The organism is Streptomyces gilvus (assembly GCF_022513565.1).
GTDB lineage: Bacteria > Actinomycetota > Actinomycetes > Streptomycetales > Streptomycetaceae > Streptomyces > Streptomyces gilvus.
Window position 1 is genome coordinate 1 of record NZ_JAKWBE010000021.1, and the last position, 54,895, is coordinate 54,895.

Sequence of the window (54,895 nt, forward strand, 5' to 3'; positions counted from 1 at the left end):
GCTCAAGGTTCCTTCTCCTCAACAGGTTGGTACGGACTTCACTGGCCACTGCGCCGCAGCCGTACGCGGTACGAGTAGTGCTCGGGCAGGAAGTGACTGATGGCCAGCTCGACGAGCTGACCGGTCACGGTCTGGTAGACGCGGTCGATGCGCAGGAGTGCCCGGCCCGGTTCACAGCCCAGGTGTTCGGCGATCTCCGGTGGGGCCTCGGTGACGGTGATGCTCTGTTCGGCCTCGGCGATCGGTTCGGGCAGCCGCTGGTCGAGCAGCCCGATGACGGTGAACGCGTTCGGCGTGCCGGGCAGCGTCAACTCCGTCACGTCGGACAGGAGTTGGCCGATGGCGGGGGGCAGCCAGACCGAGGTGTGGCAGAACGCCGTGTCCTCGTGCAGTCGCAGGAAGGACAGCTTGTGCACGCGGTCGGTGTGCAGACCCAGGCGGCCTGCCGCGTCCACGTCGACCCGGCGGTGCAGCGGTGTCACCACGTCCATGCGGGTGTCGATGGACAGCCCCATCAGGTCGTCCACCGACCCGAACTGCCGCAGGTACTGCTCCTCCCGGGGCGTGGAGAACGTGCCGCGCCCCGGCACCCGGTAGACCAGTCCCTCCGCGACGAGGTCCTGGAACGCCCGCCGCACGGTCTGCCGGCTGACCTCGTACGTCTCGGCCAACTCGGCCTCGGTCGGCAGCCGTACGCCGTCCGGGTAGTCGTGGCGCAGGATCGCTGCCCGCAGTTCGCGCGCGAGCCGCAGATAGGTGCTCTCCCGCTGGGGCTGTTCAGCCATCGAGACCGCCCCTCGCCACCAACTGGGACGCGATCACGTTGCGTTGGATCTCGTTGGTGCCCTCGCCGACGATCATCAGGGGGGCGTCACGGAAGTACCGCTCCACGTCGAACTCGGTCGAGTAGCCGTAACCGCCGTGGATCCGCACCGCGTTGAGGGCGATCTCCATGGCCGTCTCGGAGGCGAACAGCTTGGCCATGCCCGCCTCCATGTCGACCCGGTGCCCGGCCTCGGCCTCCCGGGCCGCGTGCAGGACGAGGTGGCGGGCGGCGGTGAGCTTGGTCGCCATGTCGGCGAGGTAGTTGCCGATCGACTGGTGACGCCAGATGGGCCTGCCGAAGCTCTCCCGCTCCTGGGCGTAGCGCAACGAGTCCTCCAGGGCCGCGCGTCCCACGCCCAGCGCGCGGGCGGCGACCTGGAGCCGCCCGGTCTCCAGTCCCTTCATCATCTGGCCGAAGCCCTGGCCCTCCGCGCCGCCGAGCAGCGCCTCGACGGGCAGCCGGTAGTCCTGGAAGGCCACCTCGCAGCTCTCCACGCCCTTGTAGCCGAGCTTGGGCAGATCACGGGAGACGACGAGGCCCGGTCCGTGCTCGGCCAGCAGGATCGAGATGCCCCGGTGACGTGGCTCGGCGGCCGGGTCGGTCTTGCACAGCAGCGCGATCAGACCGGCGCGGCGGGAGTTGGTGATCCAGGTCTTCGCGCCGTTGACGACGTACTCGCCGCCCTCCCGGCGCGCGACCGTCGTCATCGCCTGCAGGTCGGAACCCCCGCCCGGCTCGGTCAGCGCCATCGTCGCGCGCACCTCACCGGTCGCCAGGCGCGGCAGATGGCGCCGCTTCTGCTCCTCCGTGCCGTACAGCAGAAGGAGCTTGGCCACGACCGTGTGTCCGCCCATCGCCCCGGCCAGGCTCATCCAGCCGCGCGCCAGTTCCTCGGTGACCAGCACGAAGCAGGGCATGGAGACGGGGGTCCCGCCGTACTCCTCGGGGATCGCCAGGCCGTAGACACCGAGTTCCTTCATCCGCTCGATGAGGTGCTCGGGGTAGGTGTCGGAGTGCTCCAGCTCCTTGACGACGGGCTTGACGTCCTTGTCGACGAACTCGCGCACGGTTCGTACGACGAGCCGCTCGTCGTCGGGCAGCAGGTCCAGGACGCTCATCGGGGCATTCTCCACACGTCGTCAGATGACGGCGTCGGCGCGCAGGGCGTCGATGTCGTCGCGGGTACGGCCGAGTCCGGCGAGGATCGCGTCGGTGTGCTCGCCGACGTCCGGTACGGGATCCATACGAGCGGGGACGCCCGCGAGGTCGGCGGGCGGCAGCAGGGCCTGGACCGTCGCGCCCGGCACGGCCACCTCCTGCCAGCGTCCGCGGGCCGCCAGCACCGGGTGGTCGAGGAAGGCGGCGACGTCGTTGACCCCGGCGCAGGCGATGCCGATCCGCTCCAGGTCCGCGAGGACGTCGACGGCGTCGGAGCGGGCGATGCGCTCGGCGACGATCGCGTTCAACTCGTCGCGGTGCGCCACGCGTTGGGAGCCGGTGGCGAAGCGCGGATCGTCCGTCAGGGCCGGCCGGTCCAGGAACTCCGCGCACAGGACGGCCCATTCGCGCTCGTTCTGGATGGAGAACAGCACCTGCCGGCCGTCGGCGGTCGGGAAGGCGCCGTACGGGGCGATGGTCGCGTGCTGGGTGCCGAGGCGGGCGGGCTGGGTGCCGCCGTAGCGGGTGTAGTAGGCGGGCTGGCCCATCCACTCGGCGAGCGCCTCGAACAACGACACCTCGACGGGGTGCGTGCGGCCGGTCGTGGCGCGCGTGTAGAGCGCGGTCAGGATGCCGCTGTAGGCGTACATCCCGGCCGCGATGTCCGCGACGGAGATGCCGACGCGGGCGGCTTCGTCGGCGGTTCCGGTGAGGGAGACGAGCCCGGTCTGGCACTGCACCAGCAGGTCGTAGGACTTGCGGCCGGCCCAGGGCCCGGTCGTGCCGTACCCGGAGATCGTGCACGGGATCAGCCGGGGGTGGCGCTCGGTCAGCGTGCCGGTGTCGAGTCCCAGCCGGTCGGCGGCGCCCGGCGCCAGGTTCTGGACGAACACATCGGCGTCGTCGAGGAGTTGGCGGAGGATCTCCAGGCCGCGCGGGTCCTTGAGGTCCAGCGTGAGGGATTCCTTGGAGCGGTTGAGCCAGACGAAATAACTGGAGTGGCCGTGCACGGTCGTGTCGTAGCGGCGGGCGAAGTCGCCCTCTCCCGGCCGCTCCACCTTGATGACGCGGGCACCGAGGTCGGCGAGCTGGCGAGTGGCGTACGGGGCGGCGACGGCCTGCTCGAGGCTGACCACCGTGATGCCGGACAGGGGGAGTTGCCGCACCTCACGCCTCCTCTTCGGGGAACTGCTCGCTCAGCACCTCGCGGGCTCCCGCCCACGTCAGCCCGCCCAGCAGCGCGGGCACATCCGCACCGCAGGCGGCGGCCTTGGCGCTCAAGTCGGCGTCGGACACGGGCCGTTGCGGAGCCCCGGGCGGCAACTCCAGCTCGGCGTACACCTCACCGCCGTCCGCGAGGTCGACTCGCAGCTCCACGCGCCCGTCCAGCAGTGTCCTCGTCTCACCCGGCAGCAGTTCGACCCCGACGAGGCCGAGGAGTTTGCGCGCCTCGGGCCGCGCGACGGCCGCGTCCGTGAAGCTGTCGAAGCCGGGATACTCGTCCAGCAGCGCGGCCGCCACCGCGTACGGCAGCGAGAACTTGCCCTCCAGGCCGGTCACCGGACGGTCGTGGACGAGCGGCTGAACGGTGCCCGCAGGCGTGGTGACCGTTACTGCCGTGATGTCGCCGCGGATCCGGTCGCGTACCTCCCGCAGCGCGGCGATGGGCCGCTGCATGGCGTAGCAACAGGGGAAGAGCTTGACCGCGAGGCCGCCGGGCACGGCCGGGGTGGCGGGGAAGTCCGCGTCGGGCGTGCCGCCGACCCGCCTGATCCAGGCCTCCAGCGCCCGTGGATCCGCGGTTGCTCCCGCGCGCGCGAGCCGTGCGGCCCGTACGCCCGCCTCGGCGGCGAAGCCGACCTGCAAGGACTTGCCGTGCGTACCGAAGGCCTCCTGCCCGCCGCCGGCGGCGGGCGCGGCGAGCGCCATCGCGGTGGCCAGCTGCTCGACGTCCAGCCCGAGGGCGGTCCCGGCCGCGACGGCGGCGGCCGGGGCCCCCGCCGTGCAGGTGGTGTGCCAGCCGGCCGCGTAGTGGCCCCAGCCGAGCATCGCGCCCAGCCGTGCCATGACCCCCGCGCCCGCGAGGTAGGCGCGGGCGTCACCTCCCACGGCGAGCACGGCCGGGACGGTGACCACGGAGATGTGGGTGGTGGTGTCGGTGTGCAGGTCGTCGAAGTCCAGGACATGGGCCATGGCCGCCCAGCGGGCCGCCTCCGGCAGGGAGGCGGCGACGGAACGCAGCGGATGCGTCCGGGCGGCCAGCGCCACGGCGACGGTGTCTGCCAGCGATCGCTCCGCCAGCGCCAGGTCCTCCGGCGCCGGGCGGAGATCGCGGGCCCACTGGGCGAGCGCTCGGGCAACGGCCATGGAAAAGTTTGTACGGCCAAATCCTGAGCGCTGTCAACGCCGACTGACGTGGACCGACGTGTGTCGTACCGCACTCCCGGAGTGAGGCCCAGAACACATCCGCGCCCCGGGCGCACTTTGTACGCACCAATGACCCAGTAGCTCCGTGCCGTACGCACCAAGGACTCCGTGCTGTACGCACCAAGGACTGCGGGAAGCTTTCTTCAGTTCTCCCGGCTCGGGTCGCACAGCACGATCACCGCGCGGGCGACGAGTTCCCCGGCACCGCCCAGTTCCTGCCGGTAGCGGCCCGTCAGGCCCCGGACGGTCTCGGCGAAGGCGGGGTCGGCGGCGCGGGCACGGGCCGGGGGCGGGAGTTCCTGGGCCATCGCGCGACGGCGGGCCAGGAGCGCGATGATCTCGTCGTCCAGGCGCTCCAGCTGATCGAGTGACCGCTGTGCCGTCACACCGGCAGCGTGGTCGGTCGTCGTCACGAGAGATCTCCGTTCTCCTCCGGGAGGGATCCGGATCGCGGTCCCGTCCGTCCTCGTCGCAGGTGGTCCCTCATCACTGTGCCCGTGGCGCTCAGCGGCAACTCCTCGACGGACCGTCGCCGCAGCGGAGCGGCGTTGCCGGAGTCAGAGGACTTCGTCCGCGCGCAGCGGCGCCGTCCGCGGGACGGGCTCGATGCGGCGGGGGAGGAGCAGCGGTGTGGCCAGGGCGAGGACGCCGGCGATCGCGATCGCCGTACGAGGGCCGGTGAAGCCGGCCAGCACACCCCACAGGGCCGTCGTCGCGGCGGTCGTGGCCTTGCCGGTGACCGACCAGGCGGAGAGCGTGCGCGCGGCCCGGCCGGAGTCGGTCTGCCGCAGCCGGATCGTGGAGTACACCGGGTTGAAGACGGCGCAGGACGTGATCACCCCGAGCTCCACGACCATGACGAGTACCAGTCCCGCCGTACCGGGTCCGACGAAGGCCAGGCCGATCGGCCAGCACGCGCGCAGCCATCCCGACACGAGCAGCACCCGCCGCTCCCCGAAGCGCGGCACGAGCCTGCGGGCCAGCCGCGAGCCGATCAGGCCGCCGATGCTGGGCAGGGAGAAGGCCAGCCCGTACTGCCAGGCCGTGAACCCCAGGTCGCCGACCATCAGCACGGCCAGCAGCGGAGCCGACACCATGATCATGGCGTTGTAGGACACCGTGTTGCAGAAAAGCGGCCGCAGCACCGGATGCGCCAGGATGTACCGCCAGCCCTCGAGGAGACCGCCCGCCCGCTCGGTACCCGTCCGTACCGGATGCGTCTCCGTCCCGCCGATCGCCCGGATCCCGACGGCCGAGAGAAGGAAACTGACCGCGTTGACCAGTGTGGTCGCCACCGGTCCGAGCACGCCCATGGCGGCCCCGCCGAGCGGCGGCCCCAGGATCGTCGCCGTCCACTGCGTCGCCTCGAACCGGGCGTTCGCGGCCAGCAGGTCCTCCGGCGGCAGCAGCGACTTGAGGAAGGCCCCGCTGGCCGCCGTGAAGCTGATGTCGGCCGCACTGACGACGATCGACACAACCAGGAGTTGTACGAAGGTGAGGGCGCCGAGCGCGAAAGCCGCCGGAATGGTCAGCAACGCCGCACAGCGGACCAGGTCCATGGCCATCATCACGGGCCGCTTGCGCCGGAACTCCATCCACGGCCCCAGCGGCGTCGCCGCCGCCGCCCCCACCGCGAGCCCGGCGGCCGACAACACCGCCACCTCGGTCGCCCCGGCGTGCAGCACGATCACCGCGATCAGCGAGAACGCGTCGAAGGCGAGCCACGTCCCGAGCGCGCTGACGGCGTACGCCCCCCACAGCCACTCGAACCGCCGCCCCAGCGAACGCCCGCCCCGCATGCCCGTCCCCCGTCCCGCGCGAATTCCGACCGGCGACATCAAAGCCGCTCGACGGGCCCAGGGGCAAACAACCGACACGCTCGCCCCCCGACAACCAAACGTTGTAGGAATACGCGCGACCGGACACGGTAGAAAAGGTGCCGTGGATCTCGACGCAGTACGCACCTTCGTGGCCGTCGCGGACGCCGGACGGTTCCGGGAAGCCGCCCTCGCCCTGTCCGTCACCCAGCAGGCCGTCTCCAAGCGGGTCGCCGCGCTGGAGAAGGACCTCGGGGCACGGCTGTTCACCCGCACGACCCGCGGGGCGCAGCTCACCGTCGACGGGCAGGTCTTCCTGCCGCACGCCCGCGAGCTGCTGCGGGCCGAGGAACAGGCGGCGTCCTCCGTGCGCCCCGGCCGCCGCGCCCTGCGCGTCGACGTCATCGGCCGCCGGCTCGCCCCGGCCGACCTGGTACGGGACTTCCACCGCGCCCACCCCGAGACGGCCCTGGACGTCGTGACGCTCTTCGACGCGGAGGCGGCGATCGCGGCGGTGCGCGCGGGCACCGTCGACGCGTCCTTCCGCGCCCTGACCCTCCCCGCCCGGCAGCTGCCCGAGGGTCTGGAGGCGGCCCGCGTCCACGACGAGCCGCTCCAGCTCCTCACCGGCCCCGGGCACGCGCTCGCCGCCGCCCGCGCCGTCACCCCCGCCCAGCTCGCCGGGCACCGGATCTGGATGCCCGGCAACGTCGCCGGCACCGAGTGGGCCGCCTTCTACGACGACCTCGCCGCCGCCTTCGGCTTCACCATCGAGGTCACCGGCCCCGACTTCGGCACCGAGCCCCTCCTCGACACCATCGCCGACTCCGCGCACCTGGCGACCTTCGTCGGCGTCCAGACCCGGATGGTCTGGCCGGCCGACCACGACCTGCGCCGCATTCCCCTGCGCGACCCCACACCGGTCTACCCGCACTCGCTGGTCTGGCGCGCCGACAACCCCCACCCGGCGCTCGCCGCGCTCCGCGCCCACCTCGGCACCGCCCGGCGCGACGCGCACAGTTGGACGCCGAAGTGGGCCCGCTGACGCACCACATGGGCGAGTAGTGCGAATTCCCGGACGCGAACAGCGGTGCGAGGCCACGGAGTTGGCGGCCGGCATACGGATATCACCGCACGTGCATTAACGAACGAGCCGACAGCGGGCACAATCTGAGCCTCGGGCATCCGGCCCGGGCTATCACCTGAACTGCTGTCGTTCGTCGAGGAGTGCGCGGTGACCCGAGAGGCCGACGATCGCCGCGCTTCCACAAGAGGGGAGAGCGGGATGAACCAGACGGATGTCGTCGCACTGCTGCTGCGCCTGGTCCTGGGCGTCGTCATGATCGCGCACGGTCTCAACCACTGGCGCGGTGGCGGCCGTATCGCCGGCACCGCCCGCTGGTTCACCGGTCTGGGCCTGCGCCACGGCGTGCTCCAGGCCTGGATGAGCGTGGTCACCGAGATCGGGGCCGGCGTCCTGCTGCTGGCGGGCCTGCTCACCCCGCTGGCCTGCGCGGCCGTCATCTCGGTGATGCTGGTCGCGGGCCTGCTCGCCCACCGCCCCAACGGCTTCTTCGTCTTCAAGGAGGGTTACGAGTACGTCCTCACCCTCGCCGTCGTCTCCCTGGCGCTGGCCGTGCTCGGCCCGGGCAGCGCCTCGCTCGACGAGGCCGCCGGCACCGACGTGACGGGATGGGCGGGCTTCGGGATCGCGCTCGGTGTGGCCGTCGTGGCGACGGCCGGTCTGCTCGCCACGTTCTGGCGCCCCCAGCGGCCCACGCCGGCACCGGCACCGAGTCCCGAACGCCTTGAGCAGGAGGCCAGTTGACGCGGTCGGTTGTCATCGGCCCGCGCTAGTCGGGGCGCTCCCATGGCCCCCCGGATGGCCTCGCCAAGTGCCGCATGGTCAGGGCCAGTTGCAGTCTGAGACGGCCCTGGGGGGTGCGCAGGGGCCAGTCCAGCAGGTGTTCGGCCTGGGTGAGGCGGTCCTGGAGCGTCGAGTGGTGCACGTTGATCTCGGCGGCCGCCGCCCGCTGACTCGCCGTGGCGGCCACGGCGTGCAGGGTGGTCAGCAGACCGGGCAGCGCGGCCGCCGCCGCTTCGACGGCACGCACATCGGGCGGCGGTTCGGCACCCGGTACGACCAGATCCGCGAGCAGCGCGATGCCGCCCAGCTCGTCGGCATACACCACGCGGGGCCCGGGATCGAGCGGCGTGCCGTCGGCCGTGAACCGCAGCGCCGTGCGGGCGGCTGCCCAGGAGGCCGGCAGATCGAGCACCGGAACGGCAGGTCCGACCCCGAGGCGACCGGCGGGCAGCTCCGACTCCACGGGTCGCCCGCCCCCGAGGGTGACCAGGACGCGGGGCGGCTCGTCGCCCCGGGCGACAGCCCGCAGCCGTACGGCGGGATCGGCGGGGTCGACACCGAGTCGGCGAGCCGCGTGCAGCCGCGTCGGCTCCGCGACCGTGCCGTCCAGCAGTGTCTCGATCAGCGCGGGATCGTCGGCCGCGGACACCGGCGCGCGACCCCGCGTACGGTCCAGGACGAGCCGCACCGCGCCCGCCGCCCGTTCCAGGATCACCGCGTCCACCACGCTGGGCACGGGTCCGGCCCGTTCCAGCCACAGGGCGGGGACGCCGCCCAGCTCCAGTGCCGCACATGGCCAGTCCGGGTCCGGCGCGCTCTCCGAGTCCTTGCGGGTGCCGTCCGGCTCGACCCGCACCCGCACGTGCCGCGCCGCGTCGACCAGCCGCGCCGGGCACCCGGCCAGCACCGCCGCCCCACGCACCAGGGCCTCCAGCCCGGCCCTGGTCTCGGCCAGCCGGTCGAAATAGGAGATGACCTGCACCGCGGCCCCGGCATCCGGGTCCACCGCGGTCAGCCGTCCCGCCAGCTCTTTCATACGCACATGGTGCGCCATCGGAGCGCCGGGAGGGAGCCTCGGGACGACCGGGGTGGTCTCGCGAACGCGGTCGTGCTCGATTCGCCCCGTGCCGAGCGCGCAGCGCGGGCCGCAGGAGGTCCGCCCGCCGGGCGCCCGCATGGCACCGAGGGCGCACTTGTGTGCGGCGGGCGTGCCTGACCCGGGACGGGCAGCGGAACCGCCCGCCCCGCCTTTCGTGCACGTCCAGCGACAGTGCCGTCTGCCGCCCGGGGACCGGTGCCTCCGTCGTTCCGGGGCCGGTGCCGACCACCGCCCCGAGGACCGGCGCCAGCCACCCCGCGCCAGCGTCGGCCACCCCCCCGAGGGAAGAGTCACCGCGTCAGTGCCAGACGTCCCCCCGGGGGGCACAGCCACCACGCCACTGACCGGCCGCCCACCTCCTGCGGTCTGTGGCCGGCCGCCCACCTCGTGTGGTCACAGCCACGGCGTCAGTGCCGGTCGCCCGCCTCGTACGGTCACAGTCACCGCGCCAGTGGCCGGTCGCCGACCTCGTGCGGTCACAGCCGGGGTGCCAGTGGCCGGCCGTCCCCCCGGAGCCGGCGCCACCCCGCCCCGTCGCCCCGGCCCCGTCGCCCCGGCCCCGTTGCCCCGCCCCTTCAGCCGAGGAGCCTGCGCAGCCAGTTCAGGTGGGCCGCTCGGGAGGCCTGGGACAGGGAGGCCTGGGGGGCGAAGCCGTCGAAGCCGTGGAAGCCGCCCGGCCAGACGTGCAGTTCGGCGACGCCGCCCGCCTGCCAGATGCGGGACGCGTAGGCGACGACCTCGTCGCGGAAGGTCTCCGCCGAGCCGACGTCCAGGAAGGCCGGCGGCAGGTCGGTGAGGTCCTCGGCGCGGGCCGGCGCCGCGTAGGGAGAGACGTCCGGGCCGCCGCGCGCGGCGCCGAGAAGAGCCGTCCAGCCGGTCTCGTTGGCCGTGTGGTCCCAGACGCCGAGGCCCGCCATCTGGTGGCTGGAGGGCGTGTCGTTGCGGTCGTCGAGCATCGGGCACATCAGCACCAGGCCGATCGGCCGGGGACCCTTGCGGTCCCGGGTGAGCAGGGCGACCGCCGCACTGAGCCCGCCGCCGGCGCTCGCTCCGGCGATCACTATCCGCTCGGGATCGGCGCCGAGTTCCGCCGCGTGCTCGGCCGTCCAGACCAGCCCGGCGTACACGTCCTCGATCGGCGCCGGGTGCGGATGCTCCGGCGCCAGCCGGTACTCGACCGACACGACGACCGCGTCCAGCTCCTTCGCCCACGCGAGCGGCACGTCCACGCCGACCCGGTTGTTGCCGATGACCAGCCCGCCGCCGTGCACGTGGTAGACGAGGGGGCGCGGCCCGGCCGTCGGCTCGGCGGCCGGGCGGCAGATGAGCAGCGAGATGTCGGGCGCGTTCTCCGGCCCGGGCACGGAGCGGTCCTCGACCTCGAAGAAGCCGTCCGCCGTGAGGTCGAGCTGGGCGAGCATCTGGATGCCCGGTCCCTGGCGTGCGGTGTCGATCTCGTCCAGGGTGAGCCCGGGCGAGATCATGTCCTTGATCAGCTCCAGGGCTCCGGCGAGCTCGGGGTCGAACGGGGGCGGCACCAGGGTCATGGTTTTCTCCTCACGCGGGGCGCGGCGGCTCGTGTCCGACATGATCGGGCCACCGCTCGCCGTCCGGACCGCCGCCGTCCGGCGGAACCTCCCCGCCACGCGGCGGGTCCCCCAGTCTCAACAGTCTCGCTACCTTCTGTTCGCCTGGACGTGGGGGACGAGATCACCGGCGCCGACAACGCTGTCAAACTGGTGCTGCACGCCCTGCACGAGTCAGGTGTCCACGTCCCGGAGATCGGAGTCCCCTTCTCGCTGGGCTTCATCGTCCTGGTCCTGGCCGTCACGACCTTCACCGGCCTGCGCGCGTCCACGGCGCGGCAGGCTCAGGAGTCCGTCGCCTGACGGGCCGCCTTCGCCCGCATCATCACGCAGTCGAACTCGACCACCCGGCCCGTTGCGGGGTCCCGGGAGACCGAGTACAGGCCCGTGGTCTCGAAGCCGGCGGCCTCGTACGCGGCCATGGACTCGTCCATCCGCGGGCTGCCCTCGTACAGCCGCAGCAGGGCGACCTCGGACAGCAGGCCCACGAACTCCCCGATCCGGTCCCCGGCGCCCGTGAACACTTCCAGGTCGTAGCCCTGGGTGTCCATCTTCAGGAAAGGGCGCGGATCGTCGATGCCGTCGAGGGCCTCGTCCATCACGTCGGCCAGGCGGCGGACGCGGACCTCCTCGGTACGGGTCTCGGTGAAGCGCTCGTAGCGGCCGCGGCCGTAATCACTGGGCGGCAGCAGCGAGTTCATGGTGTCCCACCCGGTGTGGATGGCCATGACGCCCTCCTCGCGGCCCAGGGCGATCCGGTGCACCCGCCACTCGGGGTCACCGGACCGCCGCCTCGGCGAGCTGCTCGAAGGCGGCGGAGGCGGGCTCGAAGGAGACGATCCGGCCGGTGTAGCCGAGCTCGCGCAGTCCCCTGCCGTACTGACCGGTGTTGGCGCCGACGTCGAACACGCAGTTGACGTCGTACAGGTCCAGCATCTCGCCGACGTGCTGGTGGCACAGGAACTCGGAGGCCAGGGACTGCACATCGCGCCCGGTCTCGTCCGTCGCCCCCGCCCGTACGCCCGACTCGGGCAGCAGGTCGCGCAGTCGTTCGTAAAGGGTCCGCATTCGATCATCCTCGCAGAGGCGACAGGACGTACGGCCCCCGGTACTTGACTTCGAGAGCGCTCGAAGATCTAGCGTCGCCGACGACGGTGGAGACGCGGGCGGACGGAGAACGACATGCGGGTGGGCGTGCACATCAACCGGTTCGACCACAGCGGCGGCGGACCCGCGCTCGGCGCCGAACTCGCCGCCGCGGGCACCGCGGCCGAGGCGGCCGGGGTCAGCTGGCTGTCGGTCATGGACCACTACTTCCAGATGGAGTTCAACGGCGGCGCCGAGGACCCGATGCTGGAGGCCTACACGACCCTCGGTTACCTCGCCGCCCGCACGTCCACCCTCCGGCTCGGCGCGCTCGTCACCGGCGTGACCTACCGTCACCCCGGTCTGCTGGCCAAGATCGCCACGACCCTCGACGTGCTGTCCGGCGGACGCGCCACCCTCGGTATCGGGGCCGCCTGGTACGACCGGGAGCACACCGGGCTCGGCGTGCCGTTCCCGCCGTTGGCCGAACGTTTCGAGCGGCTGGAGGAGGCCCTGCGGGTCTGTCTGCAGATGTGGGACCCGGAGAACAACGGCCCCTTCGAGGGCCGGTACTACCGGCTCGCCGAGACCCTGTGCGTCCCGGCGCCGGTCAGCAGCCCGCACCCGGAGATCATGATCGGTGGGGGAGGGGAGAGGAAGACGCTGCGTCTGGTCGCCCGCCACGGCGACGCCTGCAACCTCTTCGCGACCTCACCGGAGGAGGTCCGGCACAAGCTGGAGGTGCTGCGCGCCCACTGCGACAGCGAGGGCCGCGACCACGACACGGTCCGCAAGACCGTCACGTACGGCGGCGAGCCCGCGACCGAGGGCGACCTCGACGCGTTCCTGCGGGACATCGGCGGCTACACCGGGCTCGGCATCGACACGGTGATCCTCTCCCCGCGGCGGGGCGAGACGGCGGCGTGGATGGAGCGGTTCGTCGCACCGCTCGTGCCGCGCCTCGCCGAACTGGACTGACATCACGCGGGCCGGCTGCGGGAGACGACGCGCGTCCCGCAGCCGTCGACCGTCCGGACCTGCAGCGAACCGCACGCGCAACGCGTCCACAGGGTGGTCCCGGCCGCCGTGACGTGCCGGGAGACCACCTTGAAGGGCTCGGCGCCGTCGGGCCGGCGAGCCGGCCGGGCCGCTGCGGGTGAGCGGATTGTCGGTGGCCGCCTCGGTGCTGCTCGCCCCGATGGCGGCCCGGCTCCAGAAACGGCATCCCCGACTCTCCGTCCGTATCCGGGAGGCGGGTGTCCCGGAGAGCTTCGACCTGCTCTTCGAGGGGGAGACGGACCTGGCGATCGTCGAGGCGACCCCGCACAACCCGCCGTTGGGCGATGCCCGCTTCGACCAGCGGTCGCTGCTGGACGACCCGTTCGACCTCGTCGTACCGGACGGGCACGCGTTGGCGGGGCGGGCGCGGGTCGATCTCGCGGACGCGGCGCGGGAGGCGTGGATCGCGCCCATGTCGGAGAGTCCCTGCCGTACGCATGTGATGTCCGCGTGCGGCAAGGCCGGGTTCAACCCCGACGTGGTTCACCTGGCCACGGACTGGAACGTCACGGCCCATCTGGTCGCGGGCGGGCTCGGCGTGGCCCTGATCCCGCGCCTGGCACAGCTCACCCCGCAGCTGCCGATCACCCGCGTGCGCTGCGCGGGCAACCCGCACCGCAAACTGCTGACCTGCACTCGCCGGGGCGGCCGGGACCGGCCCGCAGTGGCAGCGGCCCTCGGCGAGCTGCGCGAGCTGGCGGCGACGGCGGTGGTCTGACACATGGAGGGATCGCGGCCTCGCGGCCACGGCCTCGCGGCCACGGCCTCGCGGCCTGGCCTGCGGAGGGATCGCGGCTGTGCCCCGGCGGCCTGGCACGCGGAAGGACCGCGGCCCCGCGGCCACGGCCCTTCGGTTCTGGTCCTCGGTCAGGCGGCGACGGCCTCGCCCGCGTGGCCGTGCAGACGGGCGACGACCTCGGTCAGCTGGGCGGCGACCTCGGCGTCGTCGGCCGGGTGGGTCTCGGCGAAGCGGGTCAGCGAGCCGGGGATGGACAGCTTGAGGTCCTCGATGACCTTGCCGCCGGCGATGCCCACGGCCTTGCGGGCCTCGTCCTGCGCCCACACGCCGCCGTACTGGCCGAACGCGGTGCCGACGACGGCGACCGGCTTGCCGCCGAAGGCGCCCGCGCCGTAGGGGCGGGACAGCCAGTCGATGGCGTTCTTCAGGACGGCCGGGATCGTGCCGTTGTACTCGGGGGAGAAGAGCAGGAACGCGTCGGCGGCCTGCGCGGCGGCGCGCAGACGGGCGGCGGCGGCCGGGACGCTGCCCTCGACGTCGATGTCCTCGTTGTAGAACGGGATCTCGGCCAGGCCCTCGAAGATCTCGACGTCCGCGCCCTCGGGCGCGAGCTTGACGGCCGCCTCGGCGAGCTGGCGGTTGGTCGAACCGGCGCGAAGGCTGCCGACGAGCGCGAGGATGCGAACAGACATGCGAACTCCAAGATGCTGAAACATTGCCGTTACGATCCGGACCGGGGTCCGTTTTACTTTCTAGCACCATAACCGGACCGCGGTCCAGTTTTCTTCCCGATGCTTTACGCTGTCTTCATGTCCGCCTCCCTACCGCCCTTCCCGACGCCGCAGGAGCCCGTCGGCGAGCCCGAGTTGCTGCAGCTCGGCACCGCCGAGGAGCACCCCTGCCTGCGCGCTGACGCCGCACGCAACCGGGCCCGGCTGCTGGAGGCCGCGGCCCGGCTGATCGCCGAGCACGGTGTGGCCGGGGTGACGATGGAGGCGGTGGCCGCCGCGGCCGACGTGGGCAAGGGGACCGTCTTCCGCCGCTTCGGCGACCGGACCGGGCTGCTGATGGCCCTGCTCGACCACTCCTCGCGCACCCTGCAGGCCGACTTCCTCGGCGGCCCGCCGCCGCTGGGCCCCGGGGCGCCGCCCCTGGAGCGGCTGCGGGCGTTCGGTGTGGCGGTGCTGTACCGCTCGGCCGAGCAGCTGGACCTGCAGCTGGCGGCCCAGTCGGAGCCGACCCGGCGCTTCGGCCACCCCGGGATGCGGGCGATGACCATGCATGTCACCGTCCTGCTGCGGCAGGTCGTGCCCGACGCCGACTGCGAGCTGCTCGCGCAGACGCTGATGAGCTATCTCGACCCCGCGCTGACCCATCACCGCACCCGGCAGTGCGGTATGCCGCTGGAGCGGCTGGAGACCGGCTGGGTGGACCTGGTCGCCCGGGTGACCGGCACGGAGCCGCCGCGCTGAGCCCGGCTCAGTCCCGCGCGGTACGGGCCAGGGCGAGACCGCCGAGACCGGCGCCGACGATCGCGACGGGGTGGTGGGTGGTCATGCCGTGTCTCCTCGGGGTCGGTCGGGTGCGGCGGTGCGCTCGATGCCCGCGATCAGCGCCCGGAACGCCCAGGACAGGCGCTCCTTGGGGGCTCCGGCGAGCAGTGCGCCGCCGAGTGCGGCGATGCGCGGGTGGGTGCGGTCGGACATGCCGGTCAGGGTGCGGCGCAGAGCGTCCCAGTCCTCCTCGGACACCTCCTCGACGTGCTCGGCGGCCGTGGCGGTGGCGTGCTGCAGCAGCAGATCCACGCCCCAGGCGGCCTGCGCCGGCGGCACCCCGCCCTCGTCGAGCAGGGCCGGCAGGGTCTCGATCAGGTTCAGGTAGTGCGGTCCGCTCGGCCGGGCGGTGAGCGCGGAGCGGGCCAGGGTCGGGTGCTCGAAGAGCATCGCGGTGTACGCGGTGAGCACCCGCTCCAGCTGCTCGCGCCAGTCGCCCCCGGCGGGGCCTGGCCCGACGGTGCCCAGCAGCTCGCTCCGAACAAGTTCGTGACAAACGTGTTCGTCACCGCACACAGGCTTCCGTCCCGCCCCCACCGAGGCAGCCGCCCCCGCTTCTGCGAAGATGCGGTACGTCATGGTGCAGATACCGAAAACGCCCGAGCCCGCGCCGCCCGCACCGCGCTCCGTGCCCACGAGCGCCGATGTGGCCCGCCTGGCCGGTGTGTCGCGCGCGACCGTCTCCTACGTCCTGAACAACACCAGCGCCGTACGCATCAGCGAACCGACCCGGCGCCGTGTCCAGGAGGCCGCCAGGGAACTCGGCTACGTACCGCACGCCGCCGCCCGCAGCCTGCGTGCCGGACACAGCCGCATGGTCCTGATGCCGGCGCCGGCCATCCCGGTCGGGCCGCTCTACAGCCAGTTCATCAACGAACTGCAGTGGGCGCTCGGCCGCCTCGACTACACCGTCGTCCAGTACGGAACCGTCGGCCTGCACGGCGACGAGGCCGCCCGTGCCTGGGCGGAGCTGCGCCCCGTCGCCGTCCTGGTGCCCGGCGTGGGCCTCGGTCCGCAGGGGGTGGCGGTGCTCAAGCGCTCCGGCGCCCGCGCCGTCGTGACCCTCGGCCCGGAGGCCGTCGAGGGCGCCCACGCCCTGCTCATGGACCACGAGACCGTGGGCCACTGCGCCGGCGGCCACCTCTTCGACCGGGGCCGGCGCCGCATCGGTGTCGTCGTACCCGAGGACGGCGGCCTGGAGTTCTTCTCCCGGCCCCGCCTCGAAGGGGTGCGCCGCGCGCTGGACGGCACCGACGCCACCGTCACCGAACTGTCCCTCGCCTACGACGAGAAGTCCGCCGCGCGCCTCGCCGCCCGCTGGCGCGAACTCGACCTGGACGGCGTGTTCGCTTACAACGACGAGTACGCGATGCTGTTGATGCGGGCCCTGCAGGACGAAGGCGTGCGCATTCCGGAGGATACGGCGGTGATCGGTGCCGACGACCTCATGCTCGGCCGGCTGCTCAGGCCCCGACTGAGCACCATCCACATCGAGCTGCCGTCCGGCCGCGACCTCGCCGAACTCGTCGACCGCGCGGTGCGCGACCCCGCCGCCGCGCCCGAGACGCACAAGGTGCTCGGAGCCACGGTGGTCCACCGCGACTCCAGCTGAACCCAGGGGAGGCGCCCATGCGCACAACGGTCGGCATCATCGGCGGCGGCCCCGCCGGGCTCCTCCTCGCCCGGTTCCTGCACCGCGCCGGGATCGACTGCGTGGTCCTGGAGGCCAGGACACGCGCGTACGTCGAGCACCGCCAGCGCGCCGGAATGCTGGAGCAGGGCACGGTCGACGCCCTGCGCGAGGCCGGAGCCGCCGAGCGGCTGAACGCCGAGGGCCTGGTGCACCAGGGCATCGAGCTGCGCTTCGACCGGGAACGCCACCACATCGACTTCCCCACCCTCACCGGCGGCCGCACGGTGACCATCTACGCCCAGACCGAGATCGTGAAGGACCTCGTCGCCCTCCAACTGGCCGACGGACCACCGCTGTTGTTCGAGGCCGAGGCGCTGGCGATCGAGAAACCCGAGAGCGCCTCACCCGTCGTACGGTTTCTGCACGAGGGCCGCGAGCAGACGCTGAGCTGCGACTGGGTGGTCGGCGCCGACGGCTTCCACGGCATCTCCCGCGACACCTTCCCCGCCGCCGTGTGCCGCACCTACGAGCGCGGCTACCCCTACTCCTGGCTCGGCATCCTCGCCGACGTCGCGCCCTCCTGCGAGGAGCTGATCTACGCCCGCGGCCAGGGCGGCTTCGCCCTGCACAGCATGCGCTCCCCTCATGTCTCCCGCCTCTACCTGCAGGTTCCCAACGACAGCGACCCCGAGGACTGGCCGGACGAACGGATCTGGGACGAACTCGCCGCCCGTTTCGCCATCGACGGCGACTGGACCCTCGACCGCGGCCCCGTCACCGCCAAGTCCGTGACCCCGATGCGCAGTTTCGTGCACGAGCCGATGCGCCACGGCCGGCTGCTGCTGGCCGGCGACGCCGCCCACATCGTCCCGCCCACCGGCGCCAAGGGCCTCAACCTCGCCGTCTCCGACGTCCGCGTCCTCGCCCGCGCCTTCGCCGAACTGCACCGCACCGGATCCGAGCGCCTGCTCGACACGTATTCCGACACGTGCCTGGAGCGTGTGTGGCAGGCCACCCGTTTCTCGTACGAGATGACTAAGATGTTGCACGCTCAACCAGATGGGGATGCCTTCGAGAACCGGATGCAGCTCACCCGGCTGCGCCGCATCACCGCATCCCGCCACGCGGCGGCCGAACTGGCCGCGAACTACACGGGACTTCCGCTCATGACCTGAGTCCCGCCGGTGACGAAACGGAGAGCCGTCATGCCGTTGCTCGACCCGAAGACCTGGCAGTCCCACCCCCTGTCGGGGCCCGAGTACGCCGTCACGGAGCCCGCCACGGGGGACACGCTCGCCACCGTCACCCTCGCCTCCGCCGCGGACGTGGGTACGGCCGCCGAAGCGGCGCGCGCCGCCCAGAGGGAATGGGCCCGTGCCCCGCACTTCGTCCGCGCCGCCGTCCTGCGCAAGGCCGGCGACCTGTTCACCGCGCACGCCGAAGAGCTGCGCGAGTGGCTCGTCCGCGAGTCCGGCTCCATCCCCGGCAAGGCCGAGTTCGAACTGCACGTCGCCGCCCAGGAATGCTACGAGGCCGCCGCCCTCGCCTCCCGCCCCGCCGGCCAGGTCCTGCCCACCGAGGCGCCCCGCCTGTCCTACACCCGGCGCGTCCCGGTCGGCGTCGTCGGCGTGATCTCCCCGTTCAACGCGCCGCTGATCCTGTCCATCCGCTCCGTCGCCCCGGCCCTGGCGCTCGGCAACGCGGTCGTCCTCAAGCCGGACCCGCGCACCGCCGTCTGCGGCGGCCTCTCCCTCGCCGCGGTCCTCGCGGAGGCGGGCCTGCCGGAGAACCTCTTCCACGTCCTGCCGGGCGGCCCGGACGTCGGCCAGGCCCTGGTCGCCGACCCGCGCGTCCCCGTCATCTCCTTCACCGGCTCCACCGCCGCCGGACGCGCCGTCGGCGAGGCGGGCGGCCGCCACCTCAAGCGCGTCCACCTGGAACTCGGCGGCAACTCCGCCATGGTCGTCCTGGAGGACGCCGACCTCGACGCCGTGATCTCCACGGCCGCCTGGGGCTCCTTCTTCCACCAGGGCCAGATCTGCATGACGACCGGCCGCCACCTCGTCCACCGCTCGCTGTACGAGGAGTACGTCCAGCGCCTCGCGGCCAAGGCCGACTCGCTGGCCGTCGGCGACCCGCACCGCGAGCAGGTCCATCTCGGCCCCATCATCGACGACGCCCAGCTCACCAAGGTGCACGGACTCGTCGAGGCCAGCACGGCACGCGGCGCCAAGGTGGCCGCGGGCGGCACACACGACCGGCTCTTCTACCGGCCGACCGTCATCGCGGGAGTGGACGACCAGAGCCCCGCCTACGCCGAGGAGGTCTTCGGCCCGGTCGCCCCGGTACGGCCCTTCAGCACCGTCGACGAGGCGGCGGCCCTCGCCTCGGCCGGCGAGTACGGCCTCTCGCTCGGCATCGTCACGCGGGACACCGCCCGCGGCCTCGACCTCGCCGAACGCATCCCGACCGGCATCGTCCACATCAACGACCAGACGGTCAACGACGAGGCAGTGGCCCCCTTCGGCGGCGTGGCCGCCTCCGGCACCGGCGCCCGCTTCGGCGGCGAGGCCAACCTGGAGGCGTTCACGGACGTGCGCTGGACGACCGTACGCGGCGACGTGGCGCCGTACCCCTTCTAGGCCCGGCCGTCACTGACCGTTCTGCTCGGCCTGCGCCTGCTGTGCGGCGACGGCCTTGCGGACCTCGTCCATGTCCAGCTTGCGCGCCTGCCCGATGACGTCCGCCAGCGCGGCCTCGGGCAGGGCGCCCGGCTGCGCGTACACGGCGACCTGGTCACGCACGATCATCAGCGTGGGGATCGACTGGATGCCGAAGGCCGCGGCCAGCTCCGGCTGCGCCTCCGTGTCGATCTTGCAGAACACCAGGTCCGGGTTGTCCTCGGCCGCCTTCTCGTACACCGGCGCGAACTGACGGCACGGCCCGCACCAGGACGCCCAGAAGTCGATGAGGACGAACTCGTTCTCCGTGACCGTCTGGTCGAAGTTCTCCTTGGTGAGCTCCACGGTGCTGCTCATGAGCTGAATTCCCTCTTCCTGCTGTCGGGGCGAAGCCGACGGCACAACACGGCCGGCCCATCACGTATTCCGCGCCCCTACCCGTGTGGCCTCGGCGCACACCACCCACCAGACTGACCCCATGACGGAAACGGAAACCAACGCGTACGACGTCGTGGTGCTCGGGGCCGGGCCCGTGGGGGAGAACGTGGCCGACCGCACCCGCGCGGCCGGCCTGTCCACCGCGGTCGTGGAGAGCGAACTGGTCGGCGGTGAGTGCTCGTACTGGGCGTGCATCCCCAGCAAGGCCCTGCTGCGCCCCGCCATCGCCCGCGCCGACGCCCGACGCGTGCCCGGTCTGCGCCAGTCGGTGCAGGGCCCCCTCGACGCGGCCGCGGTCCTCGCGCACCGCAACTACTACACCTCCGACTGGCACGACGACGGCGCGGCGACCTGGCTGGACGGCATCGGCGCCGACCTCTACCGCGGCACGGGCCGGCTGACCGGCCCCCGGACGGTCACCGTCACCGGCTCGGACGGCACGGAGCGCGTGCTCACCGCCCGGTACGCCGTCGCCGTCTGCACCGGCACCGACGCCGTGCTGCCCGATCTGCCCGGGCTGGCCGAGGTGAAGCCGTGGACCAGCAGGAACGCCACCAGCGCGCAGGAGGTCCCGGGCCGTCTCGTGGTGGTCGGCGGGGGAGTGGTGGCCACCGAGATGGCCACCGCCTATCAGGCGCTCGGTTCGAAGGTCACCCTCCTGGTGCGCGGCAAGGGCCTGCTGCCCCGGATGGAGCCCTTCGCCGGGGAGCTGGTCGCCGAGTCGCTGGCGGAGGCCGGCGCGGAGGTGCGCACCGGTACGTCGGTGGAGTCGGTCGCGCGGGAGAACGGCACGGTCGTCGTCGTGACCGACCAGGGGGACCGCGTCGAGGCCGACGAGATCCTCTTCGCCACCGGCCGCAGGCCGCGCACCGCCGACCTCGGCCTGGAGACGGTCGGCCTGGAGCCCGGCGGCTGGCTGCCGGTCGACGACAGCATGCTGGTGTCCGGCAGCGACTGGCTCTACGCGGTCGGCGACGTCAACCATCGCGCGCTCCTCACCCACCAGGGCAAGTACCAGGCGCGCATCGCCGGTGCCGCCATCGCCGCCCGCGCCTCCGGCGTGCCGATCCTGGAGTCGGACCCCTGGGGCGCGCACGCGGCCACCGCCGACCACCACGCGGTTCCCCAGGTCGTCTTCACCGACCCGGAGGCGGCGGCCGTCGGTCTGTCCCTCGCCGAGGCGGAGCAGGCCGGCCATCGGGTGCGTGCCGTGGACGTCGAGATGTCCTCCGCGGCCGGCGCGGGTCTGTACGCCGACGGCTACCGGGGCCGGGCCCGCATGGTCGTCGATCTGAACGAGGAGATCCTGCGCGGCGTCACCTTCGTCGGCCCCGGCGTCGGTGAGCTCATCCACTCGGCGACGGTCGCGGTCGCGGGGCAGGTACCGATCAGCCGGCTGTGGCACGCCGTTCCGTCGTTCCCGACGATCAGCGAGGTGTGGCTGCGGCTGCTGGAGGCGTACCGGGACAACTGACGCCCCCCGCACCGGGCGTGACGCCGTGCCGGCCCTCGTCGACGGGGCCCGGCGTCGCGCCCGGACGCCTTACGGCTCACGGCAGTTGGAAGCCCAGCGCCTCGGCGGCCTCGTGCGGTGTGGGCCGCGTCCACCGGCCTTACGGCTCACGGCAGTTCGAAGCCCAGCGCCTCGGCGGCCTCGTGCGGTGTGGGCCGCGTCCACCGCTGGGCCATCGCCTCGTTCGAGGACAGCGACCGCAGCTCCGCCCGGTCGAGGTAGAGCGTGCCGTCCAGGTGGTCCGTCTCGTGCTGCACGATCCGCGCGGGCCAGCCGCTGAACACCTCGTCCACCGGCCGCCCGTGCTCGTCCTCGCCCGTCAGCCGTACCTCGGCGGCCCGGGCCACCACGGCCTGCCAGCCCGGCACGCTCAGACAGCCCTCGAAGAACGCGGCGCGCTCGGCGCCGAGGGGCTCGTACGCCGGATTGACCAGAACCCGGAACGGCTGCGGCACCCGTCCCCGCGCCAGGCGCACCTCCTCCGGCACCGGCGCCGGGTCCTCGATCACGGCGATCCGCAGGGCCACGCCGACCTGCGGCGCGGCCAGACCCACGCCCGGTGCCGCGTGCATGGTGACGCGCAGGGCCTCGACGAACCGGGCCAGCAGGGCGGAGTCGAGCTGTCCGTCGAAGCGCTCGGTGCCGCGCCGCAGTACGGGGTCACCGGCCGTGACGATGGGCAGCGGGCCGTCGGCGGCGAGGAGTTCCTCGACCTGCTCGGCAAGTGACGGGTGGTTACGGGGAGTTGCCATGCGGCCAGCATGCCATGAGCGGTCCGCGACGCCCGTATCGCTGTGTGACGTACGCCACTTGGAGCTCCGGGAACTCGGCGTCCGCCTTCCCCGACTACTGGACCGCCAGCAGCACCACACCGTCCCGTCCCCCGGAGTAGCCCGCCGATGTCCACCGCTCCCTCGCCGACCAAGGACGAGGCCCCGAAAGCCGAACCGGCCCCCGCCGCCACCCCCGGCCCGTGGGCCTCCCTGCGGCCCCTCGTCCTGCGACTGCACTTCTACGCCGGAGTGCTCGTCGCCCCCTTCCTGCTCGTCGCCGCCGTCACCGGGTTCCTGTACGCCGGCGCCTTCCAGGCCGAGAAGCTCGTGTACGCCCACGAGTTGACCGTCGCCGAGGTCGGTGACACCAAGCTGCCCATCTCCGAGCAGGTGAGCGCCGCCCGCAAGGCCCATCCCGAGGGCACGGTCTCGGCGGTACGGCCCTCCCCGGAGGCGGACGCCACCACCCGGGTGCTGCTGTCCGGCGTGAAGGGCGTGGACCCCGACCACACCCTCGCCGTCTTCGTCGACCCGTACACCGCGAAGGTGCGCGGAGCCCTCGAACAGTACGGCTCCACCGGCGCCTTGCCGCTGCGGACCTGGATCGACGAGTTCCACCGGGACCTGCACCTCGGCGACACCGGCCGTCTCTACAGCGAGTTCGCCGCCAGCTGGCTGTGGGTGATCGCGGCCGGCGGCCTGGCGCTGTGGTTCTCCCGCCGCCGGGCCCTGCGCAAGGTCCGCGGCACGAGCGGCCGACGCCGCACGCTCGGTCTGCACGGCACCGTCGGCGTCTGGACCGCCGCCGGCTTCCTCTTCCTGTCGGCGACCGGACTGACCTGGTCGACGTACGCCGGCGCCAACATCGACGAACTGCGCACCTCGCTCGGCCAGGCCACGCCGTCCGTCTCGACGACGGCGGGCGGTGACCACGCGGGCCATGGCGCCGCCGCCTCCGCGGGCGGGGGCGAGCACGGGGTCGGTCTCGACAAGGTCCTGTCCGCGGCCCGCGCCGAGGGCCTGACCGATCCGGTGGAGATCGTGCCGCCCGCTGATGCGAAATCCGCGTACGTGGTCCGGCAGATCCAGCGCAGCTGGCCCGAGAAGCAGGACTCCGTGGCGGTCGACCCGGCCACCGGCGAGGTCACCGACGTGCTGCGGTTCGCCGACTACCCGCTGCTCGCGAAACTGACCCGCTGGGGCATCGACCTGCACACCGGGATCCTGTTCGGGCTGGTCAACCAGATCGCCCTGATGGCCCTGGCACTCGCCCTGGTCCTGCTGATCGTCTGGGGCTACCGCATGTGGTGGCAGCGCGGCCGGGGTTCCTCCTTCGGCCGGCCGATCCCACGCGGCGCCTGGCAGCAGGTGCCCCCGCAGATCCTCGTCCCGTGCGTGGCCGTGATCGCCGTACTCGGCTACTTCGTCCCGCTCCTCGGCATCCCCCTGGCGGCCTTCGTCGTCACGGACGTGCTCCACGGCGAGATCGCCCACCGGCGCGCCCGCGCCTCGGCGGGCTAGAACCACCGGCCCGGCCCGGCTCCGCGCGAACCGGGCCGGGCTCGGGGGTCAGGCGGACAGCGCGGCGAGCTCCGCGTCGGCCCGCTCGGTGACGGTCGCCAGGACGCGACCGGCCGCCGCGAGGTCCTCCGCCGGGATGCCGCCCCAGATCCGGGCGCTGATCTCCCCGGTCTCGGCGCTCACCCGTGAGTAGAAGTCACGTCCGGCGTCCGTGACGCGCACGTCGGATCCGTCCACGGTGACCAGGCCCTTGGCGTCCAGTTGCGCGATGACACCCCGCGCGACGGCGGCACTCCTTCGTCGATAACGACCGGGATGGGCAGGGGATGGCAATCCGCTCAGCCATGAACCATCCTCGCGTCGGCAGGGAGCAAGTGCCGTGACGCTGGTTAAGCGTTCCGGGGTCTGCTACGAGCGTTGTGCGCTGCTCGCCCTCGACAGGGGCGAGTATCTCCAGCGCGGAGGCGTCATCCGGTCCATCGGCCGGTGCCGGCGACGCCGAGCCCCATGTCCCCTTGAGTCCTCTCCGCAGCACCCGCGGGGTATCGGTGTGGTGGCATGTGTCTCGGCGCGTTGTCGGGCCGTTGGGGTGGTGGTGCCAGGAGGGGTCACGGTGTGGGGCAGGTGATGTCGGTGATGCCGCCGCACTGGCCGTTGGTGAGATAGCTGGGCATGTCCGTGGGCCAGTGATCGGTGGTGAAGTGGGTGAGTGTGCCGATGCCGGTGGTGTAGGCGAGGTTGAGGACGTTGCACAGGGCGACGACGGCCAGGATTCGCGCGGCGGTGGCCTTCCAGCGGGGGCCCGTGATCTGTTCGCTGCCGCGTTCGACGGGCGTCAGGCCGTTTTCGTCGCGACGGTGGAGCAGATAGCCGGCGATGACGAACGGGGTGGGGAAGAAGACGAACTCGATGATCGGGAACTGGTCGTAGTGGCCGCCGTGCAGGGAGAAACCCTGGATGGCGCCGGGCCAGGCGTCCATGTGCTCGATCAGGGCGCCGGCCACGTCCAGGAGGCTCATGGTGCACCACACGCTGGCGAAGCCCGCGATCACCACAAGCCACAACGGGGCCCCGGGCCGACGCCGCTTCACTGTGCGTATCGCCCACAGGGCGACGAAGGTGACCACGGTGAAGGTGACGAAGTAGTTGGCCGGATTGATCAGCAGAGGCTCGGCGATGCGGTTGCCGTTCGTACTGTGGTAGCCGGGGATGAATCCGGCCCAGCTGCCGCGGTTCACCGCGTAGGAGTTGTAGGTGAACATGGGGGTGAGGAAGTTCAGCCAGGGGTCCAGCCAGTAGGAGGACAACCAGCCGAGCATGAGAAGCCGGGGTGCGTCGATCCGGCGGGTCTTGTAGATCCCGCGGATGAACCAGATCAGTCCGACCACCGCCATCACGGTGCTGACGACCTCGAATCCCCGCACCATCGCCAGCCCGGTCGAGGAGATGTGGTCAGGGCCGGTGGGTGTGGCCTTGAAATCCGACGAGGTGACCCATCGGATGTAGACGGCAGCCTGGGTGGCGACGAAGGCCGCGCCGAGGCCGGCCCAGAGATGCACGGGCCGAAGCCGACGCCGACCGGCGACGTCGACGGCAGGGAGAGACTGCAGCATGACGAATCCTTCTGTTCGGGATGAGGGGTTCGGGCAGCCGAGTGGCGCCTTCTGGCTGCGGCGGCAGTGGTCGCAAGACAGAGTGCGCACCCACACGCCGCTTAAGGCCACCGACACCGGTGTCAGTCCGCAGAGGAGCGCCGCCAAGGGGGCAGCAGCACCATCTGATGGACAGTGCGGCGCAGCTCGGGGTGGGTGATCAACACACCCGTAGCGCCAGGGTGCTCATGTCGCCGGCGTTGACTTCTCGTTCGTGACGAGGACCGTCCCTCAGAGGTGGATTACGGGACGGCCACTCGAGTCATAGCCCAGGCAGGTCGCGGCCGATCCTTTTGGTCATATCCGGCTGCGACCCAAACAGATGAGAAGTCTCTCATCGGATCTCAGGTCTATTGGTCATGGCAGAGGGGCAGAAGTACGCGGTCGACGAATCGGGCGATCCGGGCCCGATCAGGGCGGACGCCACGCACCAGAACCTCATGCAGGTAAAACGATCGCGCCACATCGGCAACGTACTCTGCGTCGATGTCGGGCCCGATCTCTCCTCGTTCAGCCGCAGCGGTGAGGAGCGTTGAGCAGTAAGTGGTCTCGTGCCGCCGGATGAGCTCTCGCGCGAACGCACCAAGGTCGCCCGCGATCCGGGACGCGACGATCAGTCCCACCACGAGATTGGGCGACGCTTTCTCGGACGCTGCTTGATTCTGCAGATTGGCGATCAGGTCTCCGCGGAGCGTTCCCGTGCTTGCCAGGGTGTGGGATGCCGCCAGCTCTCGCTCAACCGCTCGCCGCAGGGCCGCCGCCATGAGTTCATCCTTGTTGGCCCACCGCCGGTAGGCGGTCTTCGTGCTGGCTCCGGCCGCCTCGCACACACTGCCGACGGTGAGCTTGTCGTAGCCAACCTGGGACAAGACCTCAAGCGCCGCGTCGAGGAGCGCCTCCTCGCGCTCACGGCTCGGTGGCCGACCGACGGCAGTCGCCGCAGGTTCTCTCATCGCTGCCTCATAGGAAAGGAAAGTGTTTCCTTTCTCAGGCTATCGGTGCAGCTGCGCTGCCGCAAGACGGGGGCGTGTCACAAGCCGGGCCTCGAGTAGAGGGTGGTTGTGCTCAAGCGGGATGGGACCCCGGGCGCGTCGGGCTCCGCTGCGGCGAAGTAGGACGTCGCGTTCGACGGAGCGCGGCCACGCCAGCGGAAATGATCGGGTGGCTCCATGGTCTTTGCGTGATCCTGATGAGGTCCCCCGGCCCGCCCAGACCTCGAAAACCTCCACCAACACTCACCACAAAGGGTCGGTCAGCAAGCTGACGGACCCATATGAATGATCGAGGCTAGGTACGGGCGGACTCGCGTCCAGGCTCCTTTCCCGTCAGAAGTCGGTACTCGACGAGCCGGAAATCGAGTTCGTGGTCATCGCGGGAGGTGACGCTGCCGAGCCATCCGAGGAAGAACGTCGCAGGCAACGCGACCAGCCCCGGGGACACGAACGGATACCAGTTGAAGTGCGCGTCTGGAAACAGTGCCATGCGGGTCCCCGAGACTGTGGGCGACAGGATCGTCAAGATGGCGCACAGCGAAAGCCCACCGTGGACGGACAACAGAAGTCCTCGGCGATTGAACCGACGCCAGAAGAACGAGTAGATCAACACGGGAAAGATGCAGGACGCTGCGACGTTCAACGACAACGAGGCCAGGAACTGCGTCGGATACCGGTGGAGAGCAGCAGCGGCCGACAGGCCCACCACACCCATCACGACGGCGGCCACCCGCAGTGCCCGCATCTCCTCGGGCTCGGTACGGTCCTTGCCTGATGCGAACACATCGTGGGCGCACGAGACGGCGGCCGCGAAGGTCGCACTTGTCACGGTCGAGAGCACGGCGAGAAAGACCACACACGCCACGACGACAATGATTGCTACGCGTCCCTGCGATCCGTCACTGAGGACGCTCGACGCCAGTTGGATCTGGGCCGCCTCTCCGGAGGCATCGACCGCGAGGATGTTGGCGCCACCCAGCACCGCAGCCGCCGCGAAGCCCGCGGTGATCAGGAGGAGGACGAAGAGGGCGATGAGTCCCGAGGCGATGCTCAGGGAACGTCGTGCCGCCTGTCCGCTTTGGGACGCGCTGATCCGCAGGATCATGTGAGGCACCAGGGCGAGACCGAGGACGGCGACCACATGAGCGCCGACCAGGTCGACTGCCCCGAGATGCGGCACTCGCGGCCAGAGACCCGGCTTCAGATAGCCGTCCGGTTTCACGCTCTTTTCCACCGCGGCCGACAGCAGCGACCCGGGATCCCAGTCGAATCTGCGGACCGCCAGCAGTGAGACCGCGGCAAGCGTCACGACGGTGATCGGCACCTTGACGACGTGCAGGAAACTGTTGCCCCGAAGACCCGCCACCGCGGCGAAGCAAGCGATGAGGCAACCGATGAGAACCGTGCACAGGACCTCGACACCGTCGGTCGGCCTGCCGATCAGGACGGCCGCGCTGATGCCGGCGGCTCTGAGCTGCACGATGAGGAGGGGCATGGAGACGGCCAGCGTCACCATGGTCGCGGCGATCCGGGGCGCCGTCCCGGAAGCGCGCATGCTGAAGAGGTCACCGAGGGTGTAACAGCCACTGTTGTGCATCTTCTGAGCGAGGAGCAGCAGCACGGCGAGCCCGAACAGGCAGTCCATGGCGTAGATGACCCCGTCGTAACCGAACAGGGCGATGCCCCCGGAGAGCGTAAACAGGGCGACGACCGAGATCTGCTCGCCCGCCATCGCGAAGCCGTTGAACAGGGGGGAGAGGGAACGGTTCGCCAGGTATAGCTTCTCCGGTGTGTTCTCCTCCACCGCAGCGAGCGTGAAGAGCCACAGCAGCGATAGACCGATGATGATCATGAAGGCGATGATCACGGGCCGTCTCGCGTCCGGACCAACCGGGTCCAATACGGCCGAGCTCAGGATGTCCACCGTCATCTGGTCCACCACCTGAGACCCCCGACGGGGGCAGCGCCTGACACTTCAGTGGCGGCCAGGGGCTCTTCGGTCGGATCGGACGACCGCGCGCTTCGTATCTCGCAGACCCAGGCCGTGCCCACAAAGACTACGCATTGCGCGACGACCCACACCATGCCCAGCGTGACATGCCCGGAAATCCGCACACCGGGAATGTCGGTGAAGGAGGACAGGAGTATGCCGACCGAGTAGGGAACCGCGTTGGCGACGAGGAAGGCGCGTTGCGCGCTGTGCAACCTTTTGCGGAAGCTGTCCACATGCTGCACCTGTGCGGCATCGCGTGTGTGGCGCGGCGTTGGCGGAAGGCCGGGGAAGGTCGGGGGAAGATGAGGGTGCACAGAACCTCCGGGCAGTTATGGAAGCGTGAACGGCGTAGCGTTCCGTCGCCGGTGCGGGGTCTGACCGACGACGGAAGGACGACGACACGCCAAGCCCCTCGGTACCGGCACCCGTCCGGGCATCGCACCTCACGCAACATGGGGCGGGGGAATCAGCCACTGCTCGAAGCAGAGGATGATGCGTCGGGTGCCTGTCGAACCAAGGGGAGGACGACCGGCTGGGCGGACCGTCAAGACCTCGGCGGCCCTGGTCGGAGCGTGCAGGCGCGGAAGCGGCTGTTGCCGTGATGCGCGACGTCGCATGCAAGAGACTCATGGACTGTGTGACCACCTGTCAACTCACCGTGAATGGTGTGCGTCATGTCACTTCAGGGATCCGACACCTGCCTGCCGAGTTGAACGGGCGGCGAGGGTGGTAGCTGAGAAAAACAGCTAACTTATCAAATTCTGCTAACCTATCTGTGTGAGTGCTGACAGTAGGCTGGTCTCGCTCGTCCGGCGCGAGCGGGGAGGTGGCGGAGTGTGACCGAGGGTGCCGAGTCGAGGACAGGACCGCGAACGCTGGGCCGACGCGTCCACGTTCCCAAGATGGCTGAACTGGTCGCGGCCCAACTGCGCCGCAAGATCGTGCGCGGCGAGCTGACCGGCGGGCAGGCCCTGCCGGCGGAGACCGTTCTGATGGAGGAGTTCTCGGTCTCACGGCCCACCTTGCGCGAGGCATTCCGCGTACTGGAGTCGGAAGCGCTGATCAGTATCCGGCGCGGCGCTCGAGGCGGCGCACGAGTTCAGGTGCCGAGGGGTGAGGCGGCGGCCCGATACGCCGGGCTGGTGCTGGAGTACCGCGGCACCACGCTCCAGGACCTCTACCAGGCACGCAACCTGATCGAGGCTCCCTGCGCGGGGCTCCTCGCGCAGGGAGCCACCGTGGCGGACGTCGACAAGCTGCGCGCCGCTGTGCGCGAAGCCGAGATGCTGATCGATGATCCGCCGGCGTTCATCCGCGCGCACATGCAGTTCCACGCGCTGGTCGTTGACCTGTCAGGCAACGAGACTATGAGAGTGCTCAACGGCATGGTCCGGCACATCATCGACCAGGCGAACTGGTCGCATGTGGACCTCGATGCGGGCAGTCCCGCGAACGTCGACGCGAACCGGGCCGGCTTTCGGGCGCATGTGCGACTGGTGGAGCTGGTGGCGGCCCAGGAGGTCAAGGCGGCGGAAGAGTTGTGGCTGTCCCATCTGCAGGCCGCGGGAATGTATCTCCTGCAGAATCAGTCGATGACCACGGTGCTGGACCTACTGGGTTGAGCATGCTCCGTCGTCAACCGTCCTTCCGCCCTCACGACGCCGAGCGCCTGTTTCAGCCGCCGTCGGCGCGCCGTGAGGACGCGTGTCAGTCGCCCAGGCGTACACGGCTTCGCGTGCGCAGGTGATGGGGCGGTCACCACCACGACGCAACAGTCACGTCGGCTGACGTCCCGGCGAACCAGCGAGGCGAATCAGCCTGGTATTAGATAGATAATTAAGATCTATCATTTCCTGACCCTCTCCTCGTTGCAGAAGGTGGACGACATCGTGACTCAGGTCCCGCCCAGCCGGGAGGGCACATGGGACTACGTTCCCCACGAGTTCCGGATCCGTCATGACGACCAACGCGTCAGCATCCCGAACGCCGTGCGGGTGGCGGCCGACCGCCACCGGGAACCGGGAAGCGATCGTCGAGGGGGACCTGCGGCTGACCTTCGGTCAGTTGGAAGAGGCCATGGACGACGCCGTCCGGGCGGCGATCGCGCACGGCATCGGGCCAGGGGACCGGGTCGCGGTCTGGGCGCCGAACTCCACGCGATGGATCCTGGCCGCGCTGGCCATCCAGGGGGCCGAGGGGATCCTCGTCCCGCTCAACACCCGCTTCGGAGCTGGTCCGCCGGATCCGCGACGTTCTCCGCCCGGAGACCGTGCACAGCTGCTACGACCTGACCGAGGCCACCTCCCTGGTCACCTCGGCCATGCCCCGGCATGACGACCTCGAGGACATCACCACCACCGTCGGCCGGGCGGCCTGGGAGATCGAGGTCCGGGTCGTCGATTCGGCGGGACGGGACCTACCGCGCGGCACCGCGGGCGAACTGCGGTGCCGGGGCTTCAACGTGATGTCGGGGTACTGGGAAGAGCCCGAGGCGACGGCGGAGGCGATCACGGCGGAGGGATCGCTGCGCACAGGGGATGTCTCGGTGATGGACGGTCACGGTTTCATCCGGATCGTCGACCGGCTCAAGGACGTCGTCATCGTCGGTGGGTTCAACGTCTATCCGGCGGAGGTCGAGCACATCCTGGGCGAGCATCCGGATGTGGAGTCCATCGCCGTGGTCGGCGTTCCGGACGAGCGGCTCAGCGAGGCCACAGCCGCCTTCGTGGTTCCGCGGCCTAACGCCGACCTGGACGTGGAGGAGTTCAGGACCTGGGCCGCCGGGCGCATCGCGGGCTTCAGGGCCCCGCGCCATGTGATGCTCGTCGAGGTGCTGCCCCGCAACGCCGGCATGAAGGTCGTGAAGAACGAACAGCGTGCCCGTGCCCGGGAGTTCGACCCGGGCGGGTCAGGATCCGGGCGGGAGAAAACCTGACCCGTTGTGCCCACGGGCACCCGCCTATTCGGAGCTCTCCTGGAGCCCGGCGATGACAGGCGTCCACAGATCGGTCTCGTGCGTGTAGGGGGCGTAGAACTGGACACGGTCGACCAGGTCACCGAAGCGCTCGAGGAGAACCGGCGCGATCTCTTCCGGGGCCCCGACGACCGCGAAGGTGTTGAGCACCTCGTCGTCGATGGCGTCTCCCATCTTGGTCCACTTGTCCAGGTCCCTGCTGAGCGACAGGGTGTGCAACTCGTCGCCCAGTTCGCCCCATCCGTGCAGTTCGAGGACGCCGCGGTAGGCCGGGGTGCTGCCGTAGAAGGCGATCTGCTCCCGGACCCCGCGGACGGCGGAGGCCAGCGACTCCTCGGTCGTTCCGGTGGCGATCAACGGCAGGCCGATCACGTCGAAGTCGTCCATGGACCGGCCGGTCTTCTCCTGCCCCCGGCGCACGGTAGGCAGCGTGACCTCGCGCATGTAACGCTCAGTGGTGAAGCCGTGCAGGAGGATTCCGTCGCAGACCTCGCCGGCCACCTGGCACATGGCCTCGCCGACGGCGGCGATGACGATCTTGGGAGCCGGGGTTGCCAGCGGTCCCGGGGAGAAGAAGGGTGTCATGAGGGTGTGCCGGTAGAAGTCGCCCTCGAAGGACAGCTTGGTGCCGTTCTGCCAACTGTCCCAGATGGAGTGGATGGCGCTCACCATCTCCCGCATGCGGGCGGCGGGCTTGCTCCACGGCATCGAGAAGCGGCGCTCGATGTGCGGCTTGACCTGGCTGCCGAGGCCCAGAGTGAAGCGGCCCTCGGTGTAGCGCTGCAAATCCCACGCCGTGTACGCGAGGGTCATCGGTGATCGCGCGAACGCGACCGCGATCGCGGTTCCCAGTTCCAGATCCTGGGTGGACTGGGCCGCGGCGGCCAGTGGGAGGAAGGGGTCGTGCGCGGACTCCGAGGACCACAGGCCCGCGTAGCCCCGCTTCTCGTGATCGGCGGCCGTCTCTGCCGTCTCCTGCAGTGATCCGGCCTTCAGTTTTCCGTCTGCATGCATGGGGACAGTGTAAATGATATAGCTGATATAGTTAAACAATTCTGTGTGGGTTCTGGTCTGGAGGAGCACATGTCGAACGTCGTCATCGTGGAGGCCGTGCGCTCTGCCGTCGGCAAGCGGAGGGGTGGTCTCTCCAAGCATCTGGCTTCCGATCTCTTCGCCGACGTCCTCGCCGGTCTGGTCACGCGCGCGGGCATCGACTCCGGTGTCGTCGACCAGGTGACCGGCGGATGTGTGAGTCAGGTCGGGCCGCAGTCGGGCAACGTGACGCGTACCGCCTGGCTCACGGCGGGGCTCGCCGAGCGGACCGCCGGCTCGACGGTGCACGCGCAGTGCGGCTCGTCCCAGCAGGCGTTCACCCTGGCGTACGGTCTGGTCGCGGGTGGTGTGGCCGAGGTGGCCGTCACCGGCGGAGTGGAAACGATGAGTCAGGTCCCCATGGGCTCGAGTGCCCTGCCCGAGCTGGGGCCGGGCAGGACGCGGCGCTATGAGGAGCGCTACGAGATCACCTCGCAGTTCGAGGCGGCCGATCGCATCGCCGAGGCCTGGGGCATCTCCCGCGAGCAGCTCGAGGAGTTCGCGGTCCTCTCACAGGCGCGGGCCGCCACGGCGATCGCCGAGGGCCGGTTCACGAGCCAGATCGTGCCCGTGGAGGCACCCGTCGCCGACGAGGACGGGACGATCGTCGGTTCCAGGATCATCGACACCGACGAGGGGCCCCGCCCGACGACGCCGGAAGGCCTCGCGGGGCTGCGGGTGAACCAGCAGGACCGCCCCGGCGCGCTGCACACGGCGGGGACGTCGTCGCAGATCGCGGACGGTGCTTCGGCTCTGCTCCTCATGACGGAGGAACGTGCCGCACAGCTCGGGCTGACGCCGCGGGCCAGGATCGTCGACTCCTTCATGACGGGAAGCGACCCGGTGATGCTGCTGACCGGGCCGATCCCGGCGACCCGGGGGATCCTGGAGCGCACCGGCCTCACCCTGGACGACATCGACGTCGTGGAGATCAACGAGGCGTTCGCCTCGGTCGTGCTCGCCTGGCAGCAGGAGCTCAAGGCCGACCTCTCCAAGGTCAACGTAAACGGAGGCGCCATCGCGCTCGGGCACCCCCTCGGAGCGACCGGCGGTGTGCTGCTGACCAAGACCCTCAACGAGCTGGAGCGGACGCAGGGCCGCTACGGCCTGGTCACGATGTGCGTCGGGGGCGGCATGGGCACGGGGACGATCATCGAACGCCTCTGAACCGGGCCTGTCGCACTCGAAGGAGGCTGGCTCGCGATGCGGGGACGTGCGCGTTGCCAAGGACCGGCCGGCGTGCGGGGTCCGGCGAGCCGAGCGGTCCGAGTCGCGCGGTCCGCGGAACCCCGCCCTCGGCTCAGGACTCCTGGACCGCGCCGGCGGTGATGAGCCGGCCTGCTCCGGTGCGGGGATCCCCCAGTCGATCAGGACCGCCCGCGAGTGCCCGCCCGGCAACGGGGGGAGGGCCGCTGATTCGGCCGGGTGTGCGCTGGAACCGCGGAGGCGGCGTCGGCTGACTCACCTCGAACGCGCGGGGGTGGGTTGCGCCGGCGGCGTTGCGCCAGGGGGCACGACCGGAGGTGATCCCGGGCGCTGAAAGAGCGTCAGGGAACCTGTCACTCCCTGACCGTTGAGGTCGTGACCGGCCATCGGTGCCATCGGCCCGGTCTGACCCGATCCGGTCATCCGACCGTCCACCAGCACGACGTTGTGCTGCCAGGCATTCGTCCGGATCAAAGCCCGGCCGCTCTGCCACCCCGGGCCGGAAACCCTCGACGAGGGCATCGGCCCGCTCGACGAGGCTCAGGAGAACGGCGAGGCCCCCGGCTGCTTGAGGTCGATCGTGATCGAGCGGCACCTGCCTTGCCGACGGCGGCGTCGCAGGTGAGGCAGATGGTCGCGGAAGGCACGCACAACGCCATGACGTGGTCCGCTTTCACATCGGAGCCGAGTCGGCGCCGCCAAGTGAGATGACAGATCGGTCTGGCCGGCTCGGGGAACGGGTGCGGCGGTCGGTGCCGTATCACCCACTCCCCAAACCGAAGACCTAGCCGTCGCTCATCTCGCGGAACGACTCAGAGCCGCCCGGAGGGGCGACCGGCCGGCGCGGCGCCGTACAGTTGCGGCAGGCCCTCGACCAGTTCCTCGGCCGTCACCGCTCCGCCCGTCCTGGCGCGATGGGTGCTGGTGATGGACCAGGTCTGCATCCGGTTGACCGTGTTGCCGTCCACCCTGAGGACCTGCCCGGTCAACCAGCCGGCCTCGTCGGAGGCGAGGTAGACGACCACGCCCGAGGCGTTGGCGGGGTCCAACGGGTCGAAGCCGTTCTCGCTGGACGTGCCGCCCTGCAGCATGTCGGCCGTCATACGGGTGGCCGCGATGGGGGAGATGGCGTTGACGGTGACGCCGTAGCGGCGCATCTCCATGGCGGCGATCGTGGTCAGGTTGGCGATGCCGGCCTTGGCCGCGCCGTAGTTGGACTGCCCGACCTGGCCGAACAGGCCTGTTCCCGAGGTGGTGTTGATGATGCGGCCGGCGACCTGCTCACCGCGCTTGGAAGCCTCGCGCCAGTAGGCACAGGCATGACGGGTGAGTCCGAAAGTGCCCTTCAGGTGCACAGCGATCACGGCGTCGAACTCGGCCTCGGACATCGAGAAGATCATGCGGTCGCGCAGGATGCCCGCGTTGTTGACCACGATGTCCAGCCGGCCGAATTCGGCGACCGTGTCGGTGACCAGAGCCTCGGTCGCCTGCCAGTCCGCCACCGAACTGCCGTTGGCGACGGCGCGTCCGCCGAGCTTGGTGATCTCGGCGACCACTTCGTCCGCCGGGGACTCCCCGGCCTGCTCACCGTGCAGACCGGCACCGAGATCGTTCACGACGACGGCGGCACCCGCTTCGGCGAGCGCCAGGCAGTGCGCCCGGCCCAAACCGCGGCCGCCTCCAGTGACGATGGCTACCTTGCCGTCCAATAGCCCCACGACACGTCTCCTCTTGTTCATGGTCGAGTCCAGCGTCAACTAAATGCTTAATTATCTTACTGTATCGAGGGCTAGTCGAGGTGGAGCGCCTCCGGTCCGGGCGGCTCGGCCGCCCTTGGCGGAGCCTGCGTGGCGAGGAGGTGAAGGAAGGGGTTTATCTTGCATCATTTTTCTAAATGAGTTATCTATATCTCATGACCCCGACAAGTGCCCTGGCTCGGTCGGCAACCCTGCATGGGTGTGGGACGATGACGTCTGGTGCGACGCAGAGTCAGGCATGGGCGCGCCGGACGTGATCGCCTCGCGTGTCCGCATCGCGTCGGCAGCGGTCGATGAGTGCCGCACGCCCGCCGGGCCGGTGCCGCTGGAGGGCCAACGGTGGACGGGCAGCGGATGATGCCCCACGCGAGCCGCAACGGCGCGGCTGAACCTCGCCCGAGCGAGCGGGTGGTGTCGTGATGCGGCCCCCTGCCCATCACCTTGGCGGCGTCCCCGGCGAACGGCTGTCCTTCGTCTCCCTGGTCGTCGTCGAGCCGGCGATGACCTACCCGTCAGAAACACGGAAGGAGGACGGATGACCGTGACGAGACCAGCCCCGCTCAGCGAGCAGGAGCAACGCGATTTGCGCACGTGGTTCCGTGAGCACTGGGAGCGCGGAGTCGCGTTCAACTGGGACTGTGGCATGCGAGTGCGGCGCTGGGACCCCGACGGGGTCGAAATGGCGCTCCCGTACTCCGAACGTCTGACCGCCCACGATGGTGTCTTCCACGGAGGTCTTATCTCCGCCCTGATCGACACCGCCGGGGGCGGTGCCGTCATGGCCGGACACGACTTCGCCAAGGGCAGCCGGCTCAGCACGGTGTCCCTGTCCGTGCAGTATCTGGCCCCGGCGCTGGCCCCCGAGGTGGTCGCCCACGCCCGCTGCGTGCGGCGTGGAGGGCGCGTTCACTTCAGTGAGGTCGAGGTCCGGACAGCCGACGGGTCCGCGTGCGCCCGCGGCCAGGTCGTGGTCAGCGTATCCGGTCAGCGGAGCGGTGTGCTGACACCGATCCCCGAGTCGCACCACAAGGGGGCCTGATGTCTGAGCAAGCCGACACCGATCTGGTGCTGTGCGACGTGGACGAGGACGGAGTCGCCACCCTCACGCTCAACCGGCCGGAACGCAAGAACGCGTGGAGCCTGGCCATGGAAAAGCGGTTCTTCGGACTGTTGGACGAAGTGGCGGCCGACCCGGACGTCCGTGTGGTGATCGTCACCGGGTCGGGCAGGGCGTTCTGCCCCGGCATGGACGTGCAGCGACTGGAGCAGGACTCGCAGCCCGGGCAGAGCATCAACTTCGAGGGCCGCCCCCCGATGTACAGCCGGCGGCTGATCCCCAAGCCGTTGATCGCCGCCATCAACGGCGCGTGCGCGGGCATCGGGCTCATCCAGGCGCTGATCTGCGACGTGCGGTTCGCGGCCCGCGGGGCCCGGTTCTCCACCGCGTTCACGCGGCGCGGTCTTTCGGGTGAGTACAACCTGCCCTACGTGCTGCCCCGGATCATCGGCCTGGAGAACGCCCTCGACCTGCTGCTGTCGGCACGGACCTTCGACGCCGACGAGGCCAAGGCCCTCGGGCTGGTCAGCCGGGTTGTAGAGCCCGAGGAACTCATGGACGCCGTCCGTGCCTACGCCCGCGACATCGCCCGCAACTGCTCCCCCCGCGCGATGGCCGTGGTCCGGCGACAGGTGTACGGCGACCTCGACCGGGACTTCGACACCGCACTGGCGCGCAGCTACTCGGCGATGCAGTACTTCGCGGGTTCCCCGGACTTCAAGGAGGGCGTGGAGAGCTTCACCGAGAAGCGCCCACCCAAGTTCGAGGGGCTCCCCCCGGACTTCGACCCCGAGGACGCCACCCGCAATTCTTTCCTGCCCGGATGAACGCCCAAAGGACGAACGTGACCACTGTGAACGGTCCTTCGGTATCACCCGTGAGCACCGACAAGAGGCCTGAGCGGGAGGACGGAGTGTGGCAGGACCTGCGGGCCTTGCTGACGCTGGAGCGCACCGGGCCGGACACCTTCCGGGCGCCGAAGACGCTGACCACGCACGGAACGCTGTACGGCGGTCTCGTCGCCGCCCTGGCTGTTCTCGCCGCCGGTCAGACCGGCGGGCCCGGGCAGCTTCCGCACTCGCTGCATGCCTACTTCCTGCGGACAGCGACAGATCACCCCTTCCTGGACATCGACGTACGCCGCGTGCGCGATGGTCGTTCCTTCGCCGTCCGCGAGGTGGACGTGCACCAGGGAGGGCGGACCATCTTCAGCATGACCACTTCTCTGCACAGCTCCGAAGCCGGGGACGACTGGCACGCGGAGGTGCGCCGGTCCGAGCCCGGCACGGTGGTCCGGACGCGGCCGACCCAGCAGTTGATGGACGTGGGGTGGCCCTTCGAGGTGCGGCACTTCGCCACTCCTCGCTCCGACGGGTTCGTCCCCCTGCATCCGTTCTGGTTGCGCCATCGCCGAGCCACCCCCGACGATCCGCTGTGGCAGATCGCCGCGCTGACCTTCATCTCCGATCTCGGGGTCGTCATGGACGCCCGCCCGCCGGGCTCGGCGCTGCCGCACGACGTCCACGGCGTCAGCCTGGACCACACGGTCTGGTTCCACCGGCCCGCGCGGGTGGACGAGTGGCTGCTGATGGAGACCGATCCGCTGAACAGCGGTGGAGGCCGGGCTCTGGGCCACACGCGCATCAGTGACCGAAGCGGACGCCTTGTCGCGACGGTGGTCCAGGAGGGGCTGCACCGCAGCTCCCACAGACTCGCACCTGCCTCTGTGCCGGAGGAAGGCGTTGATCGAAGCTGAACGCGCGGCGCCGGCGGTGAGCCCGCGCGAGGCCACCTGGTCGGAGATGGTGACCGCGGCTTACGATCATGACCGGCCCGCCGCTGTGTTCGGTGACGTGAGCTGGAGCGGTCGCGAACTGCTGGATCGCGCCGCGGGCGCCGCCGCTTGGCTGGACTCGCTCGACCTGCCCGAGGGGGCGGCTGTCCCCGCCCTGGTCGCGTCGTCGCCCGAGGCCCTCGCGCTGGTGATCGGCGGCGCGGGCGCCGGCCATCCGATCGCCCCCCTCGGGGTGCGGATGACGGGGAGCGAGATCGCCGGCGTGGTCCGTGGACTCACATCCCCGGTGGTGGTCGCCCAGCCGGAGTTCTCCGCGCTGGGACGCGAGGTGGCTCATCGGACCGGCCGTCGGCCGGTGCCCGTCCCGTCGTTCGAGCCGGGGGAGCGGCCGCTGTCCGCCGGCCCGCAGGACACCGCGGTCGTGCTGCACACCTCCGGCACCACGGGCGTGCCCAAGGCCGTGACCCTGCCTCAGTGGCGTCTGGCAGCCCGAGCGAGGGTCAACGGCGCTCTCTGTGACATCGATCCGGACAGCGTCTACGGGGGGAGCGCTCCTTTCCATCACATCTCAGGCCTGGGGAACGTCGCGGTCGCGCTGGGCGCCGGCGCCCGCATGACGGGGATCCCGAAGTTCACCGTCGAGGGCTGGCGTCTTCTGTGCGCGAGGGGCGTCACGCACACCACCGTGGTGCCCTCCATGCTGGAGAAGCTCCTGGCCGCCGGTCAGCTCGGCCCCGCTCGCTGGCGGGTTCTGCAGTACGGTGGCGCCCCCATCCGGCCGGAAACCCTGCGGGCGACGTACGCCGCGGTGCCCGGGGTCCGCATGCTCAACATGTTCGGACAGACCGAGGGCTCACCGATCTCGGTACTCACACCCGAGGACCATCGTGCGGCGGTGGCCGGGCAGGAAGAACTGCTGCGCTCGGTCGGCCGTGCCGCTCCTGGCGTCGAACTGCGCATCGACCGGCCCGGCGCCGACGGAGTGGGTGAGGTGCACGCCCGGGGGGACCATCTGTTCCAGGTGGATACCGAGGGCTGGCTGCACAGCGGCGACCTGGGCAGAATCGCCCCGGACGGCTACGTGTACCTGTCCGGTCGCCAGAGCGACATGATCATCCGCGGCGGTGAGAACGTCCACCCGCAGGAGGTGGAGACGCTTCTCGCCACGCATCCCGAAGTGGCCGACGCGGCGGTGGTCGGCGTGCCGGACGACCGACTCGGCCAGACGGTCGCCGCCTTCGTCGTCCCGGCGGACCCGAGCGCACCGCCAGAGTCCGAGCGGTTGCGAACCTACGTCCGCGCCGAGCTGTCCGGCTTCAAAGTGCCCGCACACTGGCACATCGTCACCGAACTGCCGCGCAACGCCAACGGTAAGGTCCTGCGTCAGGTGCTGCGGGACAGCGTGTCTCAGTAGCCTGACCGACCTACGCGAACACGGCTCCTTCGGCGTCGGCGGACGCCGCAGGAGCCGTACGTCTGCGCCTTCAGCGCTGCGTCCTGCACGGGCTGGTCCGGGCCCGTCCTGCGACGACGGACGGGCCCGGACACGGGGGTCAGATCCCAAGCCGTTCCAGCAGACGCTCGCGGGACGCGGACGGCCCTCCGAGCAGCAGCTGCGACGACTTGGCCCGGCGGAAGTACAGGTGCGCGAAGTGCTCCCACGTGAAGCCGATGCCTCCGTGCACCTGGATGTTCTCCGACGCGGCGAACATGTACGCGCGGGAACACGTCATGTGGGCGGCGGCGGCCGCGACCGGGAAGCCGTCGTCCCCCAGGTCGGCGAGCCGCGCCGACTCCCGTGCGGCGGCCTGAGCGAGTTCCACCTGGACCAGGATGTCCGCGCACTTGTGCTTGACCGCCTGGAAGCTGCCGATCGGGCGGCCGAACTGGACCCGCGTGCCGGCGTATTCCGTGCTGCTTTCGAGGCACCGCGCCGCGCCGCCGGCCTGCTCGGCGGCCAGTCCCACGGCCGTCAGGTCGAGGACGCGCGCCAGCAGCGGGCCTCCCGCGCCTTCGGTGCCCACCAGTGTGGCGGGAGTGCCGTCCAGACGAAGCCGGGCCATGGCCCTGGTCGCGTCCAGCGTCTCCATCGGCTCCGCCGTGAGATCCGGCGCCCCGCGGTCGACCGTGAAGAGGGACGGCCCGGCCGTCGTGCGCGCCATCACCAGCAGCAGGTCGGCCGACGCGCCGTCGATGACGAAGGACTTGGTGCCGGTCAGCTCCCACTCGCCGGAGCCGTCCTCGCCGCGACGGACGGCCCTGGTGGTGATCTCCTCCGGATCCCAGGCGCCGGTCCGCTCGGCGACCGCGAGCGCGGCCGTCGTCGTCCCCGCCGCGATCCCCGGAAGGTGGCGGGCGCACGCGTCGGTGTCGCCCGAGGCCAGCAGCGCCTGCGCGCCGAGCACCACGGTCGCGAAGAACGGCGAGCAGGCCAGCGCGCGACCCATCTCCTCCAGCACCACGCCGAGGGCGGCCTGGCCGAAGCCGTCGCCGCCGTACGCCTCCGGGATCGCGAGCCCCGGCAGGCGGAGCTGGTCCGCCATCTGGGCCCAGACCTGGGGGTCGTAGCGGGATTCGCTCTCCATCACCTTGCGGACCGCGTCCTCGGGTGACTTGGACTCGAGGAAGGAGCGCACGGTGGAGCGCAGTTCGTCCAGCTCCGCGTCGGAGAGTTCCACGACGTCGCTCATGCCTTGTCCTTCCCCGTGCCGGAACGGCGCAGCTCACGGAACGGGGACTTGGTGTCGATGCCCGGTTCCTTGGGAAGACCGAGCACACGCTCGGCGAGGATGTTCTTCATGATCTCTTCGGTTCCTCCGAGGATGCGCAGGGCGGGCGTGGCCAGCAGCAGCTCCGACCACGCGTAGGTGCCCCAGTCACCGGAGTCGGCGATCGCGCGCGGCCCGAACACATCGGTGACGAGATGCGCGGCCCGGGTGAGGTTCTGGCCGTACATCAGCTTGGACACCGACATCTCCGGGCCGGGGGCCACGCCGGCGCGCATCCCTCGTTTCGCCCGCGAGTTGAGGTGTTCGGTGGCCATCACGTCCGCCAGCAGCTCGGCCAGCCGGGACCGGACCGCGCCGTCGTCCACGGTTCCCGAGGCCCGCAGCACCGCCGCCAGCCGCTGCGGCGACAGCGCGGCGGCGGCCGGTCCTCCGTCGTCGCCGCCGACGGTGGCGCGCTCGTTCATGAGCGTGGTGAGCGCCACCGTCCAGCCGCCGTCGACCTCGCCGAGCCGGTGATCGTCCGGCACCCGCACCTCGTTGAGGAACACCTCGTTGAAGTCGGCGCCGCCGGACATCTGGCGCAGCGGGCGCACCTCGACTCCGGGAAGGGTCATGTCGACCAGGAACGCGGTGATGCCCTTGTGCTTGGGGGCATCGGGATTGGTGCGGGTCAGGGCCACGCCGATCCGGCTGTGATGGGCCACCGAGGTCCACACCTTCTGGCCGTCGAGGATCCACGTGGATCCGTCCCGTACCGCACGGGTGCGCACGCTTGCCAGGTCGGAGCCCGCCTCGGGCTCGCTGAACAGCTGGCAGGCGATGGCGTCTCCCCGGTACATCTCGGGCAGCCAGCGGTCCTTGATGTGCGGCTGGGCGTGCGCCAGGATCGTCGGCCCGATCATGCCGAGGCCGACGACGCTGAGGACACCGGTGTCCGGTACGTCGTACTCCGACTCGATGGCGTTGTAGACCATCTCGTGGGTCGGGGAGAGCCCCCGGCCCCCGTACTCCTCGGGACCGCTGATCCAGCCGAAGCCGTTCTCGTAGCGGGTGCGCTGCCAGTCGCGGGCCTGCTGGATCTTCTGCTTCTCCACCTCGGGCGTGTCCGAGCTGAAGTACGCCATCCGGTCGTCACCCGCACCCCAGACGAAGCCGCTTCCTTCGTCCTCGCCCCTGGCAGTCGGCGCGTGGGCGTCGAGGAAGGCGCGGACCTCGGCCGTGAACGCCGACAGGTCGCCGACGCCGCCCTCCGTGTCGTGGGCCATCGATATCGCTCCTTGGAGGTCTCGTCTACCGCGTGCGGGCAGGTCAGGTGGACAGGATGGTGACGGCGGAAACGCCGGGCATCCCGTAGAGGTGGGTGTAGCCGACCCGGGGTGAGCCGGGGACCTGCCGTGCGCCCGCGGTGCCGCGCAGCTGGTGCACGACCTCGTGGATCTGACGGAGCCCGGACGCGCCGATGGGCTCACCGTTGCCGATCAGTCCGCCGTCGGTGTTGACGGGCAGCCGGCCACCGGGTTCGGTCGCCCCTTCGGCGATGAGGCGCTCCTGCTCGCCGTCCTTGCACAGCCCGTTCTCGGCCATGTGGATGATCTCCGAGCCGGCGTCAGTGTCCTGGAGCTGGGCGATCTGGACGTCCTCCGGGCCGATCCCGGCGGCCTCGTACGCGGCCAGGGAAGCGTCGACGGTGGGGCTCGGCGCGTTCTCCACGGTGGGCACCGCGAGGCTCTGCACCTCGAAGGCCCCGAGCCTGCGGCTGCGCAGGACGCTCGCCCGGACCCGTACGGGAGTGGAGGTGTACTTGTGCGCCTGGTCGGCACGGCACAGCACGACGGCGGCCGCGCCTTCGTCCGGACCGCAGTACATGAACTGGCGCAGGGGGTAGTTGAGGACCGGTGAGGCGAGGATCTCCTCCTCGGTCAGCGCCTGGCGTCGCCACGCCTTCTCGTTGCCGGAGGCGTTGCGGAAGTTCTTGGCCGCGACCCGGGCCAGCGTCCGTTCTGTGATGCCGTGGTCGTGCATGTAGCGGTTGATCTTCATGCCGAAGAAGTGCGTCGTGAGCATCATGCCGGTCTGTGCGTACCAGTCGGGCAGGCCCGCCACCGAGGGGTCCGCCGCGAACGCGCCGCGCGGGTGCTTGTCCATGCCGATGGCGATGGTCAGATCGTGTTCCCCCGTCTCGATGGCCCTGGCGGCCAGCGAGACCGCGGTACCGGCGGTCGCGCAGCCGTTGAACACTCCGCGCAGCGGAATGCCCGTCAGACCGAGCCGGTCCACGATGGCGTCCGGGTTGGAGACCTCCAGGCTGCCGACGTATCCACCCTGGACCTGGGGCCAGGTCACGCCCGCGTCCGCGAGCGCGAGCCGGACGGCCTCGGCACCCATGTCGATCGCCGACTTGCCGGGGAAACGCCCGAAGGGGTGCAGGCCCACGCCGATGATGACCGCTTCCATCATGCCTCCTCAGCGACGGCGCCGGCCGGCGCGAACGCGAACGTCAGGATCTGCGTGCCGTCGTCGGCGACGCTGTAGGGGAGCACCACCATGCGCATCCGCTGCCCGATGGTCAGGGCCTCGGGGTCGGGCTCGGTCAGCCGTGCCTCCACCAGCAGGCCGTCCGCAAGCTCCACGTAGCCGACGGTGTACGGCTGGAACGTCTCCGCCGTGTCGTTGCCGTTGTAGGGCGGGGTCGGCGGGCGGAACCCCTGGGTGGTGAACGTCCACAGGGTGCCCTCGTTCGCCAGCGTCCGGCGGTCGGTCTTGCCACTGCCGCAGCGCGCGCACAAGTCGGCCGCCGGAAAGGCGACAAGGCCGCAGTCGGCACACTGTGAGCCGATGAGCCTCGGATCGTCAGAGGGCCAGGTGAACAGGTCCTCGGCGACCGGAATGGTCTTGGTGTTCGTCATCGACGACTCCTTCGCTCCGGGCGGCGCCCGGCGATGTCATCCTCTGCGCAAAGTACTGAAAGGATATAGATATGTAAATTAGTTAGCTCTTTTGTTTCATCAGATGTGATGGGATCGGTCAGTAACCGCCTCGGCGCAGCCCGTGTGGAGCGCACTTCGGTACCTCGTCGGGACGGTGCCCGAGCGGGACGCGGTCGCCCGAAGCGGGATTCGGGGCCCAGGTCGGACGAGGCGGTTCGGGTGCCGGCGCCGTCAGAGCTCCAGCGGGTTCTTGGTGGCGACCGTCTCGAAGTCCGGGCGCCGCTTCTCCCGGTGCGAGCCCACGCCCTCCTGGACCTCCGGACCGCCGAAGCCGAGGAACTCCAGGCCGAGGGAGGCCTCGAAGATCGGGGCGGCGGAGCGGTACCAGTGGTTGAGGGAGCGCTTGGTCCAGCTGATGGCGCTGACCGAACCCGCGGCGAGGTTGGTGGCCACGCGCAGGGCCTCCTCGTGCACCTGGCCGTCGTCGACGCACTTGGAGACGAGTCCGATCCGCTCGGCCTCCTCACCCGTGAGCGTCTCGCAGGTCAGCAGGTAGTACTTGGCCTTGGCCATGCCGCACAGCAGCGGCCAGCAGATGGCGGCGTGATCGCCCGCGGCGACACCCAGCCGGGTGTGCCCGTCGACGATCTTCGCGGTACGGCCGACGACGGAGATGTCGGCCATCATGCCGATCACCAGCCCGGCTCCGACCGCGGGGCCGTGAATCGCGGACACCACGGGCTTGGAGCAGTCGAGTACGCCGTAGACCATCTCCCGGGCTTCGCGCATCACGCGGACACGTACGGCGTAGTCCTCGGTCATCGCCTCGATGGAGTCGAAGGTGCCTCCGGCGGAGAACGCCTTGCCGGCCCCCTGGACCAGAACAGCGCGTGTCTCCTGGTCGCGGTCGATGACCGGCCACACATCAGCCAGCTCGCGGTGCATCTGCGGATCCACGGCGTTGAGGTTGGGAGCGTCGAGAGTGATCCGCAGCACGCCGGCGGCGGGACGGTCGAATTTCAGCGCGCTGAACCCGTCGTAATGGGCGGTCATGACATCTCCAATTCGGGCGGAACGGTCGGCATGAGGAAATGTGCTCACTTCTGCGCCGCGCGTGGTTCGCGCGGCAGGCCGAGCACCTTCTCGGCGAGGATGTTGCGCTGCACCTGGGAGGTCCCGGCGTAGATCGTCCCCGAGCGGGCGACCAGGTAGGTGGTCGACCAGGAACCGGAGGAGTTCGCCGCGCCGGGGTCGTCGGCACGGAAGGTCCGCAGCGGCGGGCGGCCCACCGGCACCTGGGCGTGCATGCCCATGATGTCCATGGCCAGGTCGGTGACCTGGAGGTGGTACTCGCTCCAGTACAGCTTGGCGATGGACGACTCGGGTCCGGGTGCCGCTCCCTTGAGCCACCCGGTCAGGATCCGGTAACCCAGATTGCGCATGGTCTCCACCTTCGCCCAGCACCAGGCGATGCGCTGACGGATCACCGGATCACGGTCCTTGCCGTACATCCGGGCCAGCTCGATCAGACGTTCCAGCTCCGCCTTGAACAGGATCGGGTTGGTGGCGGCCTCCTCGCCGCGCTCCACGCCCAGCAGGCTCTGGGCCACCGTCCAGCCGTTGTCGACGCCGCCGACGACGAGGTCGGCACGGGTGCGGGCGTCGGTGAAGAACACCTCGTTGAAGTGCAGCTGCCCGCTCATCATCCGGAACGGCCGCACCTCCACCCCGGGCTGGTTCAGCGGGACCAGGAGGAACGAGATCCCGCCGTGCTTGGGGGCCTCCTGGTTCGTACGGGCCAGGACGAAGATCCAGTCGCTGTGGTGGGCGCCGGAAGTCCAGACCTTCTGTCCGTTGATCACCCATTCGTCGCCGTCCAGTTCGGCCCTGGTGGTCAGCGAGGCCAGGTCGGAGCCGGCGTCCGGCTCGGAGTACCCCTGGCACCAGACGTCCTCACCGGCCAGGATGCGAGGCAGGAAGTGCTTCTTCTGCTCCTCGGAACCCCAGCGCAGCAGCGTGTTCGCCAGCATCTTGACGCCGAACGTGTCATGCGGCATGCCGAAGGGGACGCCGGCCTGGGCCAGCTCCTCCATGAGGACGACCTGGTGCAGCTTCGACAGGCCGCGGCCTCCGTGCTCCCTCGGCCAGGTGACCGACAGATAGCCCCGCTCGGCGAGCAGTTCGCGCCATTTCCTGGAGAACTCCCAGGCGGGCTCCTCGTCCAGGGCTCCGATTCCGGGCCAGTCGGCCGGAAGCTGCTCCGCGAGGAAGTCCTTGACCTCCTCGCGGAACGCCTCGGCCTCGGGCGGGTAGCTGATGTCCACGGAGCCCTCTCCTCACACCTCAGTGATGGCTGAACGGTCTTGCTGGAAAAATTCTCTTCAGTGCCCGGGCGGGCCTGTTCCCTGAGCCGCGGTTCACACGCCTATCGCCTGCGCGAGGAGTTCGCGGTGGTAGGCGGAGTCGCCCAGCAGGAGCTGCGAGGTCTTCGCCCGCTTGAAGTACAGGTGCGCGGGGTGCTCCCAGGTGAACCCGATACCGCCGTGGACCTGGATGTTGTCCTGGGTGACCTTCACGCTGGCGTCCGAGCACAGCGACTTGGCCAGGCTCGCCGCCATCGGCAGGTCCCCCTCGCCGTTCTGCGCGGACAGCAGCGCGGCATAGGCCGCGGCCCGGGCGGACTCGACCTCCATCAGCGAGTCGGCCAGCAGATGCTTGACCGCCTGGAAGGAACCGATCGCGCGGCCGAACTGGTGCCGGACCTTCGCGTACTCGACCGCCATCTCCAGTGCCCGGGAGGCCACCCCGACCTGCTCGGCCGCCAGTGCCACGGCGCTGTGCCGCAGCACCACCTCGACCAGCTCCCATCCGTCGCCCCGCGTGCGCAACCGCCGGGCCGGGACGTCCCGGTACTCGAGGCGGGCCTGGCGTCGCGTGAGGTCGAGCGTGGGCAGCGTGGTGCGCGTGAGCCCGGGGGCGTCACCGGCCACCAGGAAGATCCCGATCCCGTCGGTGGCCCGGGCGACGGTCAGGACGACATCGGCCTGGGCGCCGTCGAGGACGAAGGTCTTGTGGCCGTCGAGCAGCCAGCCGCCGTCCGCACCGGCGCGGGCCGTCAGCGTGACGCCCTCGCGGTTCCATCGCGCCGAGTCCTCGGTCAGGGCCAGCGTCGCGACCTGCTCACCGGCGGCCAGGGCGGGCAGGAGCTCCGTCCGTGCCTCCTCGTCGTCGCTGTGCAGCAGCGCCGTCGTGGCCTGCACCGCCGAAGCCAGGTACGGCGCGCACAGCATGGCCCGCCCCATCTCCTCCATCACCAGCCCGACCTCGACCGGCCCGGCGCCCGCACCACCGTGCTCCTCCGGTATGGCGAGGCCCTGCAGGCCGAGCTCGGAACCCATCCGCCGCCACAGAGCCTGGTCGTAGCCGGCCTCGGTCTCCATGGTGCGGCGCGTCTCGGCTTCCGGGGCCGTTGCCTCCAGGAACGCGCGCACCGTCCGGCGCAGTTCCTCCTGGTCCTCGTCGAAGGCGAAGTCCATTTCCACTCCTGATGAGAATCGGTGTGCCGCTGTGCCGACGGCTGATGCGGGCAGGGGTCCGGACGGGCCGGGTCAGTCCTTGGCCAGGAGCTTCTGGACGATCGCCACGTGCTCGGGGGAGTGCATGGTTTCCCGCTCGGCGAGCAGGGCGGGCTCCATCACCGTCGACAGTGCCTGTTCGATGTGGAGGTTCACCGCGCGCTTGGTGTCGCGCAGCGCCTGGGAGGGGAGCTCAGCCAGGCGCTGCGCGAGCTTGATGGCCTCGTCCAGGACCTCGTCCCGGGCGACGACCCGGTTGGCCAGCCCCAGCCGGACGGCGTCCTCGGCGCTGACCCTGTTGCCCAGGAAGAGCAGTTCCTTCGCACGGGCGGGTCCGACGATCAGGGGCAGCATCAGCGCCCCGCCGTCGCCGGCGACCAGTCCCACCTGGACGTGCGGATCGGCCAAGTGGGCGCCTTCCGCCACGAGGACGATGTCGCTGAGCAGGGCCAGGCTGCAGCCCAGGCCGACGGCGGGGCCGTTGACGGCCGCGACGACCGGCAGCGGGCAGCGCAGCATGCCGGTGATGATCCGGCGTGCCTCGTCGACGCTCTGGTTCCGGAAGGCCTCGTCGCGCTGGACCCGGGTCATCACCTCGAAGTTGCCGCCGGCGCTGAAGGCACGGCCACGTCCGGTGAGCACGACGGCCCGCGCGTCGTCGTCGGCGGCGATACGGTCCCACACCTCGGCGAGCGCGGCGTGCATGCTCTCACTCGTCGAGTTCAACTGGTCGGGACGGTTCAGCTCCACCAGCCGGACCGGTCCGCGGGCGGTCACCACCAGCTCAGGGGACAGATCGTACATCGCGACTCCACGAGGGTTGCTCAGCTAAAGGTAATCGTAGTTTAATGGTCTAACTGAATATGGGGAAGTGGGGTCGGCGGACCTGGTGGAGGCGTGGGTGGGACGGGACGGCTCGGGCGAGGGTACGAAACCTTGCTCACGGGCATGACGGACCGCTTTCCTGATCGTCACTCTCCATCGTCCGGACAGGCTGAACGCCTTCACGTCCCGGATGATGACCGACCTCATTGTCGTGCTCGACGAGGATGACCGCGAGGGCGAGGTGTGGTCCATCACCGGCGCCGGCGCGGGGCGGGAGTTCTGTGCGGGCGCCGATGTGGGCGGCGCGGCACCTTCGACCACCGCTCCGCGGGCGTCGGTCACCGGGACATCGCGGCAGGATCGCCCTGTGCCTGTCCGCCTGCGCCAAGCCGGTGACCGGGGCGGTCAGCGGCCCCGGGGTGGAGGCGGGGGCCAGAAGACCCTGCCGATGGACATTCGTCGGCCCAGGCCGCAGCCTGGTTCGGCTTCGTCTTGGCCACTGAGGCGAGCCGCACCGCATGGTGGCGCACCGGCTCGACTCGCGGATCAACCAGATCGGCGGCGGCCCGGACTCGACCGAGGGTGTCGAGTCGTTCTTGGCCGACGAAGGGTCGGCCGCGACGTTCAGGAGTTGTCTCACCCGCTCTCGGGCCGGCCTGCAGGGGTTGAGAGTTCCGCGCGGGGCGAGCACCAAATCGAGTGGATAACTTAATTAGTTAGATGTATGTTGACTTCGGTCGGTCACGAGCACGTTGAACCAGGAGGAGACGTGGAACTGCAGGGCAAGGTCGCGATGGTGACCGGCGCCGGACGCGGGATCGGCGCGTCGATCGCCGACGCGCTCGCCGCCCGGGGGGCGGCCGTCGCGGTGTGCGACGTGGACGCCGTCACCGCCGAGAAGAGTGCCGCCGAGGTGGCCGGTCGGCACGGCGCCCGCACCATCGGCGTAGCAGCGGACATCTCCGACGGGACAGCGGTCCGGGCCGCGGTGGGCGCCGTCGCGAAGGAGCTCGGACCGATCGACATCCTGGTCAACAACGCGGCCGTGGACGTGATCAAGTCGTTCGTGGACAGCACGGAGGAGGAATGGGACCGGATCATCTCGGTCAACCTCCGCGGCACCATCACCGTGACCCGCGCGGTGCTCGACGACATGATCAGCCGTGGCTCCGGGAAGATCATCCACATCGCCTCCGACGCCGGCCGCGTCGGCTCCTCCGGTGAGGTGGTCTACTCCGCCACCAAGGGCGGTGTGATCGCCTTCGGCAAGGCACTGGCCCGCGAGGTCGCCCGGCACGGCATCACGGTCAACACGGTGTGCCCCGGCCCGACCGAAACGGCATTGCTCGCGCAGGTGGCCGAGTACAGCCAGAAGATGCACGACGCGGCGATCCGCGCGATCCCGCTCCGCCGTGCCGCCGTGCCCGCCGACATCGCCGAGGTCGTGGCCTTCCTCGCGACGGACGGCGCCGCCTACATGACCGGCCAGACGCTGTCGGTCAGCGGCGGCCTGACGATGCAGTGAGGAGTGCCCCGATGACCCAGGCACTGACCACCGACATACGAGGCCGCGTAGCCGTCCTCACCCTGAACCGCCCCGACAAGCTCAACGCCATCGGCACGCCGGTGGTGGAGGGGCTGGAGTCGGAACTGCTGCGCCTGCGCGACGAACCCGGCGTACGCGCACTGGTGATCACCGGTTCGGGGCGCGCCTTCTCGGCGGGAGCGGATCTGGACGAGATCGAGGGCTGCGCCGGTCCTTATGACTTCCGGGCCTTCGTCCACCGCCTGACCGATGTGTTCGGCCTGCTGGAGGCATACCCGAAGCCGTCGGTCGCCGCCATCCACGGATTCGCCTTCGGTGGAGGGCTCGAACTCTCCCTGGCCTGCGACCTCAGGGTCGCGGAGGCCGGTGCCCGACTGGGCCTGCCGGAGATCAAGCTCGGCGTGCTGCCCGGAGCCGCCGGCACTCAGCGCCTGCCCAGGCTCGCGCCGCCCGCGATCGCCAAGCAGATGATCCTCACCGGTGAGCCCATCACGGCCGAGCGCGCCCACGCGGTCGGGCTGGTCAACGAGCTTGCCGAGAAAGAAGGCGCGCTGGACGCGGCGCTGAAGCTCGCCGAGCGTCTCGCGGCCGGCGCGCCGCGCGCCCTCGACGCGGGCAAGCAGCTCGTGGATCGCGGGCTCGCCATGGACCTGAACGCGGCGATCGCCTTCGAGCGCGAGACCGTGACGGCGCTGTTCAGCACGCTCGACCGCGAAGAGGGCCTGAAGGCCTTCCGCGAGCGCCGGGAGCCCGAGTTCCAGGGTCGGTAACCGCGGCCGAGACAAGGAAGATGACCATGGACTTCAGCTTCAGCGAGGAGCAGGAGGAACTGCGCAAGGTCGTGCGCTCGTTCCTCGCGGCCCACTCGGCCGAGACCGACGTGCGCCGGATCTCCGAAGGCGCCGAGGGCTACGACCGCCAGGTATGGCGCCGCATGGCCGGCGAGCTCGGTCTCCAGGGACTCGCCGTCCCCGAGGAGTACGGCGGTGCGGGCTTCGGTTACCCGGAACTCGGCGTCGTCTTCGAGGAGATGGGACGGGCCCTGCTGTGCGCGCCGTACTTCTCCTCGGTCGCCCTGGCGGCCGAGGTGCTGCTGCGCAGCGGTGACGAACTGGCCGCCAAGGACCTCCTCCCGGGCATCTGCGCCGGGACCACGGTCGCGACCCTCGCGCTGACCGAGGAGAGCGGGCTCTGGACCGAGGACGGGGTCAGCCTCTCCGCCGCGCGCACCGGCGACGGCTGGACGCTGTCGGGAGTCAAGACGTACGTGCCGGACGGGCACCTCGCCGACCTGCTGCTGGTCGTCGCGCGTGGTCAGAACGGTGTCAGCCTCTTCGCGGTCGACGCCACCGCGCCCGGCCTCACCAGGACCCGGCTGCCGACCCTGGACCAGACGCGCGAGCAGGCCCGGCTGGAGTTCGAAGGCACGCCCGCACGGCTGATCGGGTCCTCGGGCACTGCCTGGCCCGTCATCGAGCGCGCCCTCGCCACGGCGGGGATCCTGCTGGCCGCCGAGCAGGTCGGCAGCGCGGCGAGCACACTCGCGACCGCGGTCGAGTACGCCAAGGCCAGGGTGCAGTACGGCCGCCCGATCGGCTCGTTCCAGGGGATCAAGCACCTGTGCGCCGACCTGCTCACCGAGCTGGAATCGGCTCGTTCGGCGGCATACGGCGGTCTGTGGGCGCTCCAGTCGGGCGACGAACAGGAGATCCGCGTGGCCGCGGCGCTGGCCCAGGTCTACTGCTCGGAGACCTTCACCCGGGTGGCGGCCGGCAGTATCCAGGTGCACGGAGCCATCGGCTTCACCTGGGAGCATCCGGCGCACCTGTACTTCAAGCGGGCGAAGAGCACCGAGGTGCTGCTGGGCTCGCCCGCCCACCACCGCGAGCTCCTGGCCGCCGCGCTGGGACTGTGACCGTGCGGCACGTGAGGAGGGAACGATGATGGAGCTGCAGTTCGGTGCGGAGGTGGAGGACTTCCGCGACGAGGTGCGTACCTGGCTGGCCGAGCACCTGGTGGGTGAGTTCGCCGAGCACCGCGGCGTGGGCGGCCCCACCGACGGTGAGGCGTGGGAGGTCCGGCTCGCCTGGGACCGGGAACTGTCGGCCGGTGGCTGGCTGGGCCTCGGCTGGCCGCGCGAGTACGGCGGGCGCGGCCTGGGCCTGCTGGAGGAGATCGTCTTCGAGTACGAGTACGCGCGCTCCGGGGCCCCGTACCGGGCCACCGGCAACGCTCTGGACCTGCTCGGCCCCATGCTGATCGCGATGGGCAGCGAGGAGCAGAAGCAGCGCTTCATTCCCCGCATCCTGGCCGTCGAGGAACTGTGGGGCCAGGGGTTCAGCGAGCCCGGCGCGGGATCGGACCTGGCGTCCGTACGCACCCGTGCCGAGCTGGACGGGGACGAGTGGGTCCTCAACGGCCAGAAGGTGTGGACCACCTTCGGTATGCAGGCCGACTGGCTGTACGTCCTGTGCCGGACCGACCCCGACTCCACGCGGCACAAGGGCCTCAGCATGCTGCTGGTCCCCACCGATCAGCCCGGTGTCGAGATCCGTCCCATCCGTTCACTGGCCGGGCAGGACGAGTTCACCGAGGTCTTCTTCACCGACGCCCGGACCCGGGCCGACCTGGTCGTCGGCGATGTGGGCCAGGGCTGGCGCACCGCTATGGGCACGCTCGGCATCGAGCGCGGCGCCACGCTGCTGCCGGCCCAGCTCGCCTACGAGCGGGAGATGGACGCGCTGCTGGAGCTGGCCCGTGAGCGTGGTGCGCTCACCGACCCGATGCATCGCCGTTCCCTCCTGGACGCGTGGATGTCGGTGCGGATCATGCGCACCACCAACCTGCGTACGGTCGCCGAGCTGCTGCAGGGACGCACCCCCGGAGCGCAGGCGACGACGGCCAAGCTGTACGCCTCGACCAACCACCAGCGAATGGGCCACCTGGCGATGCAGATCGAGGGCGCGGCCGGGCAGATCGTCGCGGACGGCTACGGCCTGGACGTGCGCCAGCGCTCCTTGCTCATCTCGCTCGCCGAGACCATCTACGGCGGGGCGAGCGAGGTCCAGCGCAACATCATCGGTGAGAAAGTGCTCGGCCTTCCCAGGGACCCGAAGCCGCTGTGAACGGAGTGCGGACCGGCACGGAACTCTGCCATTGAAACTCGCTGGTTGCTCGCCGTCCGAGGGACTCGGGAAGTGTGGCGGACGCGTGCGTCGCATGCCGACTTGTCGCAGTGCGTCTCCATCTCACAAAATAATCTAACTAAATATAGTATCTGTCTAAACGATTGAGGTGGATGCATCATGGATTTCGCGCTGACCGATGAACAGGAGATGCTGCGTGCTACCGCACGTCAGTTCGTCGCCGACGTCTGCCCGCCCGAACGCGCCAAGGAGTGGGACGAGCAGCACGCCGTCCCACGCGAGCTGTTCGAGGGCATGGCGGAGCTCGGCTGGTTCTCGCTGCCCTTCGCCGAGGAGGACGGCGGTGACGGCGGCAGCCCGCTGGAGCTGATCCTCATCGCTGAGGAACTGGGCCGGGCGAGCTTCGACATCGCCATGTGCTACATCGGCGTGCTCATTCCGGGGCTCACCACCTTCCGGTGGGGCAGTGAGGCGCAGCGCGTCTTCATCCGTGAACAGGTCATGACCGGCCGCCACCGGCTTGCCGTCGCGATGAGCGAGCCCGACACCGGATCGGACGCGGCGGCGCTGCGTACGCAGGCCGAGGACCGGGGAGACCACTACCTGGTGAACGGGCAGAAGGCGTGGTGCACCGGCGGCGGTCTGCCGGACACCACGATCGCGACCTATGTACGCACCGGTCCGCGTGAGCCCAAGCACGGCGGGATCAGCCTGCTCCTGGTCGACCCCAAGACCGAGGGCATCGAGATCAGACGCACGCCCACGCTCGCCCGGCACATCCTGGGCACCAACGAGGTCTTCTTCAAGGACGTCGTCGTGCCGAAGGAGAACCTGGTGGGACCGCAGGACGAGGCATGGAAAGTGATGCTCTCCAACCTGGAACTGGAGAAGGTCATCATCACCGGCGGCTACCTGGGCGCCGCGCAGGCCACGTTGGACGAGATGCTCAAGTACTCCCAGGACCGTCAGGCGTTCGGCCGTCCGATCGGCACCTTCCAGTCCCTGGCCCACGCCATGGCCGACCTGCAGACCGAGATCGACTCGGCGCGGCTGCTCGCCTACCGGGCCGCCTGGCTCCTGGCACAGGGCAAGCCGTGCACCCGTGAGGGGTCGATGGCCAAGCTGAAGGGCTCGGAGACCTATGTCAACGCCGCGCGGCTGGGCATGCAGGTGTGCGCCGGGCAGGGCTTCTCCACAGAGAGCGTCATGAGCTTCCGCTACCGGGAGTCGATCGTCGCCACGATCTCGGGCGGAACCAGCCAGATCCAGCGCAACGGGATCGCCCGCAGCATGGGTCTGCGCACGTACTGACCGCCCGGGCCCTGGCCCGGGGCCGCCTGCCGGACCGGAGCCCGACCACCCACAGCCACCACGGAGGTGGACCTTGTTCGATCGTTCGATCGTCGATCCGCTGGCAGCCGGTGTCGATCCCGGCAAGCTGGACGTCCTGCTGCGCCGCGTCAGGCTGGAGGTCGAGCACGGTCCGCTGCCCTCGGCCCAGCTGGCCGTCGCCCGGCACGGCCGCCTGGTGGCGTTCGAGACCTGGGGCGACGCCGACCCTGACACCCGGTACATCCTGCAGTCGGTGGGCAGGACCGTGGTGGCGGGCGCGGCGTGGAAGCTGCTGGGGGAGGAGCTGCTGCGGCTGGACGAACCGGTCGCCGGGATCATTCCCGAATTCGCGGCCAACGGGAAGGAAGGGGTGACGGTCGAGCACGTTCTCACCCACTCCGCCGGCTTGCCGTTCGCGCCGCTCGGCTACCCCAAGATGTGCGACCGCGACCTGCGGCTCGCGGCCTTCGGCCGCTGGAAGCCGGACTATCCGCCCGGCACCCGGTTCCAGTTCCACTTGA

54 protein-coding genes and 2 pseudogenes (1 of these 56 cut by a window edge) are annotated in these 54,895 nt (G+C 70.5%); 26 read left to right on the forward strand and 30 right to left on the reverse strand.

Annotation, left to right across the window (positions count from 1 at the left end; genetic code table 11):
• Positions 1–38: 38 nt before the first annotated feature.
• The 6 genes from MKW14_RS27590 to MKW14_RS27615 form a co-directional block, all read right to left on the reverse strand.
• Complete coding sequence (locus tag MKW14_RS27590) at positions 39–785, reverse strand: GntR family transcriptional regulator (protein ID WP_240866641.1); 747 nt, start codon at positions 783–785, stop codon at positions 39–41.
• The gene (locus MKW14_RS27595; protein WP_240866642.1) at positions 778–1,944 is read right to left on the reverse strand and encodes an acyl-CoA dehydrogenase family protein; all 1,167 of its coding nucleotides are present in this window, start codon (positions 1,942–1,944) and stop codon (positions 778–780) included. The genes MKW14_RS27590 and MKW14_RS27595 overlap by 8 nt, the downstream gene beginning before the upstream one ends.
• Positions 1,945–1,965: 21 nt before the next feature.
• Positions 1,966–3,150, reverse strand: a complete 1,185-nt coding sequence (locus MKW14_RS27600) for a CaiB/BaiF CoA transferase family protein (RefSeq protein ID WP_240866644.1) — start codon at positions 3,148–3,150, stop codon at positions 1,966–1,968.
• 1 nt (position 3,151) lies between these two features.
• Positions 3,152–4,351 (reverse strand): MmgE/PrpD family protein, encoded by a 1,200-nt coding sequence (locus MKW14_RS27605; protein ID WP_240866645.1) that lies wholly within the window; start codon positions 4,349–4,351, stop codon positions 3,152–3,154.
• A 203-nt stretch (positions 4,352–4,554) separates the two neighbouring features.
• Positions 4,555–4,824, reverse strand: a complete 270-nt coding sequence (locus MKW14_RS27610; RefSeq protein ID WP_240866647.1) for a hypothetical protein — start codon at positions 4,822–4,824, stop codon at positions 4,555–4,557.
• Between the two features lie 144 nt (positions 4,825–4,968).
• The gene (locus MKW14_RS27615; protein ID WP_240866649.1) at positions 4,969–6,210 is read right to left on the reverse strand and encodes an MFS transporter; all 1,242 of its coding nucleotides are present in this window, start codon (positions 6,208–6,210) and stop codon (positions 4,969–4,971) included.
• Between the two features lie 142 nt (positions 6,211–6,352).
• Between MKW14_RS27615 and MKW14_RS27620 the strand changes: the two genes are divergently transcribed.
• Both MKW14_RS27620 and MKW14_RS27625 read left to right on the forward strand, forming a co-directional pair.
• Positions 6,353–7,273: a LysR family transcriptional regulator gene (locus MKW14_RS27620; protein WP_240866651.1), complete on the forward strand. Its 921-nt coding sequence runs from the start codon at positions 6,353–6,355 to the stop codon at positions 7,271–7,273.
• 240 nt (positions 7,274–7,513) lie between these two features.
• Positions 7,514–8,056: a DoxX family protein gene (locus MKW14_RS27625; protein ID WP_240866654.1), complete on the forward strand. Its 543-nt coding sequence runs from the start codon at positions 7,514–7,516 to the stop codon at positions 8,054–8,056.
• A 25-nt stretch (positions 8,057–8,081) separates the two neighbouring features.
• Here MKW14_RS27625 and MKW14_RS27630 read toward each other — a convergent pair whose 3' ends face one another.
• Together MKW14_RS27630 and MKW14_RS27635 are read right to left on the reverse strand one after the other, a co-directional pair.
• Positions 8,082–9,131, reverse strand: a complete 1,050-nt coding sequence (locus MKW14_RS27630; protein WP_240866655.1) for a helix-turn-helix domain-containing protein — start codon at positions 9,129–9,131, stop codon at positions 8,082–8,084.
• A gap of 638 nt (positions 9,132–9,769) precedes the next feature.
• Positions 9,770–10,741, reverse strand: a complete 972-nt coding sequence (locus MKW14_RS27635) for an alpha/beta hydrolase (protein ID WP_240866658.1) — start codon at positions 10,739–10,741, stop codon at positions 9,770–9,772.
• Positions 10,742–10,879: 138 nt separating this feature from the next.
• Between MKW14_RS27635 and MKW14_RS27640 the strand changes: the two are divergent.
• Positions 10,880–11,083: pseudogene (locus MKW14_RS27640) on the forward strand (TerC family protein); the annotation flags it as partial.
• On the opposite strand, the gene MKW14_RS27645 reads toward MKW14_RS27640, so the two are convergent.
• The gene (locus MKW14_RS27645) at positions 11,065–11,508 is read right to left on the reverse strand and encodes an FkbM family methyltransferase (protein ID WP_240866660.1); all 444 of its coding nucleotides are present in this window, start codon (positions 11,506–11,508) and stop codon (positions 11,065–11,067) included. The pseudogene MKW14_RS27640 and the gene MKW14_RS27645 overlap by 19 nt on opposite strands.
• 49 nt (positions 11,509–11,557) lie before the next feature.
• The gene (locus tag MKW14_RS27650; RefSeq protein ID WP_240866663.1) at positions 11,558–11,848 is read right to left on the reverse strand and encodes a class I SAM-dependent methyltransferase; all 291 of its coding nucleotides are present in this window, start codon (positions 11,846–11,848) and stop codon (positions 11,558–11,560) included.
• A gap of 114 nt (positions 11,849–11,962) precedes the next feature.
• Between MKW14_RS27650 and MKW14_RS27655 the strand changes: the two genes are divergently transcribed.
• On the forward strand, positions 11,963–12,844 hold the full coding sequence (locus tag MKW14_RS27655; protein ID WP_240866665.1) for an LLM class F420-dependent oxidoreductase: 882 nt from the start codon (positions 11,963–11,965) through the stop codon (positions 12,842–12,844).
• A 2-nt stretch (positions 12,845–12,846) separates the two neighbouring features.
• On the opposite strand, the gene MKW14_RS41345 is transcribed toward MKW14_RS27655, so the two are convergent.
• Positions 12,847–13,032 carry a hypothetical protein gene (locus MKW14_RS41345; RefSeq protein ID WP_240866905.1) on the reverse strand — a complete coding sequence of 62 codons (186 nt, stop codon included), beginning with the start codon at positions 13,030–13,032 and terminating at the stop codon, positions 12,847–12,849.
• Here MKW14_RS41345 and MKW14_RS27665 point away from each other — a divergent pair.
• Positions 12,999–13,643, forward strand: a pseudogene (locus tag MKW14_RS27665) (LysR substrate-binding domain-containing protein); the annotation flags it as partial. The gene MKW14_RS41345 and the pseudogene MKW14_RS27665 overlap by 34 nt on opposite strands.
• A gap of 149 nt (positions 13,644–13,792) precedes the next feature.
• Here MKW14_RS27665 and MKW14_RS27670 read toward each other — a convergent pair.
• On the reverse strand, positions 13,793–14,356 hold the full coding sequence (locus tag MKW14_RS27670; RefSeq protein ID WP_240866667.1) for an NAD(P)H-dependent oxidoreductase: 564 nt from the start codon (positions 14,354–14,356) through the stop codon (positions 13,793–13,795).
• 99 nt (positions 14,357–14,455) lie between these two features.
• Between MKW14_RS27670 and MKW14_RS27675 the strand changes: the two genes are divergently transcribed.
• A complete protein-coding gene (locus MKW14_RS27675; RefSeq protein ID WP_240866669.1) occupies positions 14,456–15,136 on the forward strand; it encodes a TetR/AcrR family transcriptional regulator in 681 nt (226 codons plus the stop codon).
• A gap of 81 nt (positions 15,137–15,217) precedes the next feature.
• Here MKW14_RS27675 and MKW14_RS27680 read toward each other — a convergent pair whose 3' ends face one another.
• Positions 15,218–15,796 carry a TetR/AcrR family transcriptional regulator C-terminal domain-containing protein gene (locus MKW14_RS27680; protein WP_240866671.1) on the reverse strand — a complete coding sequence of 193 codons (579 nt, stop codon included), beginning with the start codon at positions 15,794–15,796 and terminating at the stop codon, positions 15,218–15,220.
• On the opposite strand from MKW14_RS27680, the gene MKW14_RS27685 reads away from it, so the two are divergent.
• Genes MKW14_RS27685 through MKW14_RS27695 form a run of 3 tightly spaced genes read left to right on the forward strand, consistent with a single transcriptional unit; the run spans position 15,783 to position 19,492 of the window.
• Positions 15,783–16,829, forward strand: a complete 1,047-nt coding sequence (locus MKW14_RS27685) for a LacI family DNA-binding transcriptional regulator (protein ID WP_240866674.1) — start codon at positions 15,783–15,785, stop codon at positions 16,827–16,829. The two genes, MKW14_RS27680 and MKW14_RS27685, sit on opposite strands and share 14 nt — an antisense overlap.
• Positions 16,830–16,846: 17 nt before the next feature.
• Positions 16,847–18,025: a 4-hydroxybenzoate 3-monooxygenase gene (locus MKW14_RS27690; RefSeq protein ID WP_240866676.1), complete on the forward strand. Its 1,179-nt coding sequence runs from the start codon at positions 16,847–16,849 to the stop codon at positions 18,023–18,025.
• Between the two features lie 30 nt (positions 18,026–18,055).
• Complete coding sequence (locus MKW14_RS27695) at positions 18,056–19,492, forward strand: benzaldehyde dehydrogenase (RefSeq protein ID WP_240866678.1); 1,437 nt, start codon at positions 18,056–18,058, stop codon at positions 19,490–19,492.
• 9 nt (positions 19,493–19,501) lie between these two features.
• On the opposite strand, the gene trxA is transcribed toward MKW14_RS27695, so the two are convergent.
• Entirely contained in the window at positions 19,502–19,888 is a 387-nt protein-coding gene (gene trxA / locus MKW14_RS27700) for a thioredoxin (protein WP_240866684.1), read from the reverse strand.
• A 121-nt stretch (positions 19,889–20,009) separates the two neighbouring features.
• On the opposite strand from trxA, the gene MKW14_RS27705 reads away from it, so the two are divergent.
• Positions 20,010–21,443 (forward strand): dihydrolipoyl dehydrogenase family protein, encoded by a 1,434-nt coding sequence (locus MKW14_RS27705; protein ID WP_240866686.1) that lies wholly within the window; start codon positions 20,010–20,012, stop codon positions 21,441–21,443.
• A 146-nt stretch (positions 21,444–21,589) separates the two neighbouring features.
• Here MKW14_RS27705 and MKW14_RS27710 read toward each other — a convergent pair whose 3' ends face one another.
• Positions 21,590–22,234, reverse strand: coding sequence for a peptide deformylase (locus tag MKW14_RS27710; RefSeq protein ID WP_240866687.1), 645 nt, complete (start codon positions 22,232–22,234; stop codon positions 21,590–21,592).
• Between the two features lie 147 nt (positions 22,235–22,381).
• Here MKW14_RS27710 and MKW14_RS27715 point away from each other — a divergent pair, with 147 nt between their 5' ends.
• Positions 22,382–23,776, forward strand: coding sequence for a PepSY-associated TM helix domain-containing protein (locus MKW14_RS27715; RefSeq protein ID WP_240866689.1), 1,395 nt, complete (start codon positions 22,382–22,384; stop codon positions 23,774–23,776).
• Positions 23,777–23,824: 48 nt separating this feature from the next.
• On the opposite strand, the gene MKW14_RS27720 is transcribed toward MKW14_RS27715, so the two are convergent.
• The 4 genes from MKW14_RS27720 to MKW14_RS27735 form a co-directional block, all read right to left on the reverse strand.
• The gene (locus MKW14_RS27720; protein ID WP_308314638.1) at positions 23,825–24,013 is read right to left on the reverse strand and encodes a winged helix DNA-binding protein; all 189 of its coding nucleotides are present in this window, start codon (positions 24,011–24,013) and stop codon (positions 23,825–23,827) included.
• Positions 24,014–24,384: 371 nt separating this feature from the next.
• Entirely contained in the window at positions 24,385–25,389 is a 1,005-nt protein-coding gene (locus MKW14_RS27725; RefSeq protein WP_240866691.1) for a spirocyclase AveC family protein, read from the reverse strand.
• Between the two features lie 389 nt (positions 25,390–25,778).
• A complete protein-coding gene (locus MKW14_RS27730) occupies positions 25,779–26,381 on the reverse strand; it encodes a TetR/AcrR family transcriptional regulator (protein WP_240866693.1) in 603 nt (200 codons plus the stop codon).
• 334 nt (positions 26,382–26,715) lie between these two features.
• Positions 26,716–28,350 (reverse strand): sodium:solute symporter family transporter, encoded by a 1,635-nt coding sequence (locus tag MKW14_RS27735; protein WP_240866695.1) that lies wholly within the window; start codon positions 28,348–28,350, stop codon positions 26,716–26,718.
• 965 nt (positions 28,351–29,315) lie between these two features.
• On the opposite strand from MKW14_RS27735, the gene MKW14_RS27740 reads away from it, so the two are divergent.
• From MKW14_RS27740 to MKW14_RS27750, 3 genes are all read left to right on the forward strand, one after another.
• Positions 29,316–30,035: a FadR/GntR family transcriptional regulator gene (locus tag MKW14_RS27740; protein ID WP_240866698.1), complete on the forward strand. Its 720-nt coding sequence runs from the start codon at positions 29,316–29,318 to the stop codon at positions 30,033–30,035.
• Between the two features lie 334 nt (positions 30,036–30,369).
• The gene (locus MKW14_RS27745) at positions 30,370–30,747 is read left to right on the forward strand and encodes an AMP-binding protein (protein ID WP_240866701.1); all 378 of its coding nucleotides are present in this window, start codon (positions 30,370–30,372) and stop codon (positions 30,745–30,747) included.
• Positions 30,683–31,348 (forward strand): AMP-binding enzyme, encoded by a 666-nt coding sequence (locus MKW14_RS27750; protein ID WP_240866703.1) that lies wholly within the window; start codon positions 30,683–30,685, stop codon positions 31,346–31,348. The genes MKW14_RS27745 and MKW14_RS27750 overlap by 65 nt, the downstream gene beginning before the upstream one ends.
• Positions 31,349–31,372: 24 nt before the next feature.
• Here MKW14_RS27750 and MKW14_RS27755 read toward each other — a convergent pair whose 3' ends face one another.
• Entirely contained in the window at positions 31,373–32,401 is a 1,029-nt protein-coding gene (locus MKW14_RS27755) for a TIGR03617 family F420-dependent LLM class oxidoreductase (protein WP_240866705.1), read from the reverse strand.
• Positions 32,402–32,470: 69 nt separating this feature from the next.
• Here MKW14_RS27755 and MKW14_RS27760 point away from each other — a divergent pair, with 69 nt between their 5' ends.
• A complete protein-coding gene (locus MKW14_RS27760) occupies positions 32,471–33,646 on the forward strand; it encodes an acetyl-CoA C-acyltransferase (RefSeq protein ID WP_240866707.1) in 1,176 nt (391 codons plus the stop codon).
• Positions 33,647–33,779: 133 nt separating this feature from the next.
• On the opposite strand, the gene MKW14_RS41605 is transcribed toward MKW14_RS27760, so the two are convergent.
• Positions 33,780–34,280: a CoA transferase gene (locus MKW14_RS41605; protein WP_374116603.1), complete on the reverse strand. Its 501-nt coding sequence runs from the start codon at positions 34,278–34,280 to the stop codon at positions 33,780–33,782.
• Positions 34,281–34,497: 217 nt separating this feature from the next.
• A complete protein-coding gene (locus MKW14_RS27770) occupies positions 34,498–35,403 on the reverse strand; it encodes an SDR family NAD(P)-dependent oxidoreductase (protein ID WP_240866709.1) in 906 nt (301 codons plus the stop codon).
• Positions 35,404–35,983: 580 nt separating this feature from the next.
• On the opposite strand from MKW14_RS27770, the gene MKW14_RS27775 reads away from it, so the two are divergent.
• Genes MKW14_RS27775 through MKW14_RS27790 form a run of 4 tightly spaced genes read left to right on the forward strand, consistent with a single transcriptional unit; the run spans position 35,984 to position 39,708 of the window.
• Entirely contained in the window at positions 35,984–36,481 is a 498-nt protein-coding gene (locus MKW14_RS27775; RefSeq protein ID WP_240866711.1) for a PaaI family thioesterase, read from the forward strand.
• Positions 36,481–37,326: an enoyl-CoA hydratase-related protein gene (locus MKW14_RS27780; RefSeq protein ID WP_240866712.1), complete on the forward strand. Its 846-nt coding sequence runs from the start codon at positions 36,481–36,483 to the stop codon at positions 37,324–37,326. Before MKW14_RS27775 ends, MKW14_RS27780 begins: the two co-directional genes overlap by 1 nt.
• 50 nt (positions 37,327–37,376) lie before the next feature.
• On the forward strand, positions 37,377–38,255 hold the full coding sequence (locus MKW14_RS27785) for an acyl-CoA thioesterase (protein ID WP_240866714.1): 879 nt from the start codon (positions 37,377–37,379) through the stop codon (positions 38,253–38,255).
• The gene (locus tag MKW14_RS27790) at positions 38,242–39,708 is read left to right on the forward strand and encodes a class I adenylate-forming enzyme family protein (protein ID WP_240866716.1); all 1,467 of its coding nucleotides are present in this window, start codon (positions 38,242–38,244) and stop codon (positions 39,706–39,708) included. The genes MKW14_RS27785 and MKW14_RS27790 overlap by 14 nt, the downstream gene beginning before the upstream one ends.
• A gap of 139 nt (positions 39,709–39,847) precedes the next feature.
• Here the strand turns inward: MKW14_RS27790 and MKW14_RS27795 are convergent, their stop codons facing one another.
• The 8 genes from MKW14_RS27795 to MKW14_RS27830 all read right to left on the reverse strand — a co-directional run bounded on the left by MKW14_RS27795 (position 39,848) and on the right by MKW14_RS27830 (position 48,329).
• Positions 39,848–40,984: an acyl-CoA dehydrogenase family protein gene (locus MKW14_RS27795; protein WP_276621962.1), complete on the reverse strand. Its 1,137-nt coding sequence runs from the start codon at positions 40,982–40,984 to the stop codon at positions 39,848–39,850.
• The gene (locus tag MKW14_RS27800; protein WP_240866718.1) at positions 40,981–42,288 is read right to left on the reverse strand and encodes an acyl-CoA dehydrogenase family protein; all 1,308 of its coding nucleotides are present in this window, start codon (positions 42,286–42,288) and stop codon (positions 40,981–40,983) included. The genes MKW14_RS27795 and MKW14_RS27800 overlap by 4 nt, the downstream gene beginning before the upstream one ends.
• A gap of 43 nt (positions 42,289–42,331) precedes the next feature.
• Positions 42,332–43,480, reverse strand: a complete 1,149-nt coding sequence (locus tag MKW14_RS27805) for a thiolase family protein (RefSeq protein WP_240866720.1) — start codon at positions 43,478–43,480, stop codon at positions 42,332–42,334.
• On the reverse strand, positions 43,477–43,929 hold the full coding sequence (locus MKW14_RS27810) for a Zn-ribbon domain-containing OB-fold protein (RefSeq protein ID WP_240866722.1): 453 nt from the start codon (positions 43,927–43,929) through the stop codon (positions 43,477–43,479). Before MKW14_RS27810 ends, MKW14_RS27805 begins: the two co-directional genes overlap by 4 nt.
• A gap of 252 nt (positions 43,930–44,181) precedes the next feature.
• Positions 44,182–45,003, reverse strand: a complete 822-nt coding sequence (locus tag MKW14_RS27815; RefSeq protein ID WP_240866725.1) for an enoyl-CoA hydratase/isomerase family protein — start codon at positions 45,001–45,003, stop codon at positions 44,182–44,184.
• 44 nt (positions 45,004–45,047) lie between these two features.
• A complete protein-coding gene (locus MKW14_RS27820; protein WP_240866727.1) occupies positions 45,048–46,274 on the reverse strand; it encodes an acyl-CoA dehydrogenase family protein in 1,227 nt (408 codons plus the stop codon).
• 93 nt (positions 46,275–46,367) lie between these two features.
• Positions 46,368–47,486 (reverse strand): acyl-CoA dehydrogenase family protein, encoded by a 1,119-nt coding sequence (locus MKW14_RS27825; RefSeq protein WP_240866730.1) that lies wholly within the window; start codon positions 47,484–47,486, stop codon positions 46,368–46,370.
• A 72-nt stretch (positions 47,487–47,558) separates the two neighbouring features.
• Positions 47,559–48,329, reverse strand: a complete 771-nt coding sequence (locus tag MKW14_RS27830; RefSeq protein ID WP_240866732.1) for an enoyl-CoA hydratase/isomerase family protein — start codon at positions 48,327–48,329, stop codon at positions 47,559–47,561.
• 163 nt (positions 48,330–48,492) lie between these two features.
• Here MKW14_RS27830 and MKW14_RS41610 point away from each other — a divergent pair, with 163 nt between their 5' ends.
• From MKW14_RS41610 to MKW14_RS27860, 7 genes are all read left to right on the forward strand, one after another.
• Positions 48,493–49,062: an enoyl-CoA hydratase/isomerase family protein gene (locus tag MKW14_RS41610; protein ID WP_374116606.1), complete on the forward strand. Its 570-nt coding sequence runs from the start codon at positions 48,493–48,495 to the stop codon at positions 49,060–49,062.
• Between the two features lie 57 nt (positions 49,063–49,119).
• Positions 49,120–49,875 carry an SDR family NAD(P)-dependent oxidoreductase gene (locus MKW14_RS27835; protein ID WP_240866734.1) on the forward strand — a complete coding sequence of 252 codons (756 nt, stop codon included), beginning with the start codon at positions 49,120–49,122 and terminating at the stop codon, positions 49,873–49,875.
• 11 nt (positions 49,876–49,886) lie between these two features.
• Positions 49,887–50,666, forward strand: coding sequence for an enoyl-CoA hydratase/isomerase family protein (locus tag MKW14_RS27840; protein WP_240866737.1), 780 nt, complete (start codon positions 49,887–49,889; stop codon positions 50,664–50,666).
• A 26-nt stretch (positions 50,667–50,692) separates the two neighbouring features.
• The gene (locus MKW14_RS27845) at positions 50,693–51,811 is read left to right on the forward strand and encodes an acyl-CoA dehydrogenase family protein (protein WP_240866740.1); all 1,119 of its coding nucleotides are present in this window, start codon (positions 50,693–50,695) and stop codon (positions 51,809–51,811) included.
• Positions 51,812–51,839: 28 nt separating this feature from the next.
• On the forward strand, positions 51,840–53,021 hold the full coding sequence (locus MKW14_RS27850) for an acyl-CoA dehydrogenase family protein (protein WP_240866910.1): 1,182 nt from the start codon (positions 51,840–51,842) through the stop codon (positions 53,019–53,021).
• A gap of 180 nt (positions 53,022–53,201) precedes the next feature.
• Positions 53,202–54,353, forward strand: coding sequence for an acyl-CoA dehydrogenase family protein (locus tag MKW14_RS27855; RefSeq protein WP_240866743.1), 1,152 nt, complete (start codon positions 53,202–53,204; stop codon positions 54,351–54,353).
• 73 nt (positions 54,354–54,426) lie between these two features.
• Positions 54,427–54,895 carry the beginning of a serine hydrolase domain-containing protein gene (locus MKW14_RS27860; protein WP_240866744.1) on the forward strand. It continues 650 nt past the right edge of the window, so 469 of the gene's 1,119 nt are visible here — the first part of the coding sequence; its start codon is at positions 54,427–54,429; its stop codon lies beyond the right edge, outside the window.

What these genes read in the sequence shown, in the direction of transcription:
- MKW14_RS27590 (WP_240866641.1), bottom strand. Translation starts at nt 785, where the DNA reads ATGGCTGAACAGCCCCAGCGGGAGAGCACCTATCTGCGGCTCGCGCGC.
- MKW14_RS27595 (WP_240866642.1), bottom strand. Translation starts at nt 1,944, where the DNA reads ATGAGCGTCCTGGACCTGCTGCCCGACGACGAGCGGCTCGTCGTACGA.
- MKW14_RS27605 (WP_240866645.1), bottom strand. Translation starts at nt 4,351, where the DNA reads ATGGCCGTTGCCCGAGCGCTCGCCCAGTGGGCCCGCGATCTCCGCCCG.
- MKW14_RS27615 (WP_240866649.1), bottom strand. Translation starts at nt 6,210, where the DNA reads ATGCGGGGCGGGCGTTCGCTGGGGCGGCGGTTCGAGTGGCTGTGGGGG.
- MKW14_RS27625 (WP_240866654.1), top strand. Translation starts at nt 7,514, where the DNA reads ATGAACCAGACGGATGTCGTCGCACTGCTGCTGCGCCTGGTCCTGGGC.
- MKW14_RS27630 (WP_240866655.1), bottom strand. Translation starts at nt 9,131, where the DNA reads ATGAAAGAGCTGGCGGGACGGCTGACCGCGGTGGACCCGGATGCCGGG.
- MKW14_RS27635 (WP_240866658.1), bottom strand. Translation starts at nt 10,741, where the DNA reads ATGACCCTGGTGCCGCCCCCGTTCGACCCCGAGCTCGCCGGAGCCCTG.
- MKW14_RS27645 (WP_240866660.1), bottom strand. Translation starts at nt 11,508, where the DNA reads ATGGCCATCCACACCGGGTGGGACACCATGAACTCGCTGCTGCCGCCC.
- MKW14_RS27650 (WP_240866663.1), bottom strand. Translation starts at nt 11,848, where the DNA reads ATGCGGACCCTTTACGAACGACTGCGCGACCTGCTGCCCGAGTCGGGC.
- MKW14_RS27655 (WP_240866665.1), top strand. Translation starts at nt 11,963, where the DNA reads ATGCGGGTGGGCGTGCACATCAACCGGTTCGACCACAGCGGCGGCGGA.
- MKW14_RS27670 (WP_240866667.1), bottom strand. Translation starts at nt 14,356, where the DNA reads ATGTCTGTTCGCATCCTCGCGCTCGTCGGCAGCCTTCGCGCCGGTTCG.
- MKW14_RS27675 (WP_240866669.1), top strand. Translation starts at nt 14,456, where the DNA reads ATGCTTTACGCTGTCTTCATGTCCGCCTCCCTACCGCCCTTCCCGACG.
- MKW14_RS27685 (WP_240866674.1), top strand. Translation starts at nt 15,783, where the DNA reads ATGCGGTACGTCATGGTGCAGATACCGAAAACGCCCGAGCCCGCGCCG.
- MKW14_RS27680 (WP_240866671.1), bottom strand. Translation starts at nt 15,796, where the DNA reads ATGACGTACCGCATCTTCGCAGAAGCGGGGGCGGCTGCCTCGGTGGGG.
- MKW14_RS27690 (WP_240866676.1), top strand. Translation starts at nt 16,847, where the DNA reads ATGCGCACAACGGTCGGCATCATCGGCGGCGGCCCCGCCGGGCTCCTC.
- MKW14_RS27695 (WP_240866678.1), top strand. Translation starts at nt 18,056, where the DNA reads ATGCCGTTGCTCGACCCGAAGACCTGGCAGTCCCACCCCCTGTCGGGG.
- trxA (WP_240866684.1), bottom strand. Translation starts at nt 19,888, where the DNA reads ATGAGCAGCACCGTGGAGCTCACCAAGGAGAACTTCGACCAGACGGTC.
- MKW14_RS27705 (WP_240866686.1), top strand. Translation starts at nt 20,010, where the DNA reads ATGACGGAAACGGAAACCAACGCGTACGACGTCGTGGTGCTCGGGGCC.
- MKW14_RS27710 (WP_240866687.1), bottom strand. Translation starts at nt 22,234, where the DNA reads ATGGCAACTCCCCGTAACCACCCGTCACTTGCCGAGCAGGTCGAGGAA.
- MKW14_RS27715 (WP_240866689.1), top strand. Translation starts at nt 22,382, where the DNA reads ATGTCCACCGCTCCCTCGCCGACCAAGGACGAGGCCCCGAAAGCCGAA.
- MKW14_RS27725 (WP_240866691.1), bottom strand. Translation starts at nt 25,389, where the DNA reads ATGCTGCAGTCTCTCCCTGCCGTCGACGTCGCCGGTCGGCGTCGGCTT.
- MKW14_RS27730 (WP_240866693.1), bottom strand. Translation starts at nt 26,381, where the DNA reads ATGAGAGAACCTGCGGCGACTGCCGTCGGTCGGCCACCGAGCCGTGAG.
- MKW14_RS27735 (WP_240866695.1), bottom strand. Translation starts at nt 28,350, where the DNA reads ATGACGGTGGACATCCTGAGCTCGGCCGTATTGGACCCGGTTGGTCCG.
- MKW14_RS27740 (WP_240866698.1), top strand. Translation starts at nt 29,316, where the DNA reads ATGGCTGAACTGGTCGCGGCCCAACTGCGCCGCAAGATCGTGCGCGGC.
- MKW14_RS27745 (WP_240866701.1), top strand. Translation starts at nt 30,370, where the DNA reads ATGACGACCAACGCGTCAGCATCCCGAACGCCGTGCGGGTGGCGGCCG.
- MKW14_RS27755 (WP_240866705.1), bottom strand. Translation starts at nt 32,401, where the DNA reads ATGCATGCAGACGGAAAACTGAAGGCCGGATCACTGCAGGAGACGGCA.
- MKW14_RS27760 (WP_240866707.1), top strand. Translation starts at nt 32,471, where the DNA reads ATGTCGAACGTCGTCATCGTGGAGGCCGTGCGCTCTGCCGTCGGCAAG.
- MKW14_RS27780 (WP_240866712.1), top strand. Translation starts at nt 36,481, where the DNA reads ATGTCTGAGCAAGCCGACACCGATCTGGTGCTGTGCGACGTGGACGAG.
- MKW14_RS27795 (WP_276621962.1), bottom strand. Translation starts at nt 40,984, where the DNA reads ATGAGCGACGTCGTGGAACTCTCCGACGCGGAGCTGGACGAACTGCGC.
- MKW14_RS27800 (WP_240866718.1), bottom strand. Translation starts at nt 42,288, where the DNA reads ATGGCCCACGACACGGAGGGCGGCGTCGGCGACCTGTCGGCGTTCACG.
- MKW14_RS27805 (WP_240866720.1), bottom strand. Translation starts at nt 43,480, where the DNA reads ATGATGGAAGCGGTCATCATCGGCGTGGGCCTGCACCCCTTCGGGCGT.
- MKW14_RS27810 (WP_240866722.1), bottom strand. Translation starts at nt 43,929, where the DNA reads ATGACGAACACCAAGACCATTCCGGTCGCCGAGGACCTGTTCACCTGG.
- MKW14_RS27815 (WP_240866725.1), bottom strand. Translation starts at nt 45,003, where the DNA reads ATGACCGCCCATTACGACGGGTTCAGCGCGCTGAAATTCGACCGTCCC.
- MKW14_RS27825 (WP_240866730.1), bottom strand. Translation starts at nt 47,486, where the DNA reads ATGGACTTCGCCTTCGACGAGGACCAGGAGGAACTGCGCCGGACGGTG.
- MKW14_RS27830 (WP_240866732.1), bottom strand. Translation starts at nt 48,329, where the DNA reads ATGTACGATCTGTCCCCTGAGCTGGTGGTGACCGCCCGCGGACCGGTC.
- MKW14_RS27840 (WP_240866737.1), top strand. Translation starts at nt 49,887, where the DNA reads ATGACCCAGGCACTGACCACCGACATACGAGGCCGCGTAGCCGTCCTC.
- MKW14_RS27845 (WP_240866740.1), top strand. Translation starts at nt 50,693, where the DNA reads ATGGACTTCAGCTTCAGCGAGGAGCAGGAGGAACTGCGCAAGGTCGTG.
- MKW14_RS27850 (WP_240866910.1), top strand. Translation starts at nt 51,840, where the DNA reads ATGGAGCTGCAGTTCGGTGCGGAGGTGGAGGACTTCCGCGACGAGGTG.
- MKW14_RS27855 (WP_240866743.1), top strand. Translation starts at nt 53,202, where the DNA reads ATGGATTTCGCGCTGACCGATGAACAGGAGATGCTGCGTGCTACCGCA.